The organism is Shewanella sp. DNRA4, assembly GCF_012843185.1.
Taxonomy (GTDB): domain Bacteria; phylum Pseudomonadota; class Gammaproteobacteria; order Enterobacterales; family Shewanellaceae; genus Shewanella; species Shewanella xiamenensis.
The window spans coordinates 57672-115342 of record NZ_JABAIP010000003.1 but is presented as its reverse complement, the minus strand read 5'-3'; the positions used below and the strand labels follow the sequence as shown (position 1 = coordinate 115342).

At 46.2% G+C, this 57671-nt stretch carries 58 protein-coding genes, 1 pseudogene and 1 riboswitch (1 of these 60 only partly in view); of the genes and pseudogenes, 29 read left to right on the top strand and 30 right to left on the bottom strand.

The genetic code is table 11. The annotated features are described in order from the left end of the window. The 6 genes and pseudogenes from hydB to hydF form a co-directional block, all read left to right on the top strand. Positions 1–50: the end of an iron hydrogenase small subunit HydB gene (hydB, locus tag HG547_RS04190; RefSeq protein ID WP_023268564.1), read on the top strand. The gene continues 271 nt to the left of window position 1, outside the view; the window shows 50 of its 321 coding nt (coding positions 272–321); its start codon lies off the left edge, out of view; its stop codon occupies positions 48–50. Between the two features lie 13 nt (positions 51–63). After that, on the top strand, positions 64–747 hold the full coding sequence (locus HG547_RS04185) for a cytochrome b/b6 domain-containing protein (protein WP_047539320.1): 684 nt from the start codon (positions 64–66) through the stop codon (positions 745–747). 69 nt (positions 748–816) lie between these two features. Further along, positions 817–2256 carry a [FeFe] hydrogenase H-cluster radical SAM maturase HydG gene (hydG, locus tag HG547_RS04180; protein ID WP_169547086.1) on the top strand — a complete coding sequence of 480 codons (1440 nt, stop codon included), beginning with the start codon at positions 817–819 and terminating at the stop codon, positions 2254–2256. After that, positions 2257–2895 carry a hypothetical protein gene (locus HG547_RS04175; RefSeq protein WP_169547085.1) on the top strand — a complete coding sequence of 213 codons (639 nt, stop codon included), beginning with the start codon at positions 2257–2259 and terminating at the stop codon, positions 2893–2895. Continuing rightward, a complete protein-coding gene (hydE, locus tag HG547_RS04170) occupies positions 2895–3977 on the top strand; it encodes a [FeFe] hydrogenase H-cluster radical SAM maturase HydE (RefSeq protein ID WP_211164543.1) in 1083 nt (360 codons plus the stop codon). Before HG547_RS04175 ends, hydE begins: the two co-directional genes overlap by 1 nt. After that, a pseudogene (gene hydF / locus HG547_RS04165) lies at positions 3961–5172 on the top strand ([FeFe] hydrogenase H-cluster maturation GTPase HydF); the annotation flags it as partial. The gene hydE and the pseudogene hydF, both read left to right, overlap by 17 nt. On the opposite strand, the gene HG547_RS20965 reads toward hydF, so the two are convergent. The 5 genes from HG547_RS20965 to rpsF all read right to left on the bottom strand — a co-directional run bounded on the left by HG547_RS20965 (position 5124) and on the right by rpsF (position 7063). Continuing rightward, positions 5124–5315, bottom strand: a complete 192-nt coding sequence (locus HG547_RS20965) for a hypothetical protein (RefSeq protein ID WP_140907819.1) — start codon at positions 5313–5315, stop codon at positions 5124–5126. The pseudogene hydF and the gene HG547_RS20965 sit on opposite strands and share 49 nt — an antisense overlap. A gap of 310 nt (positions 5316–5625) precedes the next feature. After that, on the bottom strand, positions 5626–6078 hold the full coding sequence (rplI, locus tag HG547_RS04155) for a 50S ribosomal protein L9 (RefSeq protein WP_037422085.1): 453 nt from the start codon (positions 6076–6078) through the stop codon (positions 5626–5628). Between the two features lie 36 nt (positions 6079–6114). Next, a complete protein-coding gene (gene rpsR, locus HG547_RS04150; protein WP_006083042.1) occupies positions 6115–6342 on the bottom strand; it encodes a 30S ribosomal protein S18 in 228 nt (75 codons plus the stop codon). A gap of 11 nt (positions 6343–6353) precedes the next feature. Further along, positions 6354–6659 carry a primosomal replication protein N gene (gene priB / locus HG547_RS04145; protein WP_011073673.1) on the bottom strand — a complete coding sequence of 102 codons (306 nt, stop codon included), beginning with the start codon at positions 6657–6659 and terminating at the stop codon, positions 6354–6356. A gap of 8 nt (positions 6660–6667) precedes the next feature. After that, the gene (rpsF, locus tag HG547_RS04140) at positions 6668–7063 is read right to left on the bottom strand and encodes a 30S ribosomal protein S6 (protein ID WP_011623998.1); all 396 of its coding nucleotides are present in this window, start codon (positions 7061–7063) and stop codon (positions 6668–6670) included. Between the two features lie 212 nt (positions 7064–7275). Between rpsF and HG547_RS04135 the strand changes: the two genes are divergently transcribed. Further along, positions 7276–8019 carry a DUF481 domain-containing protein gene (locus tag HG547_RS04135; RefSeq protein WP_169547084.1) on the top strand — a complete coding sequence of 248 codons (744 nt, stop codon included), beginning with the start codon at positions 7276–7278 and terminating at the stop codon, positions 8017–8019. Between the two features lie 182 nt (positions 8020–8201). Continuing rightward, positions 8202–9629: an MFS transporter gene (locus HG547_RS04130; RefSeq protein ID WP_169547083.1), complete on the top strand. Its 1428-nt coding sequence runs from the start codon at positions 8202–8204 to the stop codon at positions 9627–9629. Between the two features lie 60 nt (positions 9630–9689). On the opposite strand, the gene rlmB is transcribed toward HG547_RS04130, so the two are convergent. The 8 genes from rlmB to zapE form a co-directional block, all read right to left on the bottom strand. Next, complete coding sequence (gene rlmB / locus HG547_RS04125) at positions 9690–10430, bottom strand: 23S rRNA (guanosine(2251)-2'-O)-methyltransferase RlmB (RefSeq protein WP_037422079.1); 741 nt, start codon at positions 10428–10430, stop codon at positions 9690–9692. After that, positions 10431–12869 (bottom strand): ribonuclease R, encoded by a 2439-nt coding sequence (gene rnr, locus HG547_RS04120; protein WP_169547082.1) that lies wholly within the window; start codon positions 12867–12869, stop codon positions 10431–10433. It lies immediately after the preceding gene. Between the two features lie 40 nt (positions 12870–12909). Beyond that, entirely contained in the window at positions 12910–13566 is a 657-nt protein-coding gene (gene motX, locus HG547_RS04115) for a flagellar protein MotX (RefSeq protein WP_169547081.1), read from the bottom strand. A 107-nt stretch (positions 13567–13673) separates the two neighbouring features. Next, a complete protein-coding gene (locus HG547_RS04110; protein WP_169547080.1) occupies positions 13674–14969 on the bottom strand; it encodes an adenylosuccinate synthase in 1296 nt (431 codons plus the stop codon). 66 nt (positions 14970–15035) lie between these two features. Continuing rightward, positions 15036–15224 carry a DUF2065 domain-containing protein gene (locus HG547_RS04105; RefSeq protein ID WP_037422067.1) on the bottom strand — a complete coding sequence of 63 codons (189 nt, stop codon included), beginning with the start codon at positions 15222–15224 and terminating at the stop codon, positions 15036–15038. A 114-nt stretch (positions 15225–15338) separates the two neighbouring features. Further along, positions 15339–15731, bottom strand: a complete 393-nt coding sequence (gene rpsI / locus HG547_RS04100) for a 30S ribosomal protein S9 (protein ID WP_006083052.1) — start codon at positions 15729–15731, stop codon at positions 15339–15341. A 14-nt stretch (positions 15732–15745) separates the two neighbouring features. Beyond that, positions 15746–16174 carry a 50S ribosomal protein L13 gene (gene rplM, locus HG547_RS04095; protein ID WP_011073682.1) on the bottom strand — a complete coding sequence of 143 codons (429 nt, stop codon included), beginning with the start codon at positions 16172–16174 and terminating at the stop codon, positions 15746–15748. A 298-nt stretch (positions 16175–16472) separates the two neighbouring features. Then, the gene (gene zapE, locus HG547_RS04090; RefSeq protein WP_169547079.1) at positions 16473–17585 is read right to left on the bottom strand and encodes a cell division protein ZapE; all 1113 of its coding nucleotides are present in this window, start codon (positions 17583–17585) and stop codon (positions 16473–16475) included. Between the two features lie 440 nt (positions 17586–18025). Between zapE and degQ the strand changes: the two genes are divergently transcribed. From degQ to HG547_RS04070, 4 genes are all read left to right on the top strand, one after another. Continuing rightward, a complete protein-coding gene (gene degQ, locus HG547_RS04085) occupies positions 18026–19378 on the top strand; it encodes a Do family serine endopeptidase DegQ (RefSeq protein ID WP_037422060.1) in 1353 nt (450 codons plus the stop codon). A gap of 125 nt (positions 19379–19503) precedes the next feature. Beyond that, on the top strand, positions 19504–20586 hold the full coding sequence (degS, locus tag HG547_RS04080) for an outer membrane-stress sensor serine endopeptidase DegS (protein WP_037422057.1): 1083 nt from the start codon (positions 19504–19506) through the stop codon (positions 20584–20586). A 793-nt stretch (positions 20587–21379) separates the two neighbouring features. Beyond that, entirely contained in the window at positions 21380–22423 is a 1044-nt protein-coding gene (locus HG547_RS04075) for a hypothetical protein (RefSeq protein ID WP_169547078.1), read from the top strand. A gap of 140 nt (positions 22424–22563) precedes the next feature. Further along, positions 22564–23661, top strand: a complete 1098-nt coding sequence (locus HG547_RS04070; protein WP_169547077.1) for a hypothetical protein — start codon at positions 22564–22566, stop codon at positions 23659–23661. A gap of 227 nt (positions 23662–23888) precedes the next feature. On the opposite strand, the gene murA is transcribed toward HG547_RS04070, so the two are convergent. Genes murA through mlaF form a run of 7 tightly spaced genes read right to left on the bottom strand, consistent with a single transcriptional unit; the run spans position 23889 to position 28512 of the window. Next, positions 23889–25148: a UDP-N-acetylglucosamine 1-carboxyvinyltransferase gene (gene murA, locus HG547_RS04065; protein ID WP_133178434.1), complete on the bottom strand. Its 1260-nt coding sequence runs from the start codon at positions 25146–25148 to the stop codon at positions 23889–23891. A gap of 12 nt (positions 25149–25160) precedes the next feature. Beyond that, positions 25161–25412, bottom strand: coding sequence for a BolA family protein (locus HG547_RS04060; protein ID WP_011621481.1), 252 nt, complete (start codon positions 25410–25412; stop codon positions 25161–25163). 16 nt (positions 25413–25428) lie between these two features. After that, positions 25429–25713 carry an STAS domain-containing protein gene (locus tag HG547_RS04055; RefSeq protein ID WP_169547076.1) on the bottom strand — a complete coding sequence of 95 codons (285 nt, stop codon included), beginning with the start codon at positions 25711–25713 and terminating at the stop codon, positions 25429–25431. A 5-nt stretch (positions 25714–25718) separates the two neighbouring features. Next, positions 25719–26372: an ABC transporter substrate-binding protein gene (locus tag HG547_RS04050; protein ID WP_037427135.1), complete on the bottom strand. Its 654-nt coding sequence runs from the start codon at positions 26370–26372 to the stop codon at positions 25719–25721. An 11-nt stretch (positions 26373–26383) separates the two neighbouring features. Then, the gene (gene mlaD, locus HG547_RS04045) at positions 26384–26857 is read right to left on the bottom strand and encodes an outer membrane lipid asymmetry maintenance protein MlaD (protein ID WP_037427133.1); all 474 of its coding nucleotides are present in this window, start codon (positions 26855–26857) and stop codon (positions 26384–26386) included. Positions 26858–26911: 54 nt separating this feature from the next. Continuing rightward, positions 26912–27697: a lipid asymmetry maintenance ABC transporter permease subunit MlaE gene (mlaE, locus tag HG547_RS04040; protein ID WP_169547075.1), complete on the bottom strand. Its 786-nt coding sequence runs from the start codon at positions 27695–27697 to the stop codon at positions 26912–26914. Beyond that, positions 27694–28512, bottom strand: a complete 819-nt coding sequence (gene mlaF, locus HG547_RS04035) for a phospholipid ABC transporter ATP-binding protein MlaF (protein ID WP_037427130.1) — start codon at positions 28510–28512, stop codon at positions 27694–27696. The genes mlaE and mlaF overlap by 4 nt, the downstream gene beginning before the upstream one ends. A 569-nt stretch (positions 28513–29081) precedes the next feature. On the opposite strand from mlaF, the gene HG547_RS04030 reads away from it, so the two are divergent. The 11 genes from HG547_RS04030 (at position 29082) to mgtE (ending at position 37444) form a co-directional block, all read left to right on the top strand. After that, positions 29082–30059, top strand: coding sequence for a KpsF/GutQ family sugar-phosphate isomerase (locus HG547_RS04030; RefSeq protein ID WP_037422034.1), 978 nt, complete (start codon positions 29082–29084; stop codon positions 30057–30059). Continuing rightward, positions 30059–30610 carry a 3-deoxy-manno-octulosonate-8-phosphatase KdsC gene (kdsC, locus tag HG547_RS04025; RefSeq protein ID WP_037422031.1) on the top strand — a complete coding sequence of 184 codons (552 nt, stop codon included), beginning with the start codon at positions 30059–30061 and terminating at the stop codon, positions 30608–30610. Before HG547_RS04030 ends, kdsC begins: the two co-directional genes overlap by 1 nt. Then, positions 30607–31167, top strand: coding sequence for an LPS export ABC transporter periplasmic protein LptC (lptC, locus tag HG547_RS04020; protein WP_169547074.1), 561 nt, complete (start codon positions 30607–30609; stop codon positions 31165–31167). The genes kdsC and lptC overlap by 4 nt, the downstream gene beginning before the upstream one ends. Next, positions 31154–31705, top strand: coding sequence for a lipopolysaccharide transport periplasmic protein LptA (lptA, locus tag HG547_RS04015; RefSeq protein ID WP_037422024.1), 552 nt, complete (start codon positions 31154–31156; stop codon positions 31703–31705). The genes lptC and lptA overlap by 14 nt, the downstream gene beginning before the upstream one ends. Beyond that, positions 31702–32433 carry an LPS export ABC transporter ATP-binding protein gene (gene lptB, locus HG547_RS04010; protein WP_037422019.1) on the top strand — a complete coding sequence of 244 codons (732 nt, stop codon included), beginning with the start codon at positions 31702–31704 and terminating at the stop codon, positions 32431–32433. The genes lptA and lptB overlap by 4 nt, the downstream gene beginning before the upstream one ends. Before the next feature lie 106 nt (positions 32434–32539). Beyond that, entirely contained in the window at positions 32540–34015 is a 1476-nt protein-coding gene (locus HG547_RS04005; RefSeq protein WP_169547073.1) for an RNA polymerase factor sigma-54, read from the top strand. Positions 34016–34043: 28 nt separating this feature from the next. Then, positions 34044–34331, top strand: a complete 288-nt coding sequence (hpf, locus tag HG547_RS04000) for a ribosome hibernation promoting factor (protein ID WP_007650503.1) — start codon at positions 34044–34046, stop codon at positions 34329–34331. Between the two features lie 2 nt (positions 34332–34333). Further along, positions 34334–34777 carry a PTS IIA-like nitrogen regulatory protein PtsN gene (ptsN, locus tag HG547_RS03995; RefSeq protein ID WP_037422014.1) on the top strand — a complete coding sequence of 148 codons (444 nt, stop codon included), beginning with the start codon at positions 34334–34336 and terminating at the stop codon, positions 34775–34777. Next, complete coding sequence (gene rapZ / locus HG547_RS03990) at positions 34774–35628, top strand: RNase adapter RapZ (protein ID WP_037422011.1); 855 nt, start codon at positions 34774–34776, stop codon at positions 35626–35628. Before ptsN ends, rapZ begins: the two co-directional genes overlap by 4 nt. Beyond that, positions 35615–35890, top strand: coding sequence for an HPr family phosphocarrier protein (locus HG547_RS03985; protein WP_011627201.1), 276 nt, complete (start codon positions 35615–35617; stop codon positions 35888–35890). Before rapZ ends, HG547_RS03985 begins: the two co-directional genes overlap by 14 nt. A gap of 189 nt (positions 35891–36079) precedes the next feature. Then, a complete protein-coding gene (gene mgtE / locus HG547_RS03980; RefSeq protein WP_037431332.1) occupies positions 36080–37444 on the top strand; it encodes a magnesium transporter in 1365 nt (454 codons plus the stop codon). 74 nt (positions 37445–37518) lie between these two features. Here mgtE and HG547_RS03975 read toward each other — a convergent pair whose 3' ends face one another. After that, complete coding sequence (locus HG547_RS03975; protein ID WP_169547072.1) at positions 37519–38346, bottom strand: molybdate ABC transporter substrate-binding protein; 828 nt, start codon at positions 38344–38346, stop codon at positions 37519–37521. Between the two features lie 217 nt (positions 38347–38563). Next, the gene (locus HG547_RS03970; protein ID WP_037430137.1) at positions 38564–39256 is read right to left on the bottom strand and encodes an OmpA family protein; all 693 of its coding nucleotides are present in this window, start codon (positions 39254–39256) and stop codon (positions 38564–38566) included. Positions 39257–39912: 656 nt separating this feature from the next. On the opposite strand from HG547_RS03970, the gene HG547_RS03965 reads away from it, so the two are divergent. Continuing rightward, positions 39913–40143 (top strand): transposase, encoded by a 231-nt coding sequence (locus HG547_RS03965; RefSeq protein WP_037421997.1) that lies wholly within the window; start codon positions 39913–39915, stop codon positions 40141–40143. Between the two features lie 723 nt (positions 40144–40866). On the opposite strand, the gene HG547_RS03960 is transcribed toward HG547_RS03965, so the two are convergent. Beyond that, a complete protein-coding gene (locus HG547_RS03960; RefSeq protein WP_037421993.1) occupies positions 40867–41724 on the bottom strand; it encodes a PA4780 family RIO1-like protein kinase in 858 nt (285 codons plus the stop codon). Positions 41725–42350: 626 nt separating this feature from the next. On the opposite strand from HG547_RS03960, the gene HG547_RS03955 reads away from it, so the two are divergent. Then, the gene (locus HG547_RS03955) at positions 42351–42899 is read left to right on the top strand and encodes a DUF2799 domain-containing protein (RefSeq protein ID WP_037430136.1); all 549 of its coding nucleotides are present in this window, start codon (positions 42351–42353) and stop codon (positions 42897–42899) included. Between the two features lie 21 nt (positions 42900–42920). On the opposite strand, the gene HG547_RS03950 is transcribed toward HG547_RS03955, so the two are convergent. Continuing rightward, the gene (locus HG547_RS03950; RefSeq protein WP_099457466.1) at positions 42921–43700 is read right to left on the bottom strand and encodes a phosphatase PAP2 family protein; all 780 of its coding nucleotides are present in this window, start codon (positions 43698–43700) and stop codon (positions 42921–42923) included. Between the two features lie 544 nt (positions 43701–44244). Beyond that, positions 44245–45648 carry an ammonia-forming nitrite reductase cytochrome c552 subunit gene (gene nrfA, locus HG547_RS03945; protein WP_037421983.1) on the bottom strand — a complete coding sequence of 468 codons (1404 nt, stop codon included), beginning with the start codon at positions 45646–45648 and terminating at the stop codon, positions 44245–44247. Between the two features lie 242 nt (positions 45649–45890). On the opposite strand from nrfA, the gene narQ reads away from it, so the two are divergent. Beyond that, positions 45891–47687: a nitrate/nitrite two-component system sensor histidine kinase NarQ gene (gene narQ / locus HG547_RS03940; RefSeq protein WP_169547071.1), complete on the top strand. Its 1797-nt coding sequence runs from the start codon at positions 45891–45893 to the stop codon at positions 47685–47687. Next, positions 47680–48309 (top strand): response regulator, encoded by a 630-nt coding sequence (locus HG547_RS03935; RefSeq protein ID WP_037421976.1) that lies wholly within the window; start codon positions 47680–47682, stop codon positions 48307–48309. Before narQ ends, HG547_RS03935 begins: the two co-directional genes overlap by 8 nt. A gap of 88 nt (positions 48310–48397) precedes the next feature. On the opposite strand, the gene HG547_RS03930 is transcribed toward HG547_RS03935, so the two are convergent. Next, the gene (locus tag HG547_RS03930; protein ID WP_169547070.1) at positions 48398–48772 is read right to left on the bottom strand and encodes a YacL family protein; all 375 of its coding nucleotides are present in this window, start codon (positions 48770–48772) and stop codon (positions 48398–48400) included. A 180-nt stretch (positions 48773–48952) separates the two neighbouring features. Between HG547_RS03930 and HG547_RS03925 the strand changes: the two genes are divergently transcribed. After that, positions 48953–49918 carry a zinc transporter ZntB gene (locus HG547_RS03925; protein ID WP_037421970.1) on the top strand — a complete coding sequence of 322 codons (966 nt, stop codon included), beginning with the start codon at positions 48953–48955 and terminating at the stop codon, positions 49916–49918. Between the two features lie 54 nt (positions 49919–49972). On the opposite strand, the gene HG547_RS03920 is transcribed toward HG547_RS03925, so the two are convergent. From HG547_RS03920 to HG547_RS03910, 3 genes are all read right to left on the bottom strand, one after another. Next, on the bottom strand, positions 49973–51088 hold the full coding sequence (locus HG547_RS03920; RefSeq protein ID WP_169547069.1) for a succinylglutamate desuccinylase/aspartoacylase family protein: 1116 nt from the start codon (positions 51086–51088) through the stop codon (positions 49973–49975). Between the two features lies 1 nt (position 51089). Next, positions 51090–52445, bottom strand: coding sequence for a lysine-sensitive aspartokinase 3 (gene lysC / locus HG547_RS03915; RefSeq protein ID WP_055647859.1), 1356 nt, complete (start codon positions 52443–52445; stop codon positions 51090–51092). Positions 52446–52588: 143 nt separating this feature from the next. Beyond that, positions 52589–52763, bottom strand: a riboswitch (Lysine riboswitch). A 243-nt stretch (positions 52764–53006) separates the two neighbouring features. Next, a complete protein-coding gene (locus tag HG547_RS03910) occupies positions 53007–53441 on the bottom strand; it encodes a DUF3293 domain-containing protein (RefSeq protein ID WP_037430123.1) in 435 nt (144 codons plus the stop codon). A gap of 582 nt (positions 53442–54023) precedes the next feature. On the opposite strand from HG547_RS03910, the gene arcA reads away from it, so the two are divergent. Beyond that, positions 54024–54740 (top strand): two-component system response regulator ArcA, encoded by a 717-nt coding sequence (arcA, locus tag HG547_RS03905; RefSeq protein ID WP_007644695.1) that lies wholly within the window; start codon positions 54024–54026, stop codon positions 54738–54740. Between the two features lie 577 nt (positions 54741–55317). On the opposite strand, the gene HG547_RS03900 is transcribed toward arcA, so the two are convergent. Beyond that, positions 55318–57609: a S9 family peptidase gene (locus tag HG547_RS03900; RefSeq protein ID WP_169547068.1), complete on the bottom strand. Its 2292-nt coding sequence runs from the start codon at positions 57607–57609 to the stop codon at positions 55318–55320. Between the last annotated feature and the right edge of the window lie 62 nt (positions 57610–57671).

The following is a 57671-nucleotide window of genomic DNA, read 5'->3' as shown; positions in this document are numbered from 1 at the left end:
ACGAGCTGCTACACACCCACTTTGTCGATCGCACTAAATTAAGCTCTTGATTGGAGATGAGAAATGCATCAAGAACATGATATGAGACCCATTTTAAAACATCCGCTAAACGTCAGGATCTTCCACTACATCCTGCTGCTCAGCTTTTTGCCATTAGCCGCGACAGGTTTGTTATTGTTTTTTAAACCGCTTTCCCAAGAAGGTATGCAGCTAACCTATGATGTGCACATTATTGCAGGGATTGTTATGGCCCTCGATGCCGTGGCATTTACCATCATGGCATTCGATCGAGTGGTACTGTTTATCGCCCGTGTGTTTAGTTTCTCAGGGCGCGATGTGAAATGGTTTATGGTGTTAGGCGGCTACCCACAGAAATTCTTACTGGGTAAAAAAGTGCCTATTCCACCGATGAACAAATACAACTCAGGCCAAAAACTCTTTGGTGCCTGCGTACTGATTGGCGGCACACTATTAATCCTCTCCGGTTTAGTGCTATGGCTTATCCCCCACGCTGCGCCGCGGGATATAGTGTGGTTTTTAGGTCAGGCCCATTTAGTGTCAGGCTTAGTGTTAACCGCCTTCTTGCCTGTGCATTTATTCCTCGCGGTGTACCGCTTTGATGATTTCAAGGCCATGATGATCCACGGTAATGTGCCTTACCATGATGCCGCTGAGTACACCCCTCTGTGGGTTAAAAATGAAATTGCCCCCGTCGCCACTAACGGTGAACAACTGACAAGCAAATAGCTAAGTCTCCAGCGGCAGTTGCTCACAACTGCCGCATTTTCGCATTCATACTCAAGGGCATAGATAACCATGAGCACACACGAGCATCATTCCATTACCGTCACTGACTATAATCCCAACGTCAGCTTTATCGACGATCAAGCGATTTGGCAGACCATTGACGACGCCAGTAATCCAAGTCGCGAGCAAGTCCTCGCCATTCTCGACAAGGCGCGCCAGTGTGAAGGCTTAAGCATTAGCGAGACCGCCATTTTGCTGCAAAACCAAGATAAAGCCTTGGATGAAGCACTCTTTGCCGTTGCCCGTGAGATTAAGAACACTATTTACGGCAATCGGATTGTGATGTTTGCGCCGCTGTATGTATCGAATCATTGCGCCAACAGTTGTAGTTATTGTGGCTTTAACGCCGATAACCATGAGCTCAAACGTAAAACCTTAAAACAGGATGAGATCCGCCAAGAGGTTACGATCCTTGAAGAAATGGGTCACAAACGGATCCTTGCCGTTTATGGCGAGCATCCACGCAATAATGTGCAAGCCATTGTTGAAAGTATTCAAACCATGTACAGCGTTAAGCAAGGCAAGGGCGGAGAAATTCGTCGAATCAATGTCAACTGCGCGCCAATGAGTGTGGAGGACTTTAAGCAACTTAAAACCGCGGCGATAGGCACTTATCAATGCTTCCAAGAAACCTATCATCAAGACACCTACAGCCAAGTCCATCTTAAAGGTAAAAAAACCGACTTTTTATACCGCCTCTACGCCATGCACAGGGCGATGGAAGCAGGAATTGACGATGTCGGCATCGGCGCGCTCTTTGGCCTGTATGACCATAGATTTGAGCTGCTCGCCATGCTCACCCATGTTCAGCAACTCGAAAAAGACTGTGGCGTTGGCCCACATACCATCTCCTTTCCGCGGATTGAACCTGCCCATGGTTCGGCTATCAGTGAAAAACCGCCCTATGAGGTCGATGATGACTGCTTTAAGCGCATTGTTGCCATCACTCGCCTTGCCGTGCCTTATACCGGGCTGATTATGAGCACGCGGGAAAGTGCGGCGCTGCGCAAAGAATTGTTAGAACTCGGGGTTTCACAAATCAGCGCAGGCTCGCGTACCGCACCGGGTGGCTATCAAGACAGCAAACAAAATCAACATGATGCCGAGCAATTCAGCCTTGGTGATCAACGAGAGATGGACGAAATCATCTATGAATTAGTCACCAACTCGGATGCAATCCCCTCCTTCTGCACGGGTTGCTATCGCAAAGGGCGAACTGGCGATCATTTTATGGGATTGGCCAAACAGCAGTTTATTGGCAAATTTTGCCAGCCTAATGCCTTGATCACCTTTAAGGAATATTTGAACGATTACGCCAGCGATAAAACCCGTGAGGCAGGTAACGCCCTGATAGAGCGAGAACTGGCTAAAATGAGCCCGTCACGGGCGCGCAATGTGCGTGGCTGCTTGCAAAAAACCGATGCGGGTGAACGGGATATCTATCTATAAATGGCATCTTATCTATTCTCAGATCTCGGCGTGCAGTTGCATTTCGGCCTTAACACTAGCGCCTTACTCAATGCGATAGAACGCGCTGATGAAATCGTGCTACACGCGGCCATTTACAGTAATTTTGCCGATAATGCCGTAGGGCAGTTGTTATTGCAGCGGCTACAAAACGCCAGCTTAAAGCAACTCACCCTCATTAAACTTGAGCCCACTCGTCTATGGCGGGATGAGTTTGCCACCATCCTAAGGCCCGAGATGCCGCTGCAAGAGGTTGAGCAGCTGTATGATATTTCCCGCCACTGGTGCGCTGAGCTTAAAACGCAGTTTCCTGAGACAGTCAATTTAGTTTCGACCCAAGCGCTACCACTGCAACCTATATTGCTGATTGGCGATAGACTCTTTGTCGGCCACTACGCCCATAGCCATACCACTTCAGCTCAGGGGCTTTGGCTGGAGTTTGATGCTATTGCTTTAGGCCTTGCACCAAACAGCTTAATCGATTGGTTTGATACAGGCATCCCTAGTGAGCAAAACTCAGCAGTAGAAGTGGCCCTAGGCCGTTATGTTGAAGAATGCCGCTGCGCAGTGGGCGATCTTTGGTATCAGAGCTTGATTGAGCTAGATAAAGGGCGTAACTAATGATCACTCGCCCTAGCCCGCCAGCGCCAGTCACTCAGCCAACGTCCGTTAAACCGACCTTGCTTAAGCCCACAGCGTTTTCCTATGCCGAAATCCTTTTGCTACTTCAGGGACAAGACGATGAATGGTTGTTTAGTCGCGCCCAGCTCGCCACTGAATTGCAATTTAATCAACAGGTGTATTTACGCGGCATTGTCGAGTTTTCGAATCACTGTCGTAACCACTGCCATTACTGTGGTTTACGCACCGAAAATCGGCAGGTAACACGCTATCGACTCTCGAACGAAGAAATCCTTAACGCAGTGGATAGCATTGCCGAGCTGGGACTAGGTACTGTGGTGCTGCAATCGGGGGATGACTTTAACTACAGCGGCAATCGTATTAGTGCCCTTATTACTGAAATTAAACGTCACCACAATTTAGCAATTACTCTGTCACTGGGTGATCGCAAACATCAAGAGCTGGAAAAATGGCGCGAAGCGGGCGCAGATCGCTATTTGCTCAAAATGGAAACCTTCGACCGCGACCTCTTTGCTCGGTGTCGCCCTAAAGCCAATTTTGGCGAGCGCATTGCAAGGCTAAATTATCTTAAGTCTCTGGGATATCAAACTGGCTCAGGGATTATTGTCGATTTACCGGGAATGACGGATGCGATTTTAGCGTGTGATATTCAGCATTTATCGGAGTTGCAGCTCGATATGCTGGCCTGTGGCCCCTTTATTGCCCATCACCAAACACCGTTTGCGACTTCCCCCAATGGCAGCGCCCTTAAAAGTCACAGGGTGAGTGCCATTTTGCGATTGATGAATCCGGGGGCGAATATCCCTGCAACCAGTTCCCTCGACGCCCTCGAAAAAGGCGCAAGGGAACTGGCACTCAAACGGGGATGTAATGTGCTTATGCCCTCCTTCACCCCAGCACAAGTCAGTGGCGATTACAGCATCTATCCGGGAAAAAACCAGCAACAAAACCCAGCCGCAGAGCGACTTAACCAAGTCTGCCAGCAAATTCAATGCCACGCGCTAATCCCCTGCTTTAGCCGTGGTGATTCAAAAAGGACCCAATATGTGTCAAGGCATTAATCCACAAGAGCATAGCCAAACCCAATCGGCACCAAGAGGAATGCGCTACCATATCGCCTTGGTCGGTCGGCGTAATTCGGGGAAATCCTCCCTACTTAATATGCTTGCAGGGCAACAGATCTCCATTGTGTCCGATATTAAGGGCACCACCACGGATGCCGTAGCCAAGGCCTATGAGTTACAACCCTTAGGGCCAGTGACCTTTTACGATACCGCTGGCATAGACGATGAAGGGACATTAGGTGCAATGCGAGTGAGCGCCACTCGCAGAGTGTTGTTTCGCTCCGATATGGCACTCTTAGTCGTTGACGAACAGGGATTGTGCCCCTCAGACATGGCATTAATAGATGAAATACAGCAATTAGAAATGCCAATACTCGTGGTATTCAATAAAGCCGATATCTGCCTCCCCAAAGCTGAGGATATTGCCTTTTGCCAGACTCAATCCTTACCCTTTATTGTCGTTTCTGCCGCCACAGGTCTTGCGGGTAAACAGCTTAAGCAGTTGATGGTCGAATTAGCACCTGCGGAGTATAAGCAGGAGCCGCTCCTAGCGGGCGATCTCTACCAAGCGGGGGATGTCATTCTCTGTGTCGTCCCTATCGATATGGCCGCACCTAAGGGACGATTGATCCTGCCACAGGTGCAGATACTGCGTGAGGCGCTTGATCGCAGCGCCATCGCAATGGTCGTCAAAGAAACAGAACTAACGCAGGCATTATCAGTGGTTACGCCTAAGCTGGTGATTTCTGATGCTCAAGCGATTAAGCAAGTCGCCGCCACAGTGCCAGACGCAGTCCCTCTCACCACCTTCTCAACCTTATTTGCCCGATTTAAAGGCGATTTAGCCGTTCTCGCTGCGGGAGCTGATGCTTTAGATAAATTGCAAGATGGTAATAAAGTGCTCATCGCCGAAGCCTGTAGTCACAATGTGCAGGAGGACGATATTGGCCGAGTTAAACTTCCCCGCTGGATAAATAGCTACACCGGCAAACAACTCGAGTTTGTAGTTACATCTGGGCACGACTTTCCCGATGATTTAGAACAATATGCCCTCGTCATCCACTGCGGCGCTTGTATGTTTAACCGCAATGAAATGCTCCGTCGCATCCGTGAATGCCAACGGCGGCAGGTGCCTATCACTAACTATGGGGTGGCGATTTCTAAATTGCAGGGCGTGCTACCGCGAGTGCTTATACCAATCGTATTAAATATCTGTTCATTCAGCGGGAATTCAACGCGCTTTAGACAAGGCGAAGGCTTGAAGGCATAGTGGTGCTCTGTCGAAAGCCTTAAACGCAGTATAAAGCGCGTTGAAACCCGCCCTTTGGGAGCCACACAGGCATCCCACTCCGGTGTTGCATTGACTTAAAAGGGAATGACCATTTCTGCGTCAATGCTCCTGGGATTGAAATGCCTGTGAGGCTCTGAACTGATTAGATATTTAATGTGATTGGTATTACGCCTTTTAACCGCAATCCTCAGCAATAGCGCATGTGTTTTAACGTCTGGCTTGGCTGCGCGCTCAAGTGGCTAAGCTTGATTAGCGTTAATACGTGACAAACAGCCACTCACACAGCAATGCTAAATCGCGCCCATAAAAAAACACCGCCTAAGCGGTGTTTTTTTAGTTTAAAGCAGTATGTAATTAAGCTTCTGCAACGATAGAAACTTTAACAACAGCTTTAACTTCAGTGTGTAACTGAACTTCAACTTCGAAGTCGCCAGTAGTACGCAGAGCGCCTAATGGTAAACGAACTTCTGATTTAGCCAGTTCAACGCCAGCAGCAGTTACTGCATCAGCGATGTCACGGTTGCCAACTGAACCAAACAGTTTGCCTTCATCACCCGCTTTAGAAGCAATAACAACAGCTTCCAGAGCAGCGATTTTCTCAGCACGTTGGTTAGCAGCAGCCAGATCAGCAGCGATTTTAGCTTCTAATTCAGCGCGACGAGCTTCAAATACTTTAACGTTGCTTTCGTTAGCAACAACAGCTTTACCTTGTGGCAGCAGGTAGTTACGAGCGTAACCAGCTTTAACTGCAACTTGGTCACCCAGGTTACCCAGGTTAGCGATTTTATCAAGCAGAATAACGTTCATTATCAAATCCTCTATATTCGATTAGGAATACTGCAATTACTGATGTAAATCAGTGTATGGCAGTAGAGAAAGATAACGAGCACGCTTGATAGCGCGAGCTAGTTGACGCTGATATTTAGCACTAGTACCAGTGATACGGCTTGGAACGATTTTGCCGCTTTCAGTGATGTAGTTCTTTAAAGTAACGATATCTTTGTAATCAATTTCTGCAACACCTTCAGCGGTGAAACGGCAGAACTTGCGACGACGGAAATAACGTGCCATTTGACAGTCTCCTAAGTTTTCAATTCGACATTTTCGGCATGGATGACTAAGCGATTTTGGCCATTTCGCCCCTGTTGAAGCGTCATAAAACCTTGTACTTGTACTTCCACACCTGCTTTCAGATTATCTGCCACGCTTTCAAAACGTGGTCCACTCAATATCACTTGTATTTGAACGTAGACATTGCGGAGCATATCTGCTTCATAACGCTGCGATTTGTGTTCTAGCATGATCACACTATGTGCAATGCCTGCTGGGCTTTTAAAGCGTCTGGAACGAGTTATGGTTCCTGACAACACCAAGTTATTGGTGGTCACAGAAAAACTTACTCAGCGATTTCTTCAGCGTTAGCTTCATCATATGAGCGGTCGCCAGCTGGGCCACGACGTGAATCGCGCTCATCTTTAGCTTTCGCCATTGGAGATGCTTCAGTAACGGCAACTTTAGTACGCATTACCATGTTACGCAGAACTGCGTCGTTGAAACGGAAAGCAGTTTCTAGCTCTTCAATCGTCTCTGCTGGTGCTTCAACGTTCATCAGAACATAGTGAGCTTTATGCAGATCTTGGATTGGGTAAGCCAGTTGACGACGGCCCCAATCTTCTAAACGGTGGATTTTGCCGTTAGCTTCGGTGATAACACCGGTGTAACGCTCAATCATACCTGGTACTTGTTCACTTTGATCTGGGTGAACCATAAATACGATTTCGTAATGACGCATTTATTGCTCCTTACGGTTATGTAGCCTCGTTATTGGCTCAGTCAAACCAAATAGAGGCAAGGAACGAAAATAGTGACTGATTTGAGCGCGAGATAGTACAGAAAGCAGACGCGAAACTCAAGCAATAACTTTGCCTCAACACCCAATACAGGTATGATGACGCCTCACCCCTATTCGGATATCAGACATCAGCCTCTCAAGAACCCATTATAATGCTAAAAGTTATCGCACCAGTTAGTTTGTTTTGCCTATCTTTTCCTGCACTTGCGCTTGTCCCTCCCGATTATCAGGAACCACCAAGTGATTTGACTGCAGAAGTCGAAGCTGGCTTACAATTGAACACAGGCAATACCGAATCGAGCAGTTTTAATGGTCGAACCCAACTGATTTACGATACTAAACAAACTAAGCAGGAAGCGACGCTAAAAGCGTATTTTGCTTCTGAAAAAAGCCAAACCACCTCAGAAAAGTACGAACTCCAGCTTCAAAGCAACTATAAACTCAACAAAGGTTATATCTTCGGCCGTGGCGACTTCACTTGGGATCAGTTTGGTAGTTATACCCAAATATCAACTCTTTCTTCGGGTTATGGTTTTAACGCAATTAGTAGCTACAAGACCAAACTCAGTCTCGAAATCGGCCCAGGTTATCGATACAACTTGCCTGCCGAGTCAGTCGCAGAGCCAGACCCCGCTCCCGAAAAGGATGTGATTTTACGTACTGCGGCAAAGTTTTCTCAAAAATTACAGGAATACACCAGTATCAATGCCGATCTCACCGCCGAGGTGGGCGAAAATAACAATACCCTGACTCTCGATATGAACTACAAAAATTTAGTATTTCAAGATTGGGCCTTTAAAATCGGCATGAACATCAAGTTCACCGAAGTGGTTCCTGAGGGCAGCCAGCAGACGGATACCATCACCACCTTTAACTTGCTGTATACCTTTAGATAAACAAGCAATAAAACGATTTGGCTGGCACAACAATTCCCCACTCAGCCAAATCCCATTTCAGCACAATTTAGTGACCCACACATAAAAACGATAAATTAGTCGATAACTTCCAACATTTTGCAACACGGAATAAACACCGACTGCTGATATACTCTCCCTGGCAATCATACAAGGAGCAGTTAATGACAAACCCGCTACGTACTTTCGCCTCTTTATATAGCACGACGTTATTAACAGTGCTGGCTGGCGGTTTACTCACCACATATTTAGGCCTTAGGCTCTCGGTGATGCATGTTCCGCAGTTGTGGATAGGTAGCATGATGTCGGCCTACTATGTCGGCCTTGTCGCAGGATCTAAGATTGGCCACCGGCTAATCGCCCAAGTCGGACATATCCGTGCCTTTGTCGCTAGTGCTGGGATCGTTGCCGCCTCCGCACTGGGTCATGCACTCGTAGATGAGTTGGCGATTTGGATCCTGTTAAGGCTTATCGTTGGTATGGGAATGATGTGCCAATACATGGTGCTCGAAAGTTGGCTCAATGAACAGGCTGAAAGCAGCCAACGCGGCACAGTGTTTGCCAGCTACATGATAGTCTCTTACTTAGGTTTGATCTTGGGCCAAGGTGCCATCAGCCTCTATCCTGAACTCGGTCTAGAGCCGCTGTTACTGATCGCCATCTGCTTTGCCCTGTGTATTGTCCCGATTTCTTTAACGCGGCGTATTCACCCAGCACCACTGGTGCCCGCCCCCTTAAAAATTGCTCACTATTGGCGCAAAGCGCCGCAGGCACTCACGACCATTGCCATTGGCAGCATGATTGTAGGCTCCTTTTACGGTTTGGCGCCTGCTTATGCGAGCAACTTAGGTTTACCGCCCGAGAAGGTGGCCACCTATATGACAGCAACCATTCTCGCGGGCCTACTCGCCCAATGGCCAATGGGAAAATTATCTGACATTATGTCCCGCAGTCGCCTGATCCGCATCAACTGCGTACTGCTTGGGATCTTAGCATTAGCTATCGCCCTCACTCCCTATCATCCGACACTCTCACTGGTGATGACGTTTCTGTTCGGCATTCTTGGCTTTACCTTCTATCCCTTGGCAACCGCACTGGCTAATTCCCGTGTCGAGCAAAGTGAAAGGGTAGGACTATCGGCAACCATTTTGCTCACCTTTGGCATGGGCGCCAGCATCGGCCCATTAATCGCCTCGACTCTTATGCAATGGTTTGGCAACAGCATGCTCTATGGTTTTATGTCGGCCTGTACCTTAATCCTGTTTTTACGGCTACGTTATGTTCACTCACAGCAAAAAACCGAAACCAATGTCACCCAAGACTACATGATGGCGACCGGTGACTTAGTCTCATCACCACTGGCTGCGGCGCTTGACCCGAGGGTGGATGTTGAATCGGTGCAGGAACACATGACACCAACACAGCAGGAAGATGAAGAAGATTTAGGTGCCGATGCCCTTGTTGAAGATGCAGAGAATGATAATGAGCAACAGCTAACATTCGAGTTTGAATTTCACCCAGCGCCCAGCTTTATCCACGATGAGACAAACGAGGTAGACGAATCCAACCTCGATGCTATTAAAACCAATTAAGGGTTGATTTAGGCAATAAAAAAGACGGGCTCGCCCGTCTTTTTTATTTATAGATATCATTTAGCTACGGCGTTGACGCACGGCTTCGAATAGGCAAATACCCGTGGCGACCGACACGTTTAAGCTAGAGACGCTTCCCGCCATCGGAATCGAAACTAAAGTATCGCAACACTCACGGCTTAGACGGCGTAAACCTTTACCTTCGGCGCCCATCGCAATCGCTAATGGCCCTTTAAGATCGGCTTGATAAAGCTCGCAATCCGCTTCACCCGCCGTGCCGACAATCCACACGCCCTTTTCCTGCAGATGGCGCATAGTGCGGGCGAGGTTAGTCACTTGGAATAACGGCACGGTTTCAGCTGCGCCGCAAGCGACCTTACTAACCACAGCCGTTAAGCCAACGGAGTTATCCTTTGGCACAATAATGCCCTGCACGCCCGCCGCATCGGCGTTACGTAAGCAGGCACCTAGGTTATGCGGATCGGTAACGCCATCTAAAATCAATAAAAACGGTAAGTCGGTCTTTGCTAACAGCTCATCTAAGTCATGCTCACCAAGGATTTTAGCCGCTTTCACACGGGCAATAATACCTTGGTGCTGAGTACTTTCGGCTTTCTCGTCCAACACTTTGCGTGAAGTCACTTGAATGCTCGTGCCAAAGGCTTTCGCTTGACGGATCAGCGGGGTTAAACGCTCATCCTCACGGCCCTGCAACAGCCAAAGTTCAATAATGCGCTCAGGGCTGTGTTTTAACAGCGCTTCAACCGCGTGGATCCCAAAAATAATATCTTGTTTTTTCATTTACTTCTTTCTCGTGCTCCGCTTCGCGGCCTTTGGCTTTTTCGCCGTATCTTTTACGCTTTTCTTAGGCTTAGTGCCCGCTTTAGACTTAGACTTAGACTTAGACTTACTCGCCGCTTTGTCTGAACCCGCTTTCGCTTTAACGCCAGTCGATTTAGCCGTTTTCGCCATTTTCGCACCTTCGCGGTTTACCCGCTCACGGGCTGTCATGGGTTTTTCTCGACTAGGTGCCGCCTTGCGGCGACCGCCTTTACCACTGTCGCCAATCATGACTAAGTCAATCTGTCTATCATCCAAGTTTACCGCGGCCACTTTTACCGTAACGGGGTCACCCACTTGATAGATTTGACCTGTGTGCTCACCAATCAAACGCTGACGCATAGGATCGAACTGGTAATAATCGCTGCCCAGACTAGAAATATGCACTAAGCCATCGATAAATAAGTCATTTAAGCGAACGAATAAACCAAAGTTAGTGACAGAGGCAATCACGGCCTCGAAGGTGTCACCCACATGGTCCTGCATAAATTCACATTTAAGCCAGTCGCTTACATCACGTGTTGCTTCATCGGCGCGGCGTTCAGTAGTAGAACATTCTTCGCCTAATTTATCTAATTCATCGAGTTGATAGTGGTAGCCACCATCGGGAGTCCATTTCTCATTGGCTTCACCTTTTTCTTTCGCCAACAAATAGCGGATCACGCGGTGAAGCACTAAGTCAGGATAACGACGAATAGGCGAGGTAAAATGCGCGTATTCTTCCAGTGCCAAACCAAAATGGCCTTCGTTATCAGGCGTGTAGATTGCTTGGCGCATAGAGCGCAGCAACATCACTTGAATAAGTTCAGCATCGGGACGGTCGGCAATCTGCAACATTACATTTTGATAATCTGCAGGCGTTGGCTCAAGCCCACCGCCCATGCTCAAACCACGCTCAGCTAAAAACTCTTTAAAGTTTGCCAGTTTCTGCTCAGAGGGCGACTCATGCACGCGATAGAGGATTTCACCCTTATGCTTTTTCACAAACTTAGCGGCAGACACGTTCGCCAAAATCATACATTCTTCAATGATTTTATGAGCTTGATTACGCGCTCTTGGCACAATCTTATCGATCTTGCGCTGTTCGTTAAAAATAAACTGCGTTTCTATCGTCTCAAATGCTATCGCACCGCGCTCTGCGCGCTGTTCATCAAGCGCTAAATAAAGCGACTGTAAGCATTGAAGATGTGGAAAGAGTGCTTCATGTTCAGGCGCAATCGGCCCGCCTTCGAGCATGGCTGCAACTTGGGTGTAAGTAAAACGCGCGTGTGAATGCATCACAGCCGGATAAAATTTATAACCAGATAGCTTACCACGGGCTGAAATTGTCATCTCCGCGACCATACATAGACGGTCAACATGAGGATTAAGTGAACACAGGCCGTTAGAGATTTTCTCCGGCAACATTGGGATCACTTGCGACGGGAAATACACCGAGTTACCACGGGCACGGGCTTCAGTATCTAAGGCTGAATCGGTGCGTACATAGTAGCTCACATCCGCAATCGCCACCCACAGACGCCAGCCACCACTAGGTTTGACTTCGGCATATACCGCATCATCAAAGTCGCGGGCATCTTCACCATCAATCGTCACTAAGGGCAGATCACGCAGATCGACACGACCTACTTTATCAGACTCAGTCACTTCATCGGGAATACGGCGCAGTTTCTTTTCAATTGCAGCCGACCAAGTATGGGGAAGATCGTAATTGCGCAGGGCAATTTCGATTTCCATTCCAGGCGCCATTTGCTTGCCGAGCACCTCGGTCACTTTACCTGCAGCTTTAACGAATCGACCGGGACGGCGGGTTAATTCAACCACCACCACATCGCCCTGACGGGCGCCATTGCGATCTTCGCTAGCGATTAAGATTTCTTGGGTAATGCGCTTATCATCGGCAATCACAAATGCCATGCCGCTATCGACATGGAATCGGCCAACAATTGCAGCACTGCGAGGCTGAATAAGTCGCACAATACGGGCTTCACGACGACCTTTACGGTCCATTCCGGCCTTCTGCGCCAATACTTTATCGCCGTGGAAATACATCAACATATCACGGTTGGATATAAATAAATCGTCGCCACCTTCGTCAGGTTTAAAGAAGCCATAGCCTTCTTTATGACCTAGCACAGTGCCAGAAATCAGATCCATTTTTTCAGGTAAGCCGTAGCTTTGACCGCGGGTAAACACCAGTTCACCATCGCGCTCCATCGCCCGTAAACGACGACGCAGAGCTTCTAACTGCTCTTCATCATGGATCTGTAATGCCGCAGCAATGCTGTCACGGGTAATAGGTGATTTTTGAGAACGTAAGTACTCGATAATATACTCACGACTTGGGATAGGGTTTTCGTACTTATCCTGTTCACGCTCAAAATGAGGGTCTTTTATCATTCAATATCCAAAAATTTCTGTCTCAACGATTGGAGACATCTCAACGGGTTCGCAAGTGCTCTTGCTGGGCCCGCGCCACTGCACTGGCGGGCATTTTAGCTGCTAACACCTGCAGTAATGATAAGGCTTTTTTCTTCGTCGCCTCATCGGTAAATACATTGTTATATAACCAGTTATAGGCCATTTCGTAATCCCTTGGACTACCATAACCTTCACCGTACAAACGTACAAGCATCATTCGAGCAGCTAAACTACCGCTCGCTGCTGCTGGCAATAAATAATTGACTGCGCGGTCCTTATTGCGAATAACAAACTTACCCGTTTGATAGTACTCGGCAAGTTTTACCATTGCCTCAGGACTCCCCTGCTCAGCCGCTTCACGTAGTAACGCCATCCCTTTGACAGCATTGGCTTTTACGCAGGTTCCGTGATTGAGCATTTCCCCCCACAAAAACTGATATAGGGGCTGCTTTAAGACTTCTGCACGCGCTTCAATATCTTGTACTAATTGGCAATCATCCTGTTTAACTTTTGCCAAATATTGTTCACTGCGGATCATTTCAAGTAATTGATCTTGAGAATAAATATCTACTGCTTGTGTCTCGGCAAAGCACATTGAAGATACTAAGGGCAGCAGCGCAAATAATGCAGTACGTAGCATAACGACTCTCAATGACAATAAGGTGAATACTTGCATCGGCAGTATAACCTATTTCTTGAGCTCGAGCCGAATTTCTAACCACGAAAGCAAACAGGAAGGAACAGCACAGGAAGAAAAGGCCGTGAAACACGGCCTTTACAATCTTAGTTAAACGGGCTAACTAAAATCATCGTCTCGTTACGGTCAGGACCGGTAGAAATGATGTCAATCGGCGTTTCTAACAACTCTTCAATACGTTTGATGTAGTTGATAGCCGCTTGCGGTAACTGATCAAAAGAGGTCGCACCGAAAGTTGACTCGCTCCAGCCTGGCATAGTTTCATAAACAGGAGTGACCTGCTCATAACCTTCAGCTGCTAATGGCGTAACTTTGGAGATAGTGCCATCTGGATGTTGATAACCCACACAGATCTTCACTTCTTTCAGGCCATCAAGTACGTCTAACTTAGTTAAGCAGAAGCCGCTTACGCTGTTGATTTGTACTGCGCGGCGCATTGCCACTGCATCTAACCAACCAGGACGACGCTTACGACCGGTAGTCGCACCAAATTCATGACCTTTGGTTCCTAAATGGTCGCCCACTTCACATAAGAGTTCAGTTGGGAAAGGACCAGCACCCACGCGAGTGGTGTATGCCTTCATGATACCTAAGACATAGTCTAAATGACGTGGACCAAAGCCGCTGCCTGTCGCCACACCACCTGCGGTCGTATTTGACGAAGTCACAAACGGATAAGTACCGTGGTCAATGTCTAACAGTGTACCTTGTGCACCTTCGAACAGGATTGGCTCACCCGCTTTACGCGCGTTATCCAAAAGTTCAGTCACGTCAACACACATGCTCTTCAGATAGTCAGCTAAGGCTAACGCATCGCTCAGTGTTTGCTCGTAATCTACGGCGTCAACTTTGTAGTACTCTGTCAGCATAAAGTTATGATATGCCATAACTTCTTTCAGCTTTTCAGCAAATAGTTCAGCATTGAACAGATCGCCAACACGCAGACCGCGACGGGAAATCTTGTCTTCATACGCAGGACCAATACCACGACCCGTAGTACCAATAGCTTTGTTACCGCGCGCTTTTTCGCGGGCGATGTCTAAGGCACAGTGGAATGGCAGGATCAGCGGACATGCTTCAGAAATCAGCAAGCGTTCCTCAACAGGAATGCCGCGCTCTTTGAGCATGTTAATCTCTTTCATCAGCGCGTCGGGTGCAAGCACCACACCATTACCGATAATGCATTTCACATTATCGCGTAGGATGCCTGATGGGATCAGATGAAGTACGGTTTTATCGCCATTGATCACTAAAGTGTGACCTGCGTTATGACCGCCCTGGTAGCGAACTACATATTTTGCCTGTTCTGTTAGAAGGTCGACAATCTTACCTTTTCCTTCGTCACCCCATTGGGTGCCGAGAACAACTACGTTTTTGCCCATTGTTTGCTGCAAGGTTGTGGTTAAAAAAGAATTCTAACAGATTTTAAACCGCAAGTGGTAAGGCATTTATGAAAAAATAATCAAAATGACCACACCAGCAGTGACTAATGAGCCACCGATTCGACGCAAAACTTGCTGATTTTGATTGGAAAGTTCATTTAAATATCGGCGCCATTTATTGGGGAATAACAATGGTCCCACACCTTCCAAAATCAACACCAGTGCCATGGCTAGCATAAATAACTGTAAGCTCATCTTCCTCTCTCTTAGCTTTTTCTACCCTAAAAATCGGTGATTAATACGAGGATAACCAATTTTAGGTAATAAAAAACCCAGCATAAGCTGGGTTTTTTGAGATTCCAAAACGTATTAACGCTTAGAGAATTGTGGCTTACGACGTGCTTTACGTAGACCCACTTTCTTACGCTCAACTTTACGAGCGTCACGGGTAACGAAACCAGCAGAACGTAATGATGGACGCAGAGCTTCATCTAATTGCATCAGGGCACGAGTGATACCGTGACGGATTGCACCTGCTTGGCCAGTGATACCACCGCCTTTAACAGTTACATAGATGTCCAGCTTGTCAGTCATTTCAACTAACTCTAATGGTTGACGAACAACCATACGAGCAGTTTCACGACCAAAGTATTGGTCCAAAGGACGTTGATTTACAACGATGTTGCCACTACCAGCTTTAGCGAATACGCGTGCTGTAGAGGTTTTGCGACGGCCAGTGCCGTAGTACTGAGTTGCAGCCATTTGCTTAATCCCGTTTAGATATCAAGAACTTGAGGTTGTTGTGCAGCGTGGTTATGTTCTGCGCCAGCGTAAACTTTCAGTTTACGGAACATGGCACGGCCCAGTGGACCTTTTGGTAACATACCCTTAACTGCTTTCTCGATGATCATTTCTGGCTTATGAGCTTGCAGCTTTTCAAAGCTGATTTGCTTAATGCCACCAGGGAAGCCTGAGTGCGAGTAGTACGTCTTGCCTTGCGCTTTGTTACCAGTAACAGTAACTTTCTCAGCGTTGATAACGATGATGTAATCACCAGTGTCAACGTGAGGAGTGTATTCAGGCTTGTGCTTACCGCGTAAACGCAGAGCGATTTCGGTAGCGATACGACCTAAAGTTTTGCCGTCTGCATCAACGACGAACCAGTCACGAGTTACAGTTTCTGGTGTAGCAGTAAAAGTCTTCATTATTACAAAAACCCAAAGTTAATTTTCTGTCTCACATGTTGCTTGCAATGACAAACAACACAAAATTGCCTTTCAGTACCCCTTCGAGTACTTAACTCGGCGTACAACTTCCACCTAGTTTGGTGGAGTAACGTGGGCAGGTGGCGGATTATAGACAAACGTGAGTTAAAAATCACCTGATATTTTGACAAAAATCATAAAAATTCGATCGATGTGGCTCATTACTACGCTAAGGAATGAGCCACTGAAGATTTGTCGAGAAAAACCCCGCAAAGCACGCTCTGCAATAGTCTAAGACTTAGGGTAAATGCTCTGATTTTAAGTAATCGTGGGATTGCATTTCAATCAAACGGGAACGACAACGTCTGAATTCAAAACTCAATAAGCCGTCGGCATAAATGTCTTCTAACGGCACCTGCGCGGACACGATCAATTTGACGTTTCGTTCGTAAAACTCATCCACCATGGCCAAAAAGCGTCTGGCGATATCATCACCCGTTAAAAATGCGCCCATCTGCTCAATGCCACTCACCAGCACAGTATGATAAATCCGCGCCAGTTCCATATAATCCCGCTGACTACGGGGGCCATCACATAAGGCTCTAAAATCCGCCAGTAAGACGCCTTGCGCCTGTTGGCGAATGGATATTTCACGGCCTTCGATTTCAATCGCGTCAGTTGAAATCTCGGCCTCAGGCGCTAACTGACGGAAATAACGCAGTAAGTTAGTATCGGCCTGCTCATCAAGTGGATAGTGGTAAATTTCTGCCTGCTCTAACGTCCGTAGACGATAGTCAATCCCTGAATCCACATTAAGTACTTCACAATGCTGATTGATCAGCGCGATCGCAGGAAGAAATCGAGCCCGTTGCAACCCATTTTTATATAAGTCGTCAGGGATGATATTTGAAGTCGCCACTAATACCACGCCTTCTTTAAAGAGCGCTTGGAATAAGGTGCCAAGCAACATGGCGTCGGTGATATCTGACACGAAAAACTCATCAAAACAAATGACTTTATATTTTGCCGCCATTTGTTTGGCAATCACTAATAATGGATCGCGCGTACCTTTAAGGGTGTCTAAATCTAAATGCAGTTGATGCATAAAACGATGAAAGTGCGCCCTTAACTTTTGATTGCCAGGTAATGCATCAAAGAAGGTGTCCATCAAATAGGTTTTACCGCGGCCTACGCCTCCCCAAAGATAAAGCCCTTTTGTAGGCGCGGGTGCCGACTTTAAGCCAAAAGAGGTCAATAGCTTACCAAATACAGAATTAGGCTCTTCGGCTGCGGTGAGATCCTCATAAACGCGTTGCAGCGCCTTTACCGCCATTTCCTGCGCCGGATCATGGGAAAAACCATCACGAGTAAGATCTTTTTGATAATGCTGCCAAGGGCTTAACTGGGGCACGTTATTATTCTCTTTTATCCTTTGGAAAAACTGCGTCGATATTAACACGGCCAAGATGACGCAGCATATATTTATACCCCATCAACTTGGATCTGTAGTGAGCTCGCGGAGAGGCCTAGCACAACGGCTTAATATGATAAAACTGATTAGGAAGAACTATGCTGTTAGCTGATTAAACTCAATGATTGGAAGTTATTAGGACTTGAAAAATACCTTAAAAGCCCACAAGTTTCACTTCAGTTACAGTCAATAAAATGTTGATAAAATAACCGTTAAGAAATTAACCTTTGTTAATATTGATGAACTTTTTCAATGAGGTGCGTGTCCGAATGGTTACCTAGGCAAATAGCCGGTACCGATACAGATTTGATCTGGTGCGGACACTAACTGACGACGCATTACATCCAGATCCTTGATCCCTTATTTGGAGTTATGAATAGATGAAAACGAAATTATCTGTACTTTCAGCCGCAATGTTAGCCGCAACCCTGACAATGATGCCTGCGGTTTCACAGGCCGCTATTCCGCAATCTGTTGAGGGACAACCCATTCCCAGCCTTGCCCCTATGCTAGAGCGCACGACGCCCGCCGTGGTTTCTGTAGCGGTTTCCGGCACCCATGTTTCTAAACAACGCGTTCCGGATGTGTTCCGCTATTTCTTCGGCCCGAATGCACCGCAGGAACAAGTACAAGAGCGTCCATTTAGAGGCTTAGGCTCAGGTGTGATTATTGATGCTGACAAAGGCTATATTGTCACCAATAACCATGTGATTGACGGTGCCGATGATATCCAAGTTGGCTTACATGACGGCCGTGAAGTCAAAGCCAAATTGATTGGTACCGACTCAGAATCCGACATTGCCTTACTGCAAATCGAAGCTAAAAATCTGGTCGCAATTAAAACCTCCGACTCAGATGAGCTGCGTGTTGGTGACTTTGCCGTGGCTATTGGTAACCCCTTCGGTCTAGGACAAACCGTGACCTCAGGGATTGTCAGTGCCCTAGGCCGTAGTGGTTTAGGCATTGAAATGCTTGAAAACTTTATCCAAACCGACGCAGCTATCAATAGTGGTAACTCGGGCGGCGCGCTGGTTAACCTTAAAGGTGAACTGATCGGTATTAACACGGCTATCGTCGCACCAAACGGTGGTAACGTCGGTATCGGTTTTGCGATCCCCGCAAACATGGTGAAAAACCTAGTGGCTCAAATTGCCGAGCACGGTGAAGTTCGCCGTGGTGTATTGGGGATTTCTGGCCGTGATTTAGATAGCCAACTTGCCCAAGGCTTTGGGTTAGACACTCAGCACGGTGGCTTTGTGAATGAAGTCACTGCGGGCAGTGCTGCCGAAAAAGCAGGTATTAAAGCGGGCGATATTATCGTTAGCGTCGATGGCCGTGCGATTAAGTCGTTCCAAGAGCTGCGAGCTAAAGTGGCAACCATGGGCGCAGGCGCCAAGGTCGAACTGGGCCTTATCCGTGATGGTGATAAGAAGACCGTGAGTGTCACCTTAGGCGAAGCTAGCCAAACCACTGAAAAAGCGGCTGGTGCTGTACATCCTATGTTGCAAGGAGCCTCATTAGAAAATGCCTCTAAAGGGGTTGAAATTACCGATGTCGCGCAAGGCTCGCCTGCGGCAATGAGTGGTCTGCAAAAAGGCGATTTGATTGTCGGTATCAATCGTTCTGCGGTGAAAGATCTCAAATCACTCAAGGAACAGCTCAAAGATCAAGAAGGTGCTGTAGCCCTGAAGATCCTGCGTGGTAAGAGCTTATTGTACCTAGTACTGCGTTAATCGATACGCCGGTCTGATTTATATCCCATTATCAGATGCGGATCAGCATAGGGAACGCGCGTTCCCTATGCTTTAACTTGTTAAACATGTTAATCTAACTCACCTTTTTCAATATTTAGCCTGCCATGACAATAAAAGAAACCCTGTTATATCTCGGTAAAGCCGTGCTTTTCGGCCTTATCATGGCGGCCATGTTTTTATTGGTGACTCACTACTTCGATAATAAGAGTCTTGGCAATTCACTTCTGCAAAACCGCGGTAATAATACAGTTGAACTGTCCTTTGCTAAGGCAGTGCGCCGCGCAGCACCTGCCGTAGTCAATATTTACAGCTTAAGTATCGATCAGAGCCGTCCATTGAATTCTGGCTCACTCCAAGGCCTAGGCTCAGGGGTGATCATGAGTAAAGAAGGCTATATTCTCACGAATTATCATGTCATTAAAAAAGCCGATGAAATTGTTGTCGCCCTACAAGATGGCCGCAAATTCACCTCGGAAGTCGTAGGTTTTGATCCCGAAACCGATCTTTCTGTGCTTAAGATCGAAGGCGATAATCTTCCTACTGTGCCAGTCAATCTCGACAGCCCCCCACAGGTTGGCGATGTGGTATTAGCCATTGGTAACCCTTATAACCTTGGGCAAACCATTACCCAAGGTATTATCAGCGCCACGGGTCGTAACGGCTTGAGTTCGGGTTATTTAGACTTTTTACAGACCGATGCAGCGATTAACGCCGGTAACTCCGGTGGTGCATTAATTGATACTAACGGTAGCTTGATTGGTATCAACACCGCCGCCTTCCAAGTGGGCGGCGAAGGTGGCGGCCACGGGATTAACTTCGCGATCCCGATTAAACTGGCCCACAGCATTATGGGTAAACTGATTAAAAATGGTCGAGTGATCCGTGGTGCCTTAGGGATCTCTGGCGAACCGATTAACCCTGTTGTGGCACAAATCCTCAACCTACCCGATTTACGTGGGGTATTAGTCACAGGCGTCGATCCTAATGGTCCAGCGGCACGAGCGCAGCTTATGCCAAGGGATGTAATCATCAAATACGGCGACGAAGATGTGCCTGGGGTCGAAATGCTGATGGATAGGATTGCCGAAACTACGCCCGGCAAGAAAATCATGATGACGGTTATTCGCCAAGGTAAACAGCAGGAACTACCCGTTATTATCGATGAAAAAGTCGTAGTCGATAATTAAGCTCAGTAACTGACCTTGTTAATCTCAGAATGAGGCATGTAAAACCTCATTCTGAGTCATCCCAAAAACACCTATTACCTTATCCCACAAATGGCAGAGCTAAATATAACACTGCCATTTCTAACTGACTTTTGCCCCAAAACGAGATAAGTTTGTCGTCAGGTGTGTAGGATGAATTGTCATTGTTTCCCCAGTGACACGCCACCCTTTTATTTCACAAGAAGCATCCCTGAGGGCTCGACGGCTGCATCTGCTGCATATGGAAGTGCGAATGCCGCGATCACATGGATGTGAAAGAGCGGCCATGTCGCCAACGGTCACTGTTGCAACAGTGACAATTTTGACGACCATTGAACAGTTCATCTGGCTAAAAGCTTTATGCCCCAAAACTTGTTAGCACACGTTTGTTCGTTCTGGACTTTACGAAAGAGTTACCCTACAAAATCTCATCTATTAGCCCTCCACTTTAGTGTTTCTCTATAACAGCCGAATCCTAGTTAGATATACAGTCATATCGTATTACGCTAGTTTTTGAGGGTTTTGAGAACAACATTTGTGCGCGTTTTTCCAAAAAATAAAATTGAAAGTCATTTTAAATCAATTGGATAAAATATATTGAGCTTAGTTAATAGGTTTGGAAAACGCGCATGCGCGTTTTTCCAGATGGTGTATTTGGCAGAAAGCTGATAAGTTCTTTGCATACAGATAGTTAACTGTGCGCACTTTCTCTGTTCTTACGTGATAAACGCGCGCATACGCACTAATGAAATGTCGTACATCAAAGGATAGCTAGGTGGAAAATTCAATTCCTACATATCAAGGAAAGCCAACCGCTTATCTTGATCATAATATATTGGATTTATTGGTAAAAAATCCCACATTAAGCTTTAAAGAAGATCTTCGGAAAAAGTACCAGATTTTATACTCTGACGAAAATCTTAAAGAGATAAAACGGTCTGGAGAAAATGGTTCGCAGTTCTTGGATGTTTTAGATTATCTAGAGGCTATGCATTTAAAGTTCGCTCTTACTCCTCGATTTGAGTGTACTGGCGACGCAATGATAAGTATTACAAAGCCTGTTGATGCGTACAGGAATTATTGTCAAAATATTGAACCAGTTTATGAGCAATTGGAAAAATCGACATCTCAATCATTACTTAAATTTTATGGTGGTCGGAATGGAGATACTTTTGATGATATAAAAAATGAGCAAATTGGTGCGTTTGACAATTTATTGAGTCATATCAAAACTTTGGTAAACGTGGATGAAATTCAGAAATTTTCCCCTGATATTAACAAACATGTATCTGCTTATACATCAGAGTTAAAAAGATCGTACAATGAAGCTCTTAATCAATCTTCGCAAGCGTTACGTAAATATGTCTCTGACGAAAGCAATTACTCTGGAGTCAACGATTACAGGGAAAAGACGGGTATAGGCCCAGTTCAATTAAATAATATTGAGCCACCAAATGTTCTTGAAAAAATATGGATAGCACATAAAGACGTTGATGGTTATGCAGGGCTAAATTTCACGATTGAGCAATTCTACGGCATTAGCTTTAACCCAATTTATAACCGAGAAATGTATCTCTTCGAAAAAATAACATCTATATACAATGTACTAAATATTGTAGGCTATTATCCAGACTCGAAGATGAAAAAAGCGGAAAGGTTTACAGCAGCTATGAGTGATGCAGGTCATGCATCAATTGGTAGCTTTGCTGATTTTGTCTTTTCCAGAGACATTGCTTTTGTAAAGAAAACTAGAGCAGCATATGAGTTTCTCCAAGCAAAAGCTCAGGTTATCGAAGTAACAGTCAATGATGTATTATAAAGCATTGAAGAGTGATTCCACCGCTTGGCATTTTAAGTTCAAGATTGGGTTTTGTGTTTACGGTACAATGATTTAGCTTGAGTGGTAGCGTTGCTCATATCTTAATGTGGCGTTATGACAACTAGGTTGCTTTGGAGAATATGATGGCGATTACAAGTTTTAGTATAAAGTTTGACCGTGAGCTAGATGCTTCACAATACCTCCAACTACTTGGTTATAATATCGAACAAGATCCGGAACTTAGGTTTGTTGATAAAAATCTTCGGATTTTTATCCATAATGATTTGATGTGTCCTTCATGTGGTATCAAAGGTGCGGTTCTAGTCTCTGGAGCGAAAGGTCAACTAAGTGAGAAAAAACTTAAGCAACCTCACTTTAGGTTCATTGCAAATGATGGTTCTGACATTCATGATGAATATTGCGATTTACGAGAAATAAAGCCATTTAAAGATATTTCTTGTGAAAAAATCAATTTTTTAGAAAGCAAAAGTTTGGCAACTAAGTTGATAGGAGAGTATGTATCAAAAGCCATTTCCAATGGTTTTATTAATCGGCAGGATATAGCCAATTTTAGAGTTTGGCATATGAATATTAAAAAGAAAAATATGGTGAAGTTGTCTTTACGTGAGGATAAGATTTTTCATTATTCGACGATCTATTGTCGAAGAAATAAAAAATTTGATGAGTTTCATCCAAAGCTTGGTGAGGTTAAAAATCTAAATTGGAAAATTTACGCTTTAGACCGCATCGCGACAAAAAGCATGGCTATATTCGATGAAGTATCTAAACATACTAATTCGTGCGTAAAAGAAGAAGATCTAAATAAGCTTGTAACAAAGCATGAATTAATTTTTGATGTGCGATTTTTAAGTGATAAGTACAAGTTAATGCTTAAACTAAAAAGTTTCATTTCTAGGAATGTTGAGGTTAGTTTTAAAACTACGTATGAAACTTCATTTCTCGACGCATTTACAGGCGTATTGTTATACGTTAATAATTGGGACTATCAAAAATCTCTCTTTATGTTTATCGATATTTTAAATGCTAAATGTGATAACGGCGCATTTACAGACAATATCATTGCTTTGAATCCATTCAAAGACTTTCAAAAGCTCGAATCGATCCTCAATATGAACGATGTTAATGAATGGTTGCTAACTAAAAATGAGTTAGACATAGAACTTAAGAAAGAAGTAGTGACTTTAAAAAGTGAGTACGAAATGTGGAAAACTTGCTAGTGTAGTCATATCAAAGCAATTCAACTGTGATTCGCAAGGCTTGTTTACGACGTAATGGTTTAGTCAAGTCGCGACGTTGCCCATAGAAATTTTAATTCGAAATGCCCTAAGTTGAACTAAAAGTCTAACTTGAAAATGTCCCTTTCCTTTTTAGCTAAACAAATTACGCGCAATAAAAAACCAGCACTTGGCTGGTTTTTTTATTGGGAGCGAATCCTACGCAAATGTTATTGCACACGTTCTACATGTGCGCCCAATCCTTGGAACTTCTGCTCGATATGCTCATAACCGCGATCTAGGTGATAGATGCGATCGACGATGGTTTTACCATCGGCAACTAAGCCTGCGATCACCAAGCTTGCCGACGCACGTAAATCGGTCGCCATTACCTGCGCACCACTCAAAGACTCAATGCCTTGGATAATGCAGGTATTGCCTTCAAGCTCCATGGTCGCGCCCATACGGATAAGTTCTGGCACGTGCATAAAGCGGTTTTCGAAGATGGTTTCGGTAATGGTGGCCGTGCCCTGGGCTAATACGTTGAGCACGCAGAACTGTGCCTGCATATCGGTTGGAAAACCAGGATATGGTGCCGTCTTGATATTTACCGCTTTCGGACGCTTGCCTTCCATATCGAGCTCAATCCAATCTTCACCTGTAGTGATTTTGGCACCCGCATCTTCGAGTTTCGCGATAACAGACTCTAACGAAGCAGGGTCAGCCTTTAAGCAACGGATACGACCACGGGTCACAGCGGCGGCCACGAGGAATGAACCGGTTTCAATACGATCCGGCATCACGCGGTACTCACAGCCCTGTAGACGTTCAACCCCTTGAATACGCAGTGTGGCACTGCCCACACCGGTGATCTTTGCGCCCATAGCAATCAAACAGTTAGCTAAGTCGATCACTTCTGGTTCACGGGCCGCGTTTTCAATCACGGTTTCACCATCGGCAAGTGCCGCGGCCATCAACAGGTTTTCGGTCGCGCCTACGCTCACCATGTCCATAAAAATATGGGCGCCCTTTAAGCGACCATCGACACGGGCCTTGATATAACCTTCTTTCACTTCAATCTTGGCGCCCATCATTTCGAGGCCATGTAAGTGAAGGTTTACTGGACGGGCGCCAATGGCGCAGCCACCGGGTAATGATACGTCTGCGGTGCCATAGCGGGCTAATAACGGCCCAAGGATCAGAATCGAGGCACGCATGGTCTTAACGAGGTCGTAAGGAGCACAAAACTCATTAAGGTTCTTGGTCGAAATACGGATCTTACCTTCGCCCAACTCATCCACATCGGCGCCTAGGCAGCGCAGCAATTTACAGCTGGTGCTCACATCGCGCAAATTGGGGACATTCGACACAATAAAATCAGTCTCGGCTAACACGCCTGCCATTAGAATCGGCAGCGCAGCGTTTTTAGCGCCGGAAATAATCACATCACCAGCAAGCGGAGGGCTTGCTTGAATCGCTAATTTATCCACTTTTCCTCACTACTAGCTGTTGAAAATTTTCTCGCGTTTCCATTGAGTCGGCGTGAAAGTTTTAATCGTTAATGCATGTAACTCACCGCTGGCGATATAGCTCATCAGGGGTGCATAAATGGCTTGTTGTTGCTTTACGCGGCTCATACCGTCAAAACATTCACCCACGGCAATCACTTTGTAGTGGCTGCCATCGGAGCTGGCGTGCACTTCATCGAGTGCTAACGCGTCACGTAAAATCTGTTCTATTAAGCTGCATTCCATGAAATTCGGTACCTTTTCAATTCGCTTCTTCGCTGAAGAAGGATTGTAAATCATATAAATCGATTAATTTTTTTAACTGCTCCGATGCCGAGCACAGCTTCAGTGGCGTGCCATGCTGGCGCACTAACGCCAGCAAAAATGCCACACCAGCACTGTCGCTGTACTCCAGTTCGGCGAGCGACAACATTTGGGTATCTTGGCTTAACAGGCTTTGCCTTTGCGGCCATAGCACGACCACTTGCTCCTGTGATAAACGCCCTTTTAGGTGGCAAATGTTACCCTGTTGCACAAATTCAACCACGGCGCTTACTTCCCTGCTTTAGGCTTTTTAGTCACTTTGTCTTTGGTGCGCTCTTCCAGCATCTTAATCACTGAATCAATCCCCTGTTGGCGGATAAGGTTCGAGATTTCAGATTGCTTAGAGGACAGCAAACTCACGCCTTCAGCGACTAGGTCAAACGCCTTCCAAGAGTCATCCTTGAGGCGACGAACTTTAAACAACAGCTTAATCGGCGGACGACCCGCTTCGATAATCTGTACGTTTACATCGACAATCTTCTCATTGCTGAAATCACTACCAGGCGAAAACTCCACTTTTTGGTTAGTGTATTCGGTAAAAGCTTGGGCATAGGTTGAAACTAAGTAGCCTTCAAAAGCATCGACGAAACGATTGCGCTGATCTTCAGTCGACTCTTTTAAATACTGACCTAACACTTTGTAAGAGGCGTATTTATAGTCGATGTAAGGCATTAATTCTTCACGCACAATCACCTTGAGATGATCCGCATCGGCGTCAATCAACGCCTTGTCTTTGTGGAACCGATCGAAGGTTTTGTTGGCAACAGATTTCACCATGGCATAAGGATCCATAGTGTTAACCTGAGCGTCATCCGCCAGTGCGGTCGTTGCAGTAAACATCCATACTAACGGCAGTAATAAGCGCGATAAGCGTTTAAACATAGCGGTAACCCCTATTTATCCTTTGAACCCATACTATATAAGAACTGACCAATCAGATCTTCTAACACTAATGCTGAGCGAGTATCGTCAATTTTGTCGCCATCCTTAAGCATACTCACGTCATCATCGACAAAGCCCGGTGTTAATCCTAGGAACTGCTCACCGAGCAAACCTGAAGTTAAAATAGCTAAGCTACTGGTTTCAGGAAATTTATCGAAACGCTTGTCCATCACAATCGTCACCACAGCCACCAGTTTGACTGGGTCTAAATCAATCTTACTCACGCGGCCAACCACGACGCCGCCAACCTTGACCGGAGAGCGAACCTTCAAGCCACCGATATTGGTGAAGTTGGCGGTGAGGGTATAGCTACTGTCGCTGGTCTGCACTTCGATATTGGCGACTTTAAACACCAACACTAAAAAGGCTGCTAAGCCCGTTAAGAGAAACACACCCACTAATAATTCAATTTTTCGTGTCAACATGCTCAGTTACCACTCTGTTAATCCGTCGATCTGTATCCTTGGCGCTGCAATCCGTTAGCGGCCAAACATCAGGGCTGTTAGTAAAAAGTCCAATGCCAGTACGGCGAGGCTCGATTGCACCACAGTTGAAGTAGTTGCACGGCTTATCCCTTCTGGATTCGGCACCACTTGATAGCCGCGGTATAAGGCAATCCAAGTCACCACCACGGCAAATACGCCACTCTTAATCAGGCAGTTCACTATGTCTTGGCGCCATTCTACCGAGGCTTGCAGAATCGACCAGAAGGCACCACCATCGATACCTTTCCATTCCACGCCCACTAAATGGCCGCCATAAATGCCTACCGCAGTAAACATCAGCGCCAACAACGGCATGCTTATTACACCCGCCCAAAAGCGTGGCGCAATGATTTGCCGCAGTGGGTCAATCGCCATCATTTCTAAGCTGGATAACTGCTCAGTGCTCTTCATCAGGCCGATTTCAGCGGTGAGCGCCGAACCCGCGCGGCCTGCAAATAGCAACGCCGTAACCACGGGCCCAAGTTCACGCAGTAAACTTAAAGCCACCATGGGGCCTAAACTTTCTTCCGTCCCAAACCCGACTAAGATGTTGTAGCCCTGCAGCGCTAACACCATGCCGATAAACAGGCCGGAGACCACAATAATGACCATAGATTGTACGCCGACCACATAAATTTGGCGCACTAATAATGGAAAGCCTTTACGCACTTGAGGCCAACGAACAATCGCGCCCCACAGCATTAGGCCCGCACGGCCAAAACCGAGCACTAACTCGATAGTGCTGCGGCCAAGATCGGCAATACTGTCTAATAACTTCACTTGCCAACTCCTTTTGCCAATAATTCTTGCTGATAATCCTTTGCCGGATAATGGAACGGCACAGGACCATCTGGCGCTCCTTGAATAAACTGCTTGAGCTGCGGATTATCCGCATGCTTTAACTCCTCAGGCGTGCCATGGGCAATAACTTTTTTATCTGCAACCACATACACATAATCTGCAATCCCGAGCACTTCATCCACATCGTGGGATACCACAACCGAGGTTAAATTAAGTGCATCGGAAAGTTCGCGGATAAGCTTAACCAGCACGCCCATAGAAATAGGGTCTTGTCCGGCAAAGGGTTCATCGTACATGACCATTTCTGGCTCAAGGGCTATCGCCCGAGCTAAGGCAGCGCGGCGCTGCATCCCACCGGATAACTCGCTGGGCATCATTTGCGCGGCGCCCCGCAACCCAACGGCCTCAAGTTTCATCAGCACGATAGTCCGAATAATCTCTTCGGGCAGGCCTGAATGTTCACGTAGCGCAAAGGCAACGTTATCGAAGACGTTAATATCGGTGAATAATGCGCCACTTTGAAACAACATACTCATGCGCTTGCGCAGTTCGAATAATTCGCTACGGCTCGCCGCATGCACATCCTGTCCATCGAACAACACTTGGCCGCTATCGGGCGTTAATTGGCCGCCGATAAGCTTGAGCAAGGTGGTCTTACCTATACCACTCGGTCCCATAATGGCGGTGACTTTGCCCCTAGGGATAGACAGGCTAATATCTTCATATATGACACGCTGGCCACGGCGAAAGCCCAAATGACGGATCTCAACCAACGGCGTTTGTTCTTGAGTCATGCTTGATTCCGATATTTGAAAAGAGGTGGCCTACGCTTCCTGCCCAGACCAATCGAAGAGCCGCAAATTGTACGTAATTGCGCTTTAACCTACAACAGAATCGACACTATCGTCCTGCGATACTTTCAATTTGCCTCATTTCCAGCGAGAATGCGCCCTAAGTTTTCGCTCTGTGAAGCTAAAGTGTTACTTAATGTTTTCAGCTGTGTTGATAAATTAGCAAAATGGTTTTGTAAACGCTCACGACATAAGCTAATTGACACAAAGATTATGTGAGTACAACTTAACTTAAAAACGCTATTGAGTTCTGCAATTAAGCATCAAACTGGCCATCATAGTTACCTTACTCACTGCGGGTGGCAAAAGGGAAATACCAAAGACGATGATTTTGCTCAAGGCATTCAATGGCTAAACGATATATTCTGCCCTAATGCCTAGGCGCAGAGCTTAAACAATAGCATGCGACTCAAAGTAACAAGCCGTTAATTTTATCATCTTTATCGCGTACCAAATTGTGCTATTCCAATCCCAGACGGGGCGACAAAGACAATGCAAGAAGAGAGATAGACATGGTAGACCAATCACAATTGCGCCAGTGGGGCTGTAAAGTCATCGATATTGAAAAATCGGCCCTCGACAATCTTTATCAATATGTCGATTCCGTTGAATTCGCCCAAGCCTGCGAGTTAATCCTCAACTGCACCGGCAAAGTCATCGTGATGGGGATGGGGAAATCTGGCCATATTGGTAATAAAATCTCTGCTACCCTCGCCAGCACTGGCACCCCAGCCTTCTTTGTGCATCCTGGCGAAGCCAGCCATGGCGACTTAGGCGTACTCTCTGATAATGATATTATCCTCGCCATTTCGAACTCGGGTGAATCGAGCGAAATCCTTGCGCTGATGCCCGTTATCCAACGTAAAGCCATTCCCGTTATCGCCATGACGGGCAAACCTGAGTCCACGATGGCACGTTTGGCCAAAATTCATTTATGTATTGAAGTGCCTGAAGAAGCTTGTCCGCTCGGGCTTGCGCCAACCTCGAGCACCACCGCAACCTTAGTAATGGGTGATGCGATGGCCATTGCGCTGCTGCAAGCCAAAGGCTTTACTCGGGAAGACTTTGCCATGTCTCACCCAGGCGGTGCCCTAGGGCGTAAGCTACTGTTAAAAGTCAGTAATGTCATGCATAGCGGCGATGACTTACCACTGGTTAAACACGATATCTGTATTACCGATGCCCTGTATGAAATATCCAAGAAGGGCCTAGGCATGACGGCGGTGATCGATGAACAAAACAAACTCGTGGGTATTTTTACCGACGGCGACCTACGCCGCGTTATCGATGCCCAAGTCAACCTACGCACCACGCCTATCGCCGATGTGATGACGCGAAACTGTGTCACAATTACTGAAAACGTCTTGGCAGCACAGGCGCTGCAAGTGATGGACTCAAAAAATATCAACGGCCTGATAGTGATAGATAAAGACAATCATCCTGTCGGCGCGCTCAATATGCTCGATATGGTCAAAGCGGGAGTCATTTAATGCCACAGCAAGGATTTTACGGCCCGATCAGCGATGATGTGTGGCAAAGAGCGCAAAAAATTAAACTGCTGATCTGCGATGTGGATGGGGTATTTTCTGACGGCCGCATTTATTTAAGCAACTCGGGTGAAGAGCTCAAAGCCTTCCATACCCGCGATGGTTATGGCGTGCGTTCATTATTGACCAGTGGCTTTAATCTGGCCGTGATAACAGGCCGCCAGTCTAAAATTGTTGAAAACCGCATGACGGCCCTCGGTGTAACCCATATTTATCAAGGTGTGGATAATAAATTTGTCCCCTATGAAGAACTGCTGTCGCTCTACAATGTCACACCAGAAGAAGTTGCCTATATCGGTGATGATATTGTCGACCTGCCAGTGATGAATGTCGTCGGTCTTGCCGTCTGTGTCGCCGATGGACATCCCTATGTGCGCCAACACGCCCATTTTGTGACCCAGTTAAATGGTGGTCATGGTGCGCTCAGAGAGCTGACAGATCTATTACTTCTGAGTCAAAACAAATTTACCTCAGCCCATGGGATGAGCATATGAGTCGTGTGACCCTCGCCATTATTGCTTTTTTTGGTACTGCACTAGTGCTGTATTGGCAGGTCCAACAAAAACGCGGTGGCGATACCGATAGCAGCCTGAATGATACAGACAGACCCGACTACATTATCGAAGATCTGCGCAGCATCGAGTTTAACGAGCAAGGACAAGTCAATAGTCGCGTCACGGCAAAGCACATGGAACACTATGAGCTTAAAAACCAAACCGACTTTATTCAGCCTGTCTATCTTGTGTATCCCGACCAAGGTAAAGCAAAATGGCAGATCAGAGCCGATCAAGGTCGACTCAACAAAGATACTGGCAAGGTTGCATTAGAAAATAATGTTATTATCGATGCCATCAGCCCTGGTGAACCGATACAAACCTTGTCCACCAGTTTTTTAGAACTCGATCTCAACACAATGATAATGACCTCTGACCGCATCATTTACGTCACAGGGAAAGATTTTAATATTCAAGGGCAAGGCCTTTATGCCGACCTTAACGCGCAGGAAGTGCAATTGACCAGTCAGGTAGTAGGAACCTATGAAGCAAAATAACATATTACTTGCCAGCCTAATGCTAATGATAAGCATGAATGCCTTCGCCAAGATCGGTGACTTACAGCAAGAAGTGAAAATTAAAGCCGTCAGTCAAACCGCAGACATTAAAAACAATCAGATCATTTTCTTCGGTCCCGTTGAAGTTGTTCAAGGCTCAATTAAAATCCATGCGGATCAACTCCGTGCATTTTCTGTCGAAGGCGAAAATAGTAAAGTCTTACTGGCTACTGGAAATCCGGCAACCTACAGCCAAATCCTTGATGATGGCCGCCCTGCATCTGCTAGCGCCAAAGAGATTCGCTATGAAATGGCCACTCGGACGTTGACCCTAACTGGTACAGCGACCCTAGACCAAGCGGGTAGTCAAGTTACAGGCAATTTAATTCGTTACGATATTATTCAGCAAAAACTGATCGCCGAAAGTAGCGGCAATGGTGATGATCGCGTAATTACCATTATTCAACCTGATAACTATCAGGAAGAACTCAAAAATACACCAACAGATAAACCTGTGAAAAAACAGGATTCTAAATGACCCAAATCACCTTAAAAGCACAGAATCTCGCCAAGAGTTATAAGAGTCGTCAGGTTGTCAAAGATGTCAGCCTGACGGTCAAAACGGGTCAAGTCGTCGGCCTACTCGGCCCTAACGGCGCGGGCAAAACCACCACCTTTTACATGGTCGTGGGCTTAGTTAAAAGCGATAAAGGCCATATCTTTATCGACGATGATGATTTAACCGCCGATCCTATGCATCTGCGTGCCCGCAAAGGTATTGGTTACCTACCACAGGAAGCGAGTATCTTTCGTAAATTAACCGTACACGACAACATCATGGCGGTACTGCAAACCCGTAAAGAGCTCAATAGTGACCAGCGCGAAGAAGCACTAGAGCAACTGCTAGAAGAGTTCCATATCACCCATATTCGTGACAGCCAAGGCATGTCCTTATCGGGCGGTGAACGTCGCCGCGTCGAAATTGCCCGCGCCTTAGCGGCCAACCCCAAGTTTATTCTGCTTGATGAGCCCTTTGCGGGCGTTGATCCGATCTCCGTTATCGATATCAAAAAAATTATCGAGCAGCTTAAGAGCCGAGGCCTTGGTGTACTGATCACTGACCACAATGTGCGCGAGACCTTAGACGTCTGTGAACATGCTTACATTGTGAGTCACGGTAATCTTATTGCCGAGGGCACACCCGCAGAGATCTTAGACAATCAGCAAGTTAGGGCGGTGTACTTAGGTGAACAATTCAGGCTATAGTTACTAAAACAAAGCTAATAAGCCTTGAATTTGAGAGCGCTAGGCTCCATCCATATGATATCAAGCGACCTAAACTCACAATAATAACCTAGGGATCAGCGGTAACATGAAAGCGTCACTCCAGCTCAAACTGGGTCAACAGTTAACCATGACGCCACAACTTCAGCAGGCCATTCGCCTGCTGCAACTGTCGTCATTGGAACTGCAACAAGAAATCCAGCAAGCCTTAGACTCTAATCCTCTTCTCGAGCTGGAAGAGGAGCAATTTGACGCGCCTAGCGAACGTAAGCAAGATATCGCCGATACCGACTTTAGCGAAACGACTGCCCAGCCACAGGAACAAGATAATTCAACCGTGGACATTGCCGAGTCGCTGACCAAAGAATCTCTGCCCGAAGAGTTACCCATGGATACCACTTGGGATGAAGTCTTTACCGCATCGCCAAACTCAGGTTCTGGCGCTAGCCGTGAAGATGACATGCCCTTCCAAGGGGAAACTAGCGAGGGGTTGTACGAACATTTAGAATGGCAAAAAAACCTCACGCCCTTCTCTGAAACCGATTTAGCCATTGCCACCGCGATTATTGATGCCATCGACGATCAAGGTTATCTCACTCAAAGCACTGAAGATATCCTCGAAGCCATGGGCAATCCCGAGATTGAACTCGACGAAGTTGAAGCCGTGCTCAAGCGTATTCAACACTTCGACCCCGTTGGTGTGGCGGCAAGGGATTTAAGCGAATGTCTGCTTATTCAACTCTCCCACTTCTCGCCGGATACTCCACACCTCGAAAACGCCCGCATGTTGATCAAAGATCATTTAGATCTGATCGCCGCTCGCGACTTTAGGCTGTTAATGCGTAAGACCAAACTGAAAGAGGACGAGTTAAGGGACAGTATTGCGCTGATCCAAACCTTAAATCCTCGCCCCGGTTTACTCATCACCCCTGTCGATGAAGAATATGTGATCCCCGATGTATCGGTGTCGAAGAAAAACGGCCGTTGGGTGGTCGAATTAAACCCTGACTGCATGCCAAAAATCAACGTAAATCAGCAATATGCAGCCATGGCGCGCAGTACCAAAAGCCAAGCCGATAGCCAATTTATCCGCGGGCATCTGCAAGAAGCCAAGTGGTTTATTAAAAGCCTTGAAAGCCGTAACGAAACACTGCTCAAGGTGGCAAACTGTATAGTGCAATATCAACAGGGTTTCTTCGAATACGGTGAAGAAGCCATGAAACCTATGGTCCTAAACGATATCGCCGAGGCGGTAGAGATGCATGAGTCCACCATTTCACGGGTGACCACACAAAAATACATGCATACCCCAAAAGGACTTTTTGAACTAAAATATTTCTTCTCAAGCCACGTCGGGACGGATGATGGCGGTGAGTGCTCATCCACAGCAATCAGAGCTTTCATTAAGAAACTGGTTGCAGCGGAAAACCAGAAAAAACCATTAAGCGACAGCAAGATGGCTCAACTTCTGGCAGAACAGGGAATTAACGTTGCGCGCAGAACCATTGCGAAGTACCGAGAAGCGATGCTTATTCCCCCTTCCAATCAGCGTAAAAGTTTATAGCCTATTGTGAGTATCGGAGGACGTTTCTATGCAAATAAACCTAAGTGGACACCATATCGAGATTACTGAATCGTTACGGGCATATGTTGAGGAAAAGTTTTCAAAACTTGAACGTCATTTCGAACAGATCAATAATGTGCACGTTGTGCTCAATGTTGAGAAAATGCAACAAATTGCCGAAGCGAGAATCAACCTCACCGGTGGTGAAGTCTTCGCGACTTCAGAGCATGCAGATATGTATGCTGCCATAGACGTCCTGATTGATAAACTTGATCGTCAGGTTATTAAACACAAAGAGAAGTTAACAAAACACTAGCAATGGAACTTCGTACCATACTGCGGCCGGAGTGCACAACCTGCGCCACTCCGGGCAGTAAGAAAAAGGTACTGGAACTCATCAGCGACTTAGCCGCTGCCCAGTACCCCACCCTCTCATCTCAAGAGATCTTCGAAAGCCTCGTGGCGCGCGAAAAGATGGGTAGCACAGGTATAGGTAACGGTATCGCCATTCCACATGGTCGATTAACCGATATAACACAACCCATAGCGATATTGATAAAATGTGAGGAGCCGATAGCCTTTGATGCTATCGATAAACAACCCGTCGATATTTTATTTGCACTACTCGTGCCTGCCGACCAATGTCAGCAGCACCTAAGTACCTTGTCATGCATGGCTGAAAAGCTCAGTGACAAGCAAATATTAAAACAATTGCGCAAGACGCATGATGAAACGGAACTCTATCAGGTAATCATTGGATGAAACTGGTCATAGTGTCAGGGCGTTCAGGCTCAGGCAAATCGGTCGCACTTAGAGTGCTTGAAGATCTCGGCTACTATTGTGTCGATAATTTGCCTTTGCCGTTGATTGGCAGTTTGCTTGAACAGCTCAAAGGCAGTAACGATCTCGTTGCTATCAGTGTTGACGTGCGTAATTTACCAGAGCAAGACAAAGTGCTGGTTAAACAGCTTGCCAGCCTGCCTACGGGCACTGAACTCACCAGCTTCTTCTTAAACTCCAGCGATAAAGTGTTGCTCAAACGCTACAGTGAAACGCGGCGCTTACATCCCTTATCGAAGAGCCGAGTGTCACTGCAAGAAGCCATCAAGCTTGAAGGCAAATTGCTCGAGCCGCTGTCACAGCAGATGGATCACTATATAGATACCTCGAATCTGAATATCTATGAACTCAGCGACCAAGTGCGGCAAATACTCCTTGGCAGTGTCGATAAGGAACTGGTGATCAACTTCGAGTCCTTCGGTTTTAAGCATGGTATGCCGACCGAAGCTGACTTTATGTTTGATGTGCGCTTTTTGCCAAATCCCCATTGGGAACCGGAGCTTAGACCTCTCACCGGTTTAGATGAACCCGTAGCGGAGTTTTTAAATCGCCAGCCACTGGTGAATAAGTTCATCTGGCAAATCGAGAATTTGCTCGAAACCTGGTTGCCCCATTTAGAGCGCAATAATCGTAGCTATCTCACGATTGCGATTGGTTGCACAGGTGGCCAACACCGCTCAGTCTATGTAGCCGAGCAACTAGCTAAACGTTTTAGTAATGGCAAACATAAAGTCAATGCGCGCCATCGAGAGTTGAGCCATGCCAAAACTTGAGCGCCAAGTCACCATCTGCAATAAACTCGGCTTACATGCCCGCGCCGCCACAAAGCTCGTAGTGCTTGCTTCTGAGTTTGATGCCAGCATTACGCTGATCCAAGGTGAAAAACAGGCCTCTGCCGCCAGTGTATTGGGTTTACTCATGCTCGAGACGGGCATGGGTAAAACCATCACCCTCATCGCCGAAGGCCCGGATGCCGAGCCTGCACTTAATGCCATTTGTGCCCTTATCGACGCTAAGTTTGACGAAGCCTGCTGATGGTATCATCTCGATGATCCCTGCCGGTATTCAGTATCCTGTTTGGTATTGATTTCAGCACCTTATACCAGTAAAACACATTTGTGACTCGACGCCCTCCCGTGCGCTAAATTACAATGTACTGCTGCGCTTTGGCTTAAGTCCTCAATAGCTAAACGCCAACCCATCCACCGCCGCCATGGAGGAAACATGCCTGTAGAAGCCTCAGACAGTTTACAAGCCGAACACCGTCTCGACCAACTGAGTCAAGCCCTCAACAGTGGTATGTTTGTGCATGTCAGGCAAATGCTACAAAATATGGCGCCGTCAGATATCGCATTGATTTTAGAATCGTCACCTCCCAAGGCTCGGCAAGTGTTATGGCAACTCGTCGATCAAGATCAGCTCGGGGATATTCTCGATGAACTCAGCGAAGAGTTAAAAGACCCGCTGATCAGCACTATGAGTCCAGAGCGAGTCGCCAAGGCTACCGCCAGCATGGATACGGACGATCTGGCTTATATTCTGCGAAGCCTGCCAGATACTGTGTATAAACAAGTATTACAGTCGATGAGTCTGCAAAACCGCCAGCGAGTCGAGCAAGCGCTCTCTTATCCCGATGAGACCGCAGGCAGCTTAATGAACACCGACACAGTAACCTTAAGACCCGATGTCAATATCGATGTGGTACTGCGTTATTTGCGCCAACGGGGCAACCTGCCCGACACTACCGATACTTTATACGTGGTGGATAAACACGATCGCGTGCTTGGTGGGGTCAAACTTGCGGATCTGCTCACCTGCGATCCCAATACTCATATCAGCAGCATTATCGATACCGATATCGAGAGCATTCCCGTGGGCATGTCCGACAGTGAAGTGGCGCAACTGTTCGAGCGCCATGACTGGGTGTCAGCGCCCGTGGTCGATAGTGAGGGCAAGTTGCTCGGCCGGATCACCATCGATGACGTGGTGGATGTTATCCGTGAAGACGCCGAGCACTCTATGATGGGGATGGCGGGGATGGACGATGATGAAGACACCTTCGCCCCAGTACTCAAAAGTACCTTCCGCCGTTCGCTCTGGCTCACTATCAACCTATTTGCGGCTCTGCTGGCGGCCTCTGTCAGCAATATGTTTGAGGGCACTATTGAACAGTTTGCCACGATTGCGATTTTAATGACGATTGTACCGAGCATGGGCGGCGTCGCAGGGAACCAAACCTTGGCCCTAGTGATCCGCGGGATTGCCCTAGGCCATATTGGCCAAAGTAATGCCCGCTGGCTGATAGGCAAAGAGCTCGCGATTGGCTTTTTGAATGGCTTAATGTGGTCGATGTTAGTGTTTATCGCGGTATTAGTTTGGAAAGATGATATGGCGCTTGCCAGCCTGATTGGCGGTGCAATGCTCATCAATATGACAGTCGCAGGACTAGCAGGCGCCAGTATTCCGCTGATCTTAAAGCGCTTAAAAGTAGATCCGGCGTTGGCGGGCGGCATGGTGCTCACCACAGTCACCGATGTGATAGGTCTGTTTGCCTTTCTCGGATTAGCGACGTTGTATTTAATGCACTAGCACAGGCCTAAGCTTGCCAAAGCGAACAACAAAAATGGCGCCATAGGGCGCCATTTTTAATAGATCGATTAGCACTATTTTTTAGGCGGCTGAAAACCATAACTGCTCAAAATAGCCTGTCCCTCTGGGGATAAAATAAACTCGGCCAGAGGTGCGGCTGCACTATTGGCATCCTTTAACACCAATAGGCCATAGTCGGCACCAACGGCTAACTCTGGCGGTAAATCGACAATCTTAAGGCTAGGCACTTCTTTTTGTGCCAGCACCGCATTGGTGCAATAGGTTAAGAACACATCCGCCTGCTTATTTTCCATCACCCAAGCATAGGGATTACGATCCTTGGGCGGTTTAGCACTCTCAGGCCCACCCGTTAGCTGCACTGCTTTGGTTTCTAATGTGGTTTTTGCATTAGCTTTTAAGGCCTCAGCTTTCGCAAAGACTGCCCAAGCGTAGTCGCCAGCGGGATCGGCTTTTGGCGTCGAAGTCCCGAGTTTAGTTTGCGGCGCGAGCAGGGTATCTAATAAGTTCGCGCTAGTGAGTGGCACTTCCGCTTGAGCAATGGCGCAGAGCTGGTTACGGGCAAACATTTGCACCTGTTGACCCACTCCCGCATCGACTAAGGCCTGCGGGTGTTTCATATTCGCCGAGGCAAAAATATCAACCCGCTCCCCCTCTTGGATCCGCTTAAGCAATAAACCCGAAGGCGCATACTGCGCTGCCACATTAGCTTGGGATTTCGCTTGGTAAGCCGCAATAATATCGTTCATCGCCGCCTTTAAACTGCCCGCGGCTCTTAGTTCAATAGGGGCTGTCGCCTCAGTGTTTATTGGCGCACCTTGTACCATCCCTGCCATCACTGTAGTCCCTAAACTGAATGCCAGTAGTAAGCCCTGTTTTGCCATAATTGCTCTCCTTTGGCTCTGCGAAATAGTTATCCTAATTTAACTAACTACATACAAAACGGGAAAATACCAGCAGGATCAAGTCGAATACTCGCCTGATAAGCCCAAATAGAGATGATTGCGGACAAGATCACTCAATATAGATAACGGAAGGACAATTTGTCCCTTACGATAAAATAAAAAGTCGCCCGCAGGCGACTTTAACCTTGATGAATGATTATTGACCCGTTGGGGTCAACACTATCTCCACACGACGGTTTTGCGCGCGTCCCTCGGCACTAGCATTGGATGCGATTGGACTCGATTCACCCATTCCCTTAGACTTTACGCGAGCGGAAGCCACGCCTTTACTCATCAAGTAGTTCCCTACTTCGCTGGCTCGTACCTGCGATAAACGTAAATTGTATGAATCTGAGCCGCTGCTGTCGGTATAACCCAACACGTTAAGTTGGGTCTTACTATACTCCTTCGCCACCAGCGCAACAGAGTTCAGTACCCGCTTAGCACCCTCACTCAGCTCGGTTTGATCCACACCAAAAGTCACTTCATTTGGCATATTAAGAATAATATTGTCACCACTGCGAGTTACGCTAACTCCCGTGGAAGCGAGTTGTTGGCGTAATTTGGTTTCTTGTACGTCCATATAGTAGCCAATACCACCACCTAGGGCGGCGCCAGAGGCTGCACCAATTAAAGCTCCTTTACCGCGGTCACTCTTACTTGACGAGGCAACACCAACGGCAGCTCCAGCAACTGCACCAATTAGCGCCCCCGTAGTCGCTTTTGCCGTTTGTTGTTCGTTGGTATAGGGGTTGACAGTCGAACAGCCTGACGCAATCAAGGCGCTAGCCATAACCACAATAGCAAGCTTAGATGCTGGCAATGATTTAATCAGAGAAGGCTTCATCATTATGACCTCATAACATGATTGATAAGATTTGCCTTTGAAAGGCAAAGGGCGTGGTAAATCGCCAAAAACACCATGAAAAAATCGCAGTATATAAGCATTCTCTTTCGAGACAATCTTTAATCGTTTCTTTGCTCAGTTTATGAGTAATTTAATCGCAAAAAACACCAAACCAAAACATCTTTGGCTTATTCATGCAACATTTAGAGTAAAAGCACTGAAATAGTGCAAGCTGCACCGTTTCTGACATAACTTCTAAAGCCAATCGTTTGAAACACAAACCCAATCAATTGATTTTAAACATTAATTTATATATTAAAAAATTGGCACGGATTTTACATACTAATAAATAGGTAGAAGAGTAGAGACCCCAAGCGTAACTCACTCGATACCTAAGTAAGCTGTTTGACATCAATGGACGTTAATCTAAGTGCCCGTTGTGAGGCATGTTAATCGAAGCACAATCCCTAAGTGGATTGAGGAGGAAGAGATGAAACATCTGATGAAACTCATTAGTCATTGTCACCACGAATGGTTGTCCCTGCGCCATATAGGACATAGTCAGTGGGATATAGAGCAGCGCCAATAATCATGAAGGAATACCCCCAAAGAACCCGTTAAAGCGCATACAGATAGCATAAAGTGAAAAGGGATAGGCCATGGGAATCGTCAATCATAATCTTAAACCTGACGTTATTTTTGAAGTAAAAGTCAAAGGCAGATTACTCTCTGATGTCGCACGACAGTATGGTCTTTCGGCTAAAGCGGTTTACCAGTGGGTAAGGGAAAGTGAGCAACAGCCGCAGCAACGTGAATGCGCCTTAATAAATGAAATTGCCCAGCTGCAGAAACGTATTAAGCAGCTAAACAGTGAATTACGCACGATATAGGTTGAGGTAACCTCGCCCAGTGCCCTTATAGACAAGGCCGGACCCCATTGCATATTGCCCTGTAGGTCTAACGCGATATGAAAGTTGTGCTAAAAACAATAATAACAGCGCCCTTTTACGTCCGGCCTTGTCATCCAATTAATTGGATTAGCAATAAATAACAGTTTAGACAGAGTCGGATGGATATCTATTATCGCTCCCCAACGACCTAAGATATAAATCGTACAAAATAACAATAATAACTGTGCTGTTTACTGTCCGACTCTGTCAACTTAACACTCAAAGTGTTGCAAGAGAAAAAGAGGCAGGTGTTGACAAGGCTTTAGAGGGAGCTATCTCCCCCAAAGATCAAATATGTGAATTGTGCTCCCCCAAGTCATGAACATATTACCCTCTCGGGTCTTGTCCTTTTATTCACGGATCAATGACGATCCAGCGCTAGACTAGGATAGCGCGCCACGGATGGCTGTGTTATTGGGAAGGTTTCGGCAAGGCTCGAGGGAGTTATCTCCCCCAAAGATTAATATGTTGATAGTGCTCTGTGGCCCATCAACATATTTCTCCCTTTGGTCTTGTCCTTTTATTGAGTGGTTCAATGGAAAGGAAGGGGCATAACGCCTGTGCCAAGGATGGCAATGCCACAGGCTTTAACACTCGCACCAGGCAATTAATCCCAATAAAAAAGACGCTCATAAGGCGTCTATTTTATTGAAGAATATTCTACTAATAATCTTCATTGGCTTCTTGAAGTCGCTGCTTGCGCTCCTGAGCCTCTTCATAGGCAGCTTGAATTTCATCCAAAACAGAACTGACGTCGGCATCGACTAATACTTCAGTAAAATGACCTGTTAACTGCGTATCAGGCTTTAACTGACCAGCTTCAAATAAGGCCCACATTTCTTTCGCGTATTGAGTCTTGAGCAATTCAGGTGCGTACTGGCCATAATATTGCGTCATGTTATTGACATCCCGCTCCAACATCCATTTAGCATGATTATTCGCTGCCGCATCTACCGCTTGGGGTAAATCAATAATGACAGGGCCTTGATCATCGACTAGGACATTAAATTCGGACAAGTCACCATGGACTAAGCCTGCGCAAAGCATACGCTTGACATAAGTCATCACTAAAGCGTGGTCATGTATAGCTTTCTCAGCGCTAAGGCTGACATCATTAAGGCGAGGCGCAACATGACCTTCACTATCGGTGACTAATTCCATGAGTAACACACCATCGTAGCAACCGTAAGGGGTTGGTACTCGCACTCCGGCATCAGCCAAGCGAAACAATGCATCTACCTCAGCGTTTTGCCAGACTTCTTCCATTTGCTCACGGCCAAATTTAGAGCCTTTTTCCATTGCGCGAGCGCGACGGCTATTTCGGACTTTACGCCCCTCTTGGTAAACCACCGCCTGCTTAAAACTACGTTTGTCCGCTTCCTTGTATACTTTAGCGCAGCGAATATCTTCACCACAGCGCACAACGTACACAGTAGCTTCTTTACCGCTCATTAACTGGCTGATGACTTCATCAACCAGTCCTTCATCAACCAGAGGTTGGATTCGTTTAGGAGTTTTCATACCGACCTTATACCTTAGTTAGGCCTAAGATGGAATGTGCCGGGCAAATCTTCATATATAAAGCAGCCTTCTACCAATAATGAATAACAAAATGAGGGTAAGCATACCCGACTTCAGTAAAAACTAAAGCACCTAGCGTAGGAACACAAGAGCAAAAAATGGTGGATTTAAAGCCAATACATTTGCAGAGAACGGCACATTATCTCCTTGATTGCCCCAAACAAATACTTGCTCGCTTCATCAGCAACATGTTAAATCCCACAACCATTAAACACACAACGAGATCACTCTGCCGTAAGTGACGGCGACTTTAAGCCGTTACCCAAGCATTAACTACCTTCAGAATAATCTTAAAATGGTTTTCCACGTTTGTTATGGGGTATCAATGCCTATTTGAGCAAAAATGAGGGGATATCGCCAAAGTGTTACCCCAAGCTATTGAAAGTATTAAATTATCATAAACTCAACCCGTTAGCACTATCCACCTAGTATGTTGTGATAAAGATAGGGTAACCAAGCCAGCTTGGTGCTACTAAATAACCGCACAAAGGGCGAAATATAGCGCTAGATCTCCCCAGTACTAAGCTTTATGCTGATACCACTTTTGCAACTCTTTTGATAATAAAATGCGATACCTAAACTTTGCACTCGCTCTGACAGCCCTCTCCCTCACTCAATGCACGAGTCTTTCACTCGAAGAATGCCGTGATAATGATTGGTACGCCACTGGCTTAGCCGATGGTAACCGCGGTGCTGCTGCGAGTAGGCTCAACCAATATCAACAGGACTGCCGTGAATTTAATCTCAAGGTTGATGCGACGCAATGGCAGCAAGGATATCAACAAGGATTAATGAGTTATTGCTTGCCAGAAAATGGTTACCGTATTGGTTTGGCGGGAGAATATTACTACGGCGTCTGTAATAACAATCAATTTGTTGAACGCTACAATCAAGGACATGAACAATATCTGATTAATAAACGTTTAGCAGAAATAGCCGATCGCTTAAATGCTATTGACAGCGAGATTAGCAGTATCAATAACAAACTAAACAATCTCACCGACAAAGCCGAATTACTAAGGCAAAAAAATATTTTATTGAATGAGAAGAACCATCTTCTGGACGAAAGTTTACGTCTGCGCCATGGAGATATTCGTTTTCAATTTAGGTTCTAATTGAAAAGTTAACCCATATAATCACTTAGAGATGCCTTTTTCGAAAACTTTAGTATCGATAAGGCTGACTTTGTTCGCGACGTTACTGTTTTTAACCTTAGGAACACGTAAGAAAAAACTATAATAAAGCAGGCTTGCTGAGGTCCACGCAATCGCCAAACTCCATAAGTCATGACTTAAAAAATGAGCACCGCGCAGTTCTTGGGCAAAACCAAAAATAGCCCCTAATCCAATCCCAAAGAGTAAGCCAAACTTTGCGTAACGAGGATAGTACTCCTTGAGCACATAATAACTCGCGACCCAAGCAAAACCGCTACTAGAATGTCCTCCAGGAAAGCACTGACCAAACTCAGCCCCTTCTGGTAAGCGTGCAAACAGAGAGCTATGCAACATACGCCCACCAAATTCAATGGCATCCCAAGGGCAAGTCATATGAGTGAAACTCTTACCTAAGCGAACCAACAACACGCTAGCAAGAACACTACAGAATAAATAGATAAAACCTTTACGATAAACACGCAACGTCTCAAGTCGAAAGCTTAGGCCAATGCAAGCAACAACCGCTATGGCGAACAAAATCACCAGATTACGTCCTGTCACATGCAAGATACTTTCGGTAAGCCAATGCCCTCGTAAAGGCCATGAACTGACACCTCCCTGCCAATTGAATAATAGGCTGGCAAAGCGCATATCAGCATGAGTCCATTCAAGCCCCAAAATAATTACCGTAAATACGAGCCATGGAACAAACAAATATCCCTTTGCAAACTGAAGAAATGTCGTCCTAACATTGCTTTTCATATTCTGATGCACTTATTTATCCAATCACCAAAATCATAGCTTCGAGGATAAGGAGAAATTCTTATCAAAAGCTTAAGACATTTTACCGAAAAAATAACAAAAACCTTACAACCCCACAGGTTGAACGCTGATTAAAAACAACTAAGGGATGAAATGATTATAGTGAATCAATAACCATGTGCTTAATGGATGAGCCTCCCATGCCCTAAAACTTCGTACTCCAACTGTCTCAAAAAGTCGGTTATTTACAGATACAACAATCGATAGGAGTAAATCAGGGCGTCACCAACATTGCTGGAAAACTGGCAACAAACCTAAGGACAACGAATAGTTAGGTCACGGACTTTACTGCGGGATAGTGATAGACAAACCGTTAGAGCAAGCTTCATTCAACGTCCAACAGGGCCGTTAAAGATAACGAAATGAGGTTACCAATCTGAGCCCCCATAAGACATAATAGCTGAGCAAAATCGCTAATAAAAAGCCCCCGCAACCTAGATTGTGGGGGCTTTACTATGAGGGGTTAGCTCATATTCAACAATAATTACTTGTAAGTCGCTTCGCGTTTTTTCGCTTCGGCATCCCACTTAGGTAACATGTCTTTTTTGAATGCTTCCTTCTCTGCATTCAGTTTTTCCATGTCCATACCCAGTACCGCCTGAGCTTTCGCTTTAGTCGAAATATCAGGGATAGCGACAGGATCTGTTAAACCTTTTTTCGCTAACAACTGTGCTAACTTAACACGAGCATCGGCGGCTTTATTAACAGATGTACCCAACACTCGTAGCGCTTCTTCAGGAGCGTGAGCCGCAACACCGTGCGAAGCAATGGCTAAATCCCAGCGCCATTGAGCGTGGCGGATGTCAGTCAAAATTGGCTTCATTTCAGCTTCAGTAGCACCTAATTCCCATGCTTTAGCGGCTTCGAAGTGCGCCTTCACTAATTGCTCTTCCGCTTTAAGTTTCATTTCTTTAACTTTAGCTTTGCGCTCATTAGTGACACCCACTAAGAACTCTTTCGTTTGGCTATGGCAAGTTGCACAGGTTTCTTCGAAACGATCGAATGGGTTACCGACTTTATGGTCAGTGAACTTCTTACCTTCAGGGCTAGTCACTTTAGGCATATGACAGTCAACACAACTGACATTATTTTTACCATGAATACCCATCTTCCAAGTTTCGTACTCAGGGTGCTGTGCCTTTAACATTGGTGTTTTAGACAGTGCATGAGTCCAATCAGAGAACTCAATACCATCATAGTAAACTTCCATTTGCTCAACGGTTACGCCCATATCCCAAGGGAATTTCACGAAACCTTTACGGTCGTCTTTCTTCTCGAAATAGTATTCAACGTGACACTGACCGCAAACCATTGATTGCTTGTCTTTCTTGGATGCTTTGTCAAATGGAGTGCCAATAGCCTCCATAGCACGGTCAACATAAGGACGAGAAATACGTAATTTTGGAGAGCCTTTTTCATGGCAATCGCCACAGCCAATAGTATTGGTCACTTCTGGACCACCTTTGGCCCATTTACCTTTGAAGTAACCATCTTCACCTTGCTCTTCGATTAAGCGAGGTACGTCTGGGCTCTTACAGCTCCAACAGGCCATTGGCATTGGGCCATCTTCCGCATTGGCTGGAGCGCCTGTACGCAGAGTATTACGCACATCAGTCACGGCATACATATGGCCGCGAGGTGCGTTGTAATCTTTAGCAAAACCATAGCCCGCCCACAGAATAACCATATTCGGATCCTGTGCTAACGCATCAACAAGCTCTTCACTCTTTGCAGTGTCATGCCAGCTATTATATTGATTTTTAAATTTATCTTTATAAACTTCATTGCGAGGCTCAGTTTTATCACTCGCCATCGCACTCGCCGCCATGAAGCTGGCGGCAACCAATGCACTTAGTGCAAAGGACTTACCTGTCATCTTCTTCATCATCTCATCTCCGTGTTGCATTATTTTAGTGAGTCACGACATCTCCAGGGTCAAAGTTAGTAGCTAAATACTGCTAAAAATATACCTCTTAGGGGGTATCTGAAAGGAAATTTGCGCTAGATCAAAATGTAATAGTGTTGTTGTTCACACTTTTATGTTTTTGTTAATGTAATACATTATTTTCTAATGTAAAAACACGGCTAAAGTAACATTAGCTCAAGCGTCACAAGGTAGGTATTAGACATATGAAACGAGGAAGCCTTACCTCAAAAATTCTGGGTTTAATGTTAGTACTGATTTTGCTTTCTAGCAGCCTAGCGATCTTCGCAATCATCAATTTGTCTTACAGCCTAGGGGATGCAAAAGCCATCAACGCCTCTGGTTCACTGCGGATGCAAAGCTACCGGCTGATGTTCTACGCCAACTCAGGCAGTGAAGCTGCCCAAGAAAAAATCACTGAATTTGAAAATACGCTGCATTCTGAGGCACTACAGCCCTCCACAGGCTGGCTCAGTCAGAAAAGAATCGCCAAGCAATATCAACTTGTTATCGATAAGTGGCTAGTGATGAAATATTACATCGAGCAGGAAAACTCCCGCGACTACGCCGCCTCACTCAAGGACTTTGTCGATACTATTGATTTATTGGTATTGGAGATGGAGCATCATGCCGCTTTTAAGTTGCGCCTTCTCGCGGCGAGCCAAATTTTTGGGCTTGGGCTGATGCTGGTTATCGCCTTTTTAGCGGTGCGCTTTACTAAACGCAAAGTCGTTGTACCCTTGCAACAATTGATGGAGTCCGCCAATACGATTTCTAAGGGTAACTTTGAGATCGAAATGCCCGAAACCGAATATATTGAACTCACGGCTCTGACCGATGCACTGCAAAAAACCGCGCGAGAGCTAGCCACACTCTACGGTAACTTAGAGTCACAAGTGGCCGAAAAAACCTTAGCACTGACACGGGCGAATAATGAACTGGCCTTTTTATACGACACTCTGTTAACACTTAATGCCAATAAGCTGGACTATAAGGCCCTCAAAGCAGCATTAAATCAGCTAAAAGATTATGAGTCGATCGAGTATTTGAGGCTGATTATCCAATACCCTGAGCAGGAGCTCGAAGTCGTAGAAGCCGATGGTGGCTGGCCAGAAGGCGCTCACAACAACATCCGCTTTCCGCTACAATTTGAGCAGGCTGATTTAGGTTATTTAGAGCTTATCTCAACCCAAGATATTAATACTCCGTTGTTTAAAAACTTTGCCATTATGCTTACTCGCTCCATCGTTATTCATAACGCTACCGAACAAAGACAACAGTTAGCCCTAATGGAAGAACGTGGTGTTATTGCAAGGGAATTACATGATTCACTCGGGCAAGTGCTTTCTTTCCTAAAAATCCAAATTAGCTTGCTGCGCAAAAATTTAGATCTTAGCTGCCGCAGTCCTACCATTGAGGGACAACTCACAGAGATCAACGAAGGGGTTAGTACAGCCTATGTACAACTCCGAGAGTTACTATCCACCTTCAGATTAACCATTAAGGAACCCAATCTGAAGAATGCGATGGAAGCAATGCTTGAGCAGCTCAGAGCAAAAACCGATATCAAGATCCACCTCGATTATAAGCTTTCCCCCCAATGGCTAGAGGCGAAACAACATATCCATATTTTGCAGATCACCCGAGAAGCAACGCTCAACGCTATCAAACATGCCCGCGCTAGCCATATCAATATTCGCTGTTATAAAGATGAGCATGGTATGGTTAATATCAGTGTAAGTGATGATGGTGTAGGCATTGGCCATATTAAAGAACGGGATCAGCACTTCGGCATAGGCATCATGCATGAACGTGCCAGCAAATTAGGCGGCACGGTTGTATTTAGCAGCAATGATCCGCAAACTAGTCGCAAAGGAATTACTGGACAGCTCGAGCCAGAAAATCCAGACTCGCCCCTTGAACCCCATAGCACATCCAATTTATCACAGGGCACCAAAGTCACTTTAATCTTCCCTTCTCAACAGGAGCCTACACATGGGTAAACCTTATTCTGTTCTGGTGGTCGATGATCACCCTCTCTTACGTAAAGGTATCTGTCAATTGATCGCCTCAGATCCAGACTTTAACCTCTTCGGTGAAGTGGGTAGTGGTTTAGATGCTTTAAGCGCCGTAGTAACTGATGAACCTGACATCGTCTTGCTCGATCTCAATATGAAGGGAATGACTGGCCTCGATACCCTCAATGCCATGCGCCAAGAAGGCGTGACTTCACGAATCGTGATCTTAACCGTTTCAGATGCCAAACAAGATGTTATTCGCCTATTACGTGCGGGAGCTGACGGTTACTTACTCAAAGATACCGAGCCAGATTTGCTGCTCGATAAACTCAAAAATGCCATGTCAGGCCACAGAGTGATCAGCGAAGAAGTTGAAGAATATCTCTATGAACTCAAAAATGCCGCCGATGAACAAGAATGGATTTCAAGCCTCACCCCAAGGGAGCTACAGATCCTGCAACAACTGGCGGAAGGATTAAGTAATCGTATGATTTCAGAGCATTTACACATCAGTGAAGGCACTGTGAAAGTGCATGTCAAAAACCTGTTGCGTAAAGCTAATGCCAAGTCGAGAACCGAAATGGCGGTAAGATATTTGAACAATTGATATTGGATAAGTGATAGACTTACTCCATTAAATAATAAAGGCAATCAATAGATTGCCTTTATTATTTGTTGATATTCACAGCGAGCGGTTATAGCCCTTTTTGCACAAATTCATACCAACTAAGTAGCGCTTCTTCTAAATCTTCTAGCCCACAGTAAGCCTCAGATTCAGCATCATAGAGGGACATCGCCTCTTCGAGTTCATAATCCTGCTCAAATCCTAAAGCATTAGCGTAAATTCGTGCCTGCTCCTCATCCAGATCTAAGGTAATATCTTTGCCGATAAAACGCCAAGAAACTCGCTTACCTGTTTGAATTTCTTTGATAATATCGAGCACTTGCTGAATTTTGGCTAACTCAGGCCCCAACTCTTCTGAAAACCATTGGCCCAGTACCTCATGGTCCATGCTAAAGCTGGCTAAATACATGCCAGTCAAACTGTTACGCCGAAATTCATATTCCATTTTATCTTCTCAATACATTACAACTAAGGCTAATTTTAATCTATTTCATCATAAGTTGCTTGGCCAGCAATTTACTCATCTAGCGCTGAAGTTATTGTGAGAGGAAACGACGCTAGGCTTCATTTCCACTGTAAAATCAGTTAGCTTTACCCGATGATTTAGCATGAGATGGAATGTGACATGCACGAAGGATTTATCTATAGCATAGTGCTTAGCGGCGCACGAGCTGGCTCAACCTTAAGCCCAGAACAACTTGAAAATTGGGACCCTAAGGACGGGTTGATTTGGGTACACCTACGTTATCGCCACAAAAAGGCTCGCCATTGGGTGTTAAACAGCGGTCTTAATAAAGTCGAAACCGATGCCCTGCTCGCCCAAGATACTCGCCCTCGAGCCGTATTGGCAGGGGAAGGTGTATTACTGGCACTGCGCGGTATTAACTTAAATCCAAACTCAGCACCTGAAGATATGGTCGCCGTGCGAATTTACGCCGATAGACAGCGCATTATTTCCACCTGTGATCGCGAGTTGCAATCGGTTAAAGATGTGGCAGAACTGATCATGGAAGGCACAGGCCCCACCACCACAGGAGATTTTCTCCTCGCCATTTGTGAAAAACTGACTACACGTAAAGTCGATTTTATCGATACGCTAGAGGAGCAACTTTCAGAATTAGAAGAACAAGTTGTTTCTGGCAATGTTAAAGATTTACGTACTGATATTGCCGAACTACGCCGACAAACCGTAGCCTTGCGCCGCTATTTAGGCCCACAGAAAGAAGCCTTCACTAAGATGCTGTCCGATCAATTTGTGCTGTTTAATGAGCCCGAAAAACTTAAGATGCGCGAAACCACGGATAAGCTTATTCGCACAATTGAAGACTTAGATGCACTGCGTGATAGGGCCAATGTGACCCAGGAAGAATTACTCAGCCAGCAATCGGAGCAGCTAAACAAGCGCTTGTATTTCTTATCCTTAGTCTCGGCAATTTTCTTGCCTCTGGGCTTTTTAACCGGTTTGCTTGGGGTCAATATCGGCGGTATTCCCGGTGCGGATAACGCATGGGCTTTTGCGACCTTCTGCGGTATTTTAATATCGCTGGTTGCCCTGCAAATGGCGCTATTCTATCGCTTTAAGTGGTTGTAGACTGTAATAAAAAACGCCAATCTCGAGATTGGCGTTTTGTTTTGCAAATTGCCGTTAATACGGCAATTCAAACAGATTGGTCATGACTTTATAGAGCTCTGTGCCTTGATGCACCGACGCCGAGGCAAAATGGAGTATAGGCACACAATCCTGGGGTAAACTGAGTGCAGTCAGCTCCTGCGCACTGCCATATAAGTCGAGTCGCAGCAGATTGACTAAGGTCTCACCCGCCGCAAGCGGCTCTCCCACGGGCGCCACATATTCCACCAAGCCCGCCATAGGCGCATGGTACTTTTTGTAATCCTTAAGATAACAGCCAAAACGCGGCATCTTAACGGGTTCCACTTGCTCGGCAATCACCCCTCGATGGCTTAAATAGGCCAAAATGCCTTTAGCATCGACTAAAGCATCCTCAAGGCAAATGCGTTCTTGGCTCGCCAGTTCCAAGGTAAAAGCTGAAACGGCAATATTGAGATCCCGCCCCTGCGCTTTCGCCACTTCACTCAATTGCCACCAAGGACAAAATGCCGCCTCATCCATTGAGCCACCAAAACTATTGGGGATCACCAATGTGTAAGGAATCGTGAAAAACTGCGCCGCTGCAATATCATATTCAGGGCAATACAAATGTTTACAGGATTTAGGCCCAGTATGCAGATCGAGCACTATATCCGCTGCATGGGCCATAGCCTGTAAGCTAACCGCCAATCTGTGGCCCGTGGTCACGCCCCAATCGTTACGTAACCGCTGCAGGCAAGCTTCAATCAAGGTGCTGCGATATGCTTGAATAAGTTCGCTATCGCTAAGCTCAGCATGTTCACTGTACCAAGCGGGTAAATCTATCGCGTGATTTAAGTACTCACGATTCCAGTTTACGCCAGTGATAGGGTCAAAACGCCCCAGTGTAAACTCACCGCTTTTTTGATTAATCCCCAGCGGATTAGCCAAGGGCACTAAGGTAATTTCCCCTAAGATGTCGCAATTTTCCAACTGCTTCATCAATTGATAAATCACCGCATTGCCTTGCACCTCAGCACCATGGACATTAGCCTGAATATACACTTTAGGGCCAGATACATGACCACTTGGCTTAAAGTGATAAATCGGCAGCGTCAGAGCCTGCCCTGCGGCAAGCTCCCCAATTTGCAGAGACGATGTTGTCGGCAACATACTAAACGCCTTCAAACAAATTTTCGTGCAACGCTTTAACCACTTGTGCCGCTTCGGATTCGGCCACTAACACACACAAGTTATGCGGGCTGGCGCCTTGGCAGATCATGCGCACATTATGGGGTTCGAGCACTTCAAACACGCGGCGACAAATACCCGCAGTCGTAGCGATGCGATTACCGATAATCGCCACCAATGCTAAACCATCCTCCACACGCACGCGGCAATGTTGCGATAATTCTTGCAGCAACGCTTCACTTAATAAACCTTGCCCGCTTGAATCGGAGCCGGTTTTATCTAGAGTGAGCGATACGTTAACTTCGGAGGTGGTGATCAAATCCACACTGATCTTGTGTCTTGCCAATGTGGCAAAGGTTTCAGCCAAGAAGCCCTGCGCATGCAGCATTTGTAGGCTGTGCAGATTGAGTAGCGTTTGGTCGCGGCGCAGCGCCACCGCGCGGAACACGGGTGCATCTTCAACCTGATGGCGGATCCAAGTGCCACCTTTTTCAGGCTCCTTGCTTGAACCGACAAACACTTGAATTTGTTGGCGCACGGCCGGAAGAATCGTCGCAGGATGTAATACTTTAGCACCAAAGGTCGCCATTTCGGCGGCTTCGTTAAAGCTGATTTCGGCAATCGGATGGGCATTTGGCGCGAGGCGCGGATCGGTCGTATAAATCCCGGCCACATCGGTCCAAATCTCAACCGCTGAGGCTTTTAAGGCTTCGGCTAACAGTGCCGCAGAATAGTCGCTACCGCCACGGCCGAGAGTTGTGGTTTGCCCCGCTTCATCGGAGCCAATAAAGCCTTGAGTCACAATCACTTGCTCAGATAGCAATGGCTGTAAGTGTTCACGGGATAACACTGCAATTTGCTCAACCTGTGGCTCGGCGCGGCCAAAATGGCTGTCGGTGCGCAACACACGGCGCACATCGAAGGCACTTGAGTTGGCGCCTTTTTCGCGCAATACCGCCGCAAATAATGCCGACGAACACTGCTCGCCAAGGGACAATAACTCATCCATGGTGGCCTTACTGCGCTGGGACGCCAGCGCTTCGCTTAATACCGCCATACGGCTTAACAGCTTATCTAACGCGGCAGCAACATCATTAGGGCGACCGAGTTTATCTAAGATAGCGTATTGAATCTGCGCAATTTGCTTTAATCGTTGTAAGCGACCATCGTCGTTAATTGACTCTTGGGTCAGTTCAACCAACAGGTTAGTCACGCCACTAGAGGCGCTAACCACCACTAAACGGCAATCGGGATTACCCAGTACAATCTCGGCGCAGCGATTCATTGCACCGTAATCGGCGACTGAAGTACCACCAAACTTTGCGACAACAAGGGACATTAGCGCACCTCCGCAGAAGCAGAATACACGGCACAAACAAGGATAAGATATTGATTAACTAACATGATTACGCTCCGAACTAACTTCGTTCGAAGAGCCTGGTGCTCAATGATACGCACCCCAATAGAAGGGAAACAGCAATCGTCACCAGAAGCTCTCCACCAATTACAGGTGACAATCGTTAGGATTCAGCCTAAGCGACCGACATAAACATGCAGCAACCATATCTATGCCTCGGCGTTAATCTCCCTCATCAATCATCGCTGGAGTTTGTGCTCCTCTGACTGACTACCTAGTTAACGCTCCTCTTCTGTTCCTTTCCGCCGGAAAGGGACGAAAAAAGTAGCAATAAACCCCTAATGAAGTCAATGCTAATTTCACACACTATATACAAATTCAATAAACGCATTTAAAAACAATGGGAATTTAAAACGTTTGCGACTCATGCCAAACGAGAATAGGGAAAAATCAATCAGATCTAGCAAAGAAGAAAAACAAACTAGCCTTGCCGTGAGATCAGCAAAGCTTAGCCAGAGGAGCGATTAAAAGCGTCAATCGCGGTTAGGTGACCAAGTCCGGTAGCTCATAAACCAAACGCACATAGTCGTTAAATCGACCTAAACACACCTCTGTTTGCCCGGCTAATGTACAAGGCACTAAACTCACCTCGCCCTGTTCCACCATGTAGATAGCGTATTGATTAAACTTTTTCCCCAACTGCAAGGCCATGCTGCGATCAATAAACACGGCCCAGCTCTTCTCCATATGGGATAAATCTGGCGATGCCCCAATCAGTGCACGATAGGGACTGCCTAATAATTCAATTTCACGTAGAAGTTGGCGGTCGAGTAATCGGTTTTGGCTGGGAGTGAGGAGGGTTGAAGCGGGATTATGGGCGGTAATTACAGCAAAGGAAAAATCACAGGATAATGCTTGAGTAAGCAAAAACAACGGCGTTTGATAATGCTGCCACAAATCTTGAGTCATGTTGTCCATTGGTAGTCTAGTCGAAAAATGAACCCGCGCTAGTTTAACAGAGAGCCTAAAAAATCCAAAGAGGCGTGAACTGGCTCACAAGAATTAAAAATACATTAGTTATACTAATCAATGACTAAAGTAAATATCATGGTAAATCAGCGTCTCAGCCTGAAATTTGTTAACATTTCATTTGTTAACAAATGCCTAAAACGAGTACAATGTCGTCATTGGCCAGTTAAGCAGATAACATTAAGTTTGCTTAATCTTGACAAGGGTTTGTTAGATTCCTCTGCGAAATCACCTTATGCTGGCCAGACATCTTTTAAAATGTGTTCTACATTTGATTTATCATTTAAACATTTTAAAAAAAACAATAGTTAAGGAACTATTTTTAACTATTGCTTATCGAAGTTGATACTGGTTACGTTTTATCGTATTACACTTTAAACGTTCACTTATATACATCCTGACGTGTAGCCGTGAAGATCTTCCCTTTGAAGCACAGAGCAGTAAGTGGAAGTATCAACATTTTATGAATATAAGAATCCGATGTAAGTGATTCTTATGGTTAGAATATTGGTTAAAATTTAGGTACTTAATATGCAAAATCCGCACATTCTGATCGTTGAAGATGAAGCCGTTACCCGTAACACGCTAAGAAGTATTTTCGAGGCAGAAGGGTATGTGGTAACTGAGGCCAATGATGGCGCAGAAATGCATAAGGCTATGCAGGAAAACAAAATTAACCTCGTGGTTATGGACATTAACCTACCAGGTAAAAACGGTCTGTTGTTGGCACGTGAATTACGTGAAATCAACAACATCGGTCTGATCTTCTTAACAGGCCGTGACAACGAAGTCGACAAAATCCTTGGACTTGAAATTGGCGCGGACGATTATATTACCAAGCCGTTCAATCCTCGTGAATTGACGATTCGTGCTCGCAACCTTCTGACTCGTGTTAATAGCGCAGGCAATGAAGTCGAAGAAAAGAGCTCTGTAGAATACTATCGTTTTAACGATTGGAGCCTAGAGATCAACAGCCGTTCTCTCGTCAGCCCACAGGGTGAATCTTACAAACTGCCACGTAGCGAATTCCGCGCTATGCTGCACTTTGTTGAAAACCCAGGCAAAATCTTAACTCGTGCCGATCTACTGATGAAGATGACTGGCCGTGAGTTAAAGCCACACGACCGTACTGTTGACGTGACTATCCGTCGTATTCGTAAGCACTTCGAAAGCTTGCCAGATACGCCAGAAATCATCGCTACCATTCACGGTGAAGGCTACCGTTTCTGCGGTAACTTAGAAGACTAATCTTCAACTTACCGTTTGAACGCCATAAAAAACCAGATCCTAGGATCTGGTTTTTTTATCTCTGCAAAAAAGGTTTTAGCTGTACGAAATAATACCAATCACATTAAATATCTAATCAGTTCAGAGCCTCACAGGCATTTCAATCCAAGGCGCATTGACGCAGAAATGGTCATTCCCTTTTAAGTCAATGCAACACCGGAGTGGGATGTCTGTGTGGCTCCCAAAGGGCGGGTTTCAACGCGCTTTATACTGCGTTTAAGGCTTTCGACAGAGCACCACTATGCCTTCAAGCCTTCGCCTTGTCTAAAGCGCGTTGAATTCCCGCTGAATGAACAGATATTTAATACGATTGGTATAAACAAACTGGAAATCCAAAATACAACTCAGTGAACTGGAATATTGAGCGCCAGATAAGTATTGAGTGTGTTGTGATTAAACTAAGCAGCGTACTGTTAAATAAATAGGCTTAACTCAGAATCATACAAAATAAAAAAGAGTGAGGACGTTACCCCACTCTTTTAAAAACGCCACTCTGGCATAAATGCCAGTCTGATATAAATGCCAACCTAAAGCTGAGTTATTTGCCGCTTTTAAGCTGTCTATCGAGGAAATCCGCCAGCGAGCGGTATAAGTGATTACGCACTTTCTCACCGCGCATCGAATGCTTAGACCCCGGATAATCAATCATCTGGAATAATTTACCTTCGTCCTGCAACGCCTTATACACGCGAGTACTGTTTTCAAACAACACGTTATCGTCCGCCATACCGTGGTACATCAATAACCCCGACTGATAGTTTTTCACATAGGGGAACACGCTACTGGCTTCGTAACCTTGTTCATTATTCGCAGGATGGGCGAGATAACGTTCGGTGTAGTGAGTGTCGTACAAGCGCCAATCGGTGACGGGCGCGCCCGAAATCGCCGCCTTAAAGTAATCCGGCGCCTTAAACAAACTCATCAAGGCCATATAACCGCCGTAGCTGTGGCCATAAATCGCCACATTGTTGCTATCGACAAAGGGCAAGCTGCGCAGATAATCGACGCCAACCTTTTGGTCGTTCACTTCCGCTTCGCCCAAGTGACGGTAAATCACCTGTTCGAACTTAGTGCCTCTGTGGGCACTGCCACGGTTATCCAGTTGAAATACCACATAACCTTGCTGCACTAAGTATTGGGTAAAGTAATCCTGCTCACTCCAGCTATTCGTTACCAATTGCGCATGTGGGCCGCCATAAACACGCACCACCACGGGGTACTTTTTGCTCGCATCGAAGGGCACAGGTTTAAAGAGGCGCGTTTGCAAGATTTGCCCATCTTCCGCCTTAAGTTCTTTAAACTCAGGCTGTTGCCACAGGCCTGCATAGTCATACAAAGGATGACCTACTTTGACTTGGTTTTGCTCCACCCACGCCAGATGTTGGCCCTTATCGCCGTGCAAACTGATCTGCGGCGGCTGAGATAAGCTATTGAAATAATCCAGATACACGCTTTGATTATCGGCAAATACCGGATCGTGCATCCCAGCCTCGCTGCTCACGCGCTCAACTTTGCCACCCGCTAACGGCACACGGTAAAGGTGTTTTTCGATTGGGGTATCTTTACGGCCAGTGAAGTACACCCAACCTGCGGTTTCATCAATATATTCCAGCTCATCGACAGCCCAATTGCCCTCGGTCAGTTGCGTCTTCAGCTTACCTTTTAGGTCAAACAAATACAGATGATTAAAGCCGTCACGCTCCGAGGCCCAAATAAACGCCGATTGTTGCTTTAAGAAGTGCAGGTCATTGTTAAGATTCACCCAAGCATCGCTGCGCTCTTTGACTAAGGTTTTCGGCTTGGTCAGCGCATCGAGCGCCACCAGTTGCAGGTCTAATTTTTGTTGATCGCGGCTCTGCCACTGGAAGGATAAATGCTTGCTATCCGGCAACCAATCGACGCGAGGCAGGTAAATATCCTTGTTTTTATCATCGCTTAAGGTGACCCAATTGATGGCTTTATTATTCAGGGTCACAACGCCCAGTTGGATCTCGACATTGTTTTTGCCCGCCGCCGGATAACGCTGCTCGGTAAGCTTAATGCCATCGGCGTAGATTTCATTGCGAGTAACTAACTCGACGCCTGACTCATCGATACGGGTAAAGGCGATGGCCGACTCATCGGGCGCCCACCAGTAACCCGTCATGCGGCTCATTTCTTCCTGCGCCACAAATTCCGCCATGGCATTTTTAATCGCGCCGCCACCGTCAGTGGTCATGGCCTCAAGCTTTTTAGTCGCTAAATTGAGCACATACAAATTTTGGTCCCGCACGAAGGATACAAAGTTACCCTTGGGCGATAGGCGCGCATCGGTGGCAAAGCCCTCGCCTATCGGCAGTTGGCTAACGCTGTTATCCGCTAAGGAGAAGTAATACAGATTACCCGAGGCAGGGATCAACAGCGCCTTGCTATCGTCCACCCAGAAATATTCCATAATGCCGTCGCCATAAATACGTTGGCGCTCGCGGCGGGCCTTTTCTTCATCGGACAGTTCATTGCTCGCCAACTTATCGGCATTCAGCAACAGGCTAGATTCGCCCGTCTTCACGTCCATCTGCCAGAGATCGTAAAAGTTTTGGTTATCTTTACGTCCCGCAATATAGGTCACCCTTTGGCCATCGGGGGATAACTTTAATCCACGGGGACTCGTACCCGCCAAGGCAGGAGACGCATTCATGCGCTCGATAGTCAGCGGCGTTGTGCCGCCCTCAAGTGCATAGGCGGGGGTAAATATCGCGCTAGAAACCATGGCCAGTTGACTCGCTATCAGTAGGGATGAGACGCCCAATGTCACCGAGCGCAGGGAAGAAGCTAACCCATTTTTAGTCATTATTATTCCTTGGAAGCATATTCGCCTTTAGGTGGCGATGAAAAACTGCCGCCATTGTGCCA

Coding starts and splice junctions, on each gene's coding strand:
- ptsN (WP_037422014.1), top strand. CDS start 34,334: ATGGAACTTCGTACCATACTGCGGCCGGAGTGCACAACCTGCGCCACT.
- HG547_RS03925 (WP_037421970.1), top strand. CDS start 48,953: ATGCACGAAGGATTTATCTATAGCATAGTGCTTAGCGGCGCACGAGCT.
- hpf (WP_007650503.1), top strand. CDS start 34,044: ATGCAAATAAACCTAAGTGGACACCATATCGAGATTACTGAATCGTTA.
- HG547_RS03920 (WP_169547069.1), bottom strand. CDS start 51,088: ATGTTGCCGACAACATCGTCTCTGCAAATTGGGGAGCTTGCCGCAGGG.
- hydG (WP_169547086.1), top strand. CDS start 817: ATGAGCACACACGAGCATCATTCCATTACCGTCACTGACTATAATCCC.
- HG547_RS03935 (WP_037421976.1), top strand. CDS start 47,680: ATGGGTAAACCTTATTCTGTTCTGGTGGTCGATGATCACCCTCTCTTA.
- HG547_RS03930 (WP_169547070.1), bottom strand. CDS start 48,772: ATGGAATATGAATTTCGGCGTAACAGTTTGACTGGCATGTATTTAGCC.
- HG547_RS03965 (WP_037421997.1), top strand. CDS start 39,913: ATGGGAATCGTCAATCATAATCTTAAACCTGACGTTATTTTTGAAGTA.
- HG547_RS03910 (WP_037430123.1), bottom strand. CDS start 53,441: ATGGACAACATGACTCAAGATTTGTGGCAGCATTATCAAACGCCGTTG.
- arcA (WP_007644695.1), top strand. CDS start 54,024: ATGCAAAATCCGCACATTCTGATCGTTGAAGATGAAGCCGTTACCCGT.
- HG547_RS03950 (WP_099457466.1), bottom strand. CDS start 43,700: ATGAAAAGCAATGTTAGGACGACATTTCTTCAGTTTGCAAAGGGATAT.
- HG547_RS03960 (WP_037421993.1), bottom strand. CDS start 41,724: ATGAAAACTCCTAAACGAATCCAACCTCTGGTTGATGAAGGACTGGTT.
- hydE (WP_211164543.1), top strand. CDS start 2,895: ATGATCACTCGCCCTAGCCCGCCAGCGCCAGTCACTCAGCCAACGTCC.
- rpsI (WP_006083052.1), bottom strand. CDS start 15,731: ATGGCTGCAACTCAGTACTACGGCACTGGCCGTCGCAAAACCTCTACA.
- lptC (WP_169547074.1), top strand. CDS start 30,607: ATGAGTCGTGTGACCCTCGCCATTATTGCTTTTTTTGGTACTGCACTA.
- rapZ (WP_037422011.1), top strand. CDS start 34,774: ATGAAACTGGTCATAGTGTCAGGGCGTTCAGGCTCAGGCAAATCGGTC.
- HG547_RS04185 (WP_047539320.1), top strand. CDS start 64: ATGCATCAAGAACATGATATGAGACCCATTTTAAAACATCCGCTAAAC.
- lptA (WP_037422024.1), top strand. CDS start 31,154: ATGAAGCAAAATAACATATTACTTGCCAGCCTAATGCTAATGATAAGC.
- HG547_RS03970 (WP_037430137.1), bottom strand. CDS start 39,256: ATGATGAAGCCTTCTCTGATTAAATCATTGCCAGCATCTAAGCTTGCT.
- nrfA (WP_037421983.1), bottom strand. CDS start 45,648: ATGATGAAGAAGATGACAGGTAAGTCCTTTGCACTAAGTGCATTGGTT.
- degS (WP_037422057.1), top strand. CDS start 19,504: ATGACAATAAAAGAAACCCTGTTATATCTCGGTAAAGCCGTGCTTTTC.
- kdsC (WP_037422031.1), top strand. CDS start 30,059: ATGCCACAGCAAGGATTTTACGGCCCGATCAGCGATGATGTGTGGCAA.
- HG547_RS04050 (WP_037427135.1), bottom strand. CDS start 26,372: ATGTTTAAACGCTTATCGCGCTTATTACTGCCGTTAGTATGGATGTTT.
- rpsR (WP_006083042.1), bottom strand. CDS start 6,342: ATGGCACGTTATTTCCGTCGTCGCAAGTTCTGCCGTTTCACCGCTGAA.
- mlaD (WP_037427133.1), bottom strand. CDS start 26,857: ATGTTGACACGAAAAATTGAATTATTAGTGGGTGTGTTTCTCTTAACG.
- lysC (WP_055647859.1), bottom strand. CDS start 52,445: ATGTCCCTTGTTGTCGCAAAGTTTGGTGGTACTTCAGTCGCCGATTAC.
- HG547_RS04005 (WP_169547073.1), top strand. CDS start 32,540: ATGAAAGCGTCACTCCAGCTCAAACTGGGTCAACAGTTAACCATGACG.
- HG547_RS03955 (WP_037430136.1), top strand. CDS start 42,351: ATGCGATACCTAAACTTTGCACTCGCTCTGACAGCCCTCTCCCTCACT.
- rplM (WP_011073682.1), bottom strand. CDS start 16,174: ATGAAGACTTTTACTGCTACACCAGAAACTGTAACTCGTGACTGGTTC.
- HG547_RS04175 (WP_169547085.1), top strand. CDS start 2,257: ATGGCATCTTATCTATTCTCAGATCTCGGCGTGCAGTTGCATTTCGGC.
- narQ (WP_169547071.1), top strand. CDS start 45,891: ATGAAACGAGGAAGCCTTACCTCAAAAATTCTGGGTTTAATGTTAGTA.
- HG547_RS04060 (WP_011621481.1), bottom strand. CDS start 25,412: ATGGAATGCAGCTTAATAGAACAGATTTTACGTGACGCGTTAGCACTC.
- HG547_RS04030 (WP_037422034.1), top strand. CDS start 29,082: ATGGTAGACCAATCACAATTGCGCCAGTGGGGCTGTAAAGTCATCGAT.
- HG547_RS03900 (WP_169547068.1), bottom strand. CDS start 57,609: ATGACTAAAAATGGGTTAGCTTCTTCCCTGCGCTCGGTGACATTGGGC.
- rlmB (WP_037422079.1), bottom strand. CDS start 10,430: ATGAAAAAACAAGATATTATTTTTGGGATCCACGCGGTTGAAGCGCTG.
- HG547_RS04135 (WP_169547084.1), top strand. CDS start 7,276: ATGCTAAAAGTTATCGCACCAGTTAGTTTGTTTTGCCTATCTTTTCCT.
- HG547_RS04130 (WP_169547083.1), top strand. CDS start 8,202: ATGACAAACCCGCTACGTACTTTCGCCTCTTTATATAGCACGACGTTA.
- HG547_RS04105 (WP_037422067.1), bottom strand. CDS start 15,224: ATGAGCTTACAGTTATTTATGCTAGCCATGGCACTGGTGTTGATTTTG.
- lptB (WP_037422019.1), top strand. CDS start 31,702: ATGACCCAAATCACCTTAAAAGCACAGAATCTCGCCAAGAGTTATAAG.
- rpsF (WP_011623998.1), bottom strand. CDS start 7,063: ATGCGTCATTACGAAATCGTATTTATGGTTCACCCAGATCAAAGTGAA.
- degQ (WP_037422060.1), top strand. CDS start 18,026: ATGAAAACGAAATTATCTGTACTTTCAGCCGCAATGTTAGCCGCAACC.
- HG547_RS03975 (WP_169547072.1), bottom strand. CDS start 38,346: ATGGCAAAACAGGGCTTACTACTGGCATTCAGTTTAGGGACTACAGTG.
- HG547_RS03985 (WP_011627201.1), top strand. CDS start 35,615: ATGCCAAAACTTGAGCGCCAAGTCACCATCTGCAATAAACTCGGCTTA.
- rplI (WP_037422085.1), bottom strand. CDS start 6,078: ATGAACGTTATTCTGCTTGATAAAATCGCTAACCTGGGTAACCTGGGT.
- mgtE (WP_037431332.1), top strand. CDS start 36,080: ATGCCTGTAGAAGCCTCAGACAGTTTACAAGCCGAACACCGTCTCGAC.
- rnr (WP_169547082.1), bottom strand. CDS start 12,869: ATGATAAAAGACCCTCATTTTGAGCGTGAACAGGATAAGTACGAAAAC.
- mlaF (WP_037427130.1), bottom strand. CDS start 28,512: ATGACTCAAGAACAAACGCCGTTGGTTGAGATCCGTCATTTGGGCTTT.
- HG547_RS04110 (WP_169547080.1), bottom strand. CDS start 14,969: ATGGGCAAAAACGTAGTTGTTCTCGGCACCCAATGGGGTGACGAAGGA.
- motX (WP_169547081.1), bottom strand. CDS start 13,566: ATGCAAGTATTCACCTTATTGTCATTGAGAGTCGTTATGCTACGTACT.
- HG547_RS04070 (WP_169547077.1), top strand. CDS start 22,564: ATGATGGCGATTACAAGTTTTAGTATAAAGTTTGACCGTGAGCTAGAT.